We start from the raw sequence: 57,012 nt of genomic DNA, 5'->3' as shown, positions 1-57,012 counted from the left end.
AGGTTTCTTGCAAGCTGGTACGCGTGCAGTCTCAGTTCGGGAACGGCGATCGCTTCCCAATACCGGGCCTTGAGCATCGGACCGACGTAGAAGAGGCCCGGAATGGCCTCGTTGTGTGCACCGATTACCCGATAGTCATCGTCGACGAGCAAGCCGAGTTTTAACCGGTCCTGCTGTATCAGGCCCGTTTCTCTGAGCTGGGTGACGAGCGGTAAGGAAAGGGCGGACAGATCGTAGTTCGGGCCGGTGCAGTTGACGATTGCGCCGATGTCGAGACTCATCGCGTCTGCGTGATGCCGCTCCTTGATCTGGACACGCAGATTCGCTTCATGCAGAGCGAGCCCGGCGACTTGCCCCGCGATGCGCTCCACTTGCCCCGATTCGAGCAACCTCTCGAGGCGCCGCGTTGCCACAGGCGCGAGACGATGCCGATGAATATCCCAGTAGGCAGCGACACCGCGTAACGAACGGCGTTGCTCGGATTCCGGCAGCCCTTGCCACAGACGTGCGGCATGCGGCCGAAGCTCATTGATCACATCGCGCCAGTTGCCTCCATCGGCCTCTCTTCGCCTGGCCTCCCGACGTAGTGCTCGCGTGTAAGCGCGGATCGTGGGCGGCAGTCCGGCAAGATAGGTCGGGTAGTCCGAGGTGCAGGGCGGCGAGGGATGGAAACGATGACCGTGCGGCAACAGGCCGCGTCGCGATAGCAGGATGACCTTGCGGGTCGTGTTGCAACTGGTTAGCCTGAATAGCGCGTCGATGGCCGTGTGCCCGGTGCCCAGTATCACCACCGGCTTAGCGGGATCGAGGCTGTCGAGCGTAGCGAAATCCCATGGGTCGACGACGTGTCGATAGAGTGCTTCCGGTACGGCCGCTGGCGGTCGCGGCGGAAAGTGTCCTAACGCCAGGACGACTTGCGCGGCGCTTAAAGATGTACCGCTTGCGAGCTCAATTCGGAACGCGTTGCCGGTAGCATCGGGAGAGACGGCGATCGCCTCGTCCGTGATTTTCTCGAGAACGCCTGGATGATGCGTTTCGGCGCTTTCCATCGTGCTCTGCAGATACTCGCCATACAATCTGCGGGAAATAAACGATCCGGCATTCAGCGCGGGATCGATATGCTGGCACCAGGCGACGAAGTGATCGGGTTCGTCGACGAGCGCGCTCATATTGCCGGCGGGTACGTTCAGCAGGTGGTTGTCGTCGCGGGAACGATAGGCGAGACCACGTGCATGGATCGGAGCTTGCTCGACGAGCACGACGCGCAGATCGTGCGATTGACTGGAGCGGAGAATGTTGACCGCGGTCAGTGTGCCGCTGAACCCAGCCCCTATGATTGCGATCGTGCGTGTTTCTGACGGCATGCGGTGCAAGAGTAAAAGGCTTGGGCGTTAGCCGGATTTTGCACATCATACGGCAGCCGATATTGCGACTGCGATAAGAACACGACATACGCCGCAGAGGCGTCAGGAGATGTCGCATGAGCGAGAGCCTGCTTGAAGATGTCTATGTGGAGACCGTACTTGGACGCATCCGTCTGCGGGTGGGCGGGGACGGCCCGGTCATTCTTTTCTGGCCGAGCCTGCTGATGGATGGCGGCATGTGGCTCGACATTGCGCGGCGCTTGCAACCACATTACAAGGTCATACTGATCGATCCGCCGGGGCACGGCGCGAGTTCGCCGCTCGCGAGCGGTTTCGATTTTGCGTCGTGTGCGATCTGCCTGCGAGAAATCGTCGATGGCCTGCAACTGGGCCGCGTGCACTATGTCGGCAATTCGTGGGGGGCGATGATTGGTGGGACATTCGCGGCGCTTTATCCGGATCGTGTGGGCAGGCTCGTGCTGATGAACGGCACCGCTTCGCCGTGCGGTGCCTGGCAGCGCATCGAATACGGCCTGCTGATTCGCATGGGTCTGTTATTGCGCGGTATTCGCGGCCCGCTGCGTGGAAGTGCCGAGAAGGCGTTTCTTGGACCGACGACCCGGGCGAAGCGTCCTGCGGTGGTGAGCGCGTTGCGCGAGACGTTGGCGCGGGTCGATTTCCATTCGGTACGGTGGGCCGTGGAAAGCGTCGTGCCTCGCCGGCCCGATCAACGCACGTTGTATAAGGCCGTGCGGGCGCCGGTGCTGGTCGTGGCGGGTGAGGAAGACGCGACCTTTCCCATCGATGAAACGCGTATGGCGGCGGATGCCATTCCTGGTGCGTCGTTTATTGTGTTGAAAGGCGTTGCGCATCTGGCGGGCTTTGAGAGCCCGGGTGAAGTGAGTGAGCTGATAGATGGATTTATTCGGGCGACGCCCTGATGTCGATCGGGTCTTCTCGCCGTGCCCGATATCGAATCGAAACACTTCATTGGGCACAATAGCGAATGCCGCCCGCTGATTCGAGGCGGCCGTATTGCAGCGGAAGAAGGGCACCTTATTCTTACGGACATCTATGCTCGACTCGACAGCGGTGTGGCTAACGTACGGCTCCGCGTTTGCGTTCGCGCTCTTCATGACACTGGTGTGGCGCGCGGTGCACGAACGGAGGGTCTGGCGCGTCGGCTCGACGATGAAAATCGAGAAGATTTCGGCCTACAAGATGGCGTTGATCAGCGGTGGTGGGTCGCGGGTTGCGCTGACGGGCGTGGTGCGGTTGATCGGGCGCAAGATTCTGGTGCCGGGCGTCGCCGGCGTCCTCACCGCGAACCGCACGTCCGACGATGAACTCGACGAGGTCGAACGTCACGTTGTGGACGCCGCGAAGACGCCGTCCATGCTGAAAGAACTGCTGATACGACTCGAGTCGCTGCTCAAACGAAAAAAGGTAATTGCGCAGATGCGCGGCGAGCTGATCGCGGTCGGCTACATGCGAGCGTTTGGGTCGCGAACGTGGTGGATTCACTACCTGGCAAACATGCTGCCGTTCGCGTTGTTGCTGGCCGCAGAAGCCTGTGGTGTTGCATACCTTGGGCGGTCGATGACGACGGAGACCGGAGGTGTCGCCGGCCTCGCGATGGCTGCGGACGCGCAGGATCTGTTGCAGGAGTTTATCGGGTGGTCTTTCCTGGCCATGCTTGTCGTGGCGTTGCCGGGACGCGTCACCCCGTTGGGACGCTACATCGTCTGGTCGGCGACGCAGCATCACCCGGACTTCAAGACCGCGCGTGCCGATCGCGGCGACGCTATCGACATCAAGATGCTCGGTCAGTCGGTCGCGTTGTACGGACAGGATGCGTTGGCGGGTAGTGACATGGCATGGATTCCGGCGCTGATGGCGCAGACCAATAATTCCGATTGAGTGCGTCGGGATGCGATGAGGACACCAATGGCAGCTACGTATCGCGCGATCATGCTGACAAAAGCCGGCGGCCCCGAGTCTCTGCAAGCGGTGGAGCTGCCGGTCGAGGCACCCGCCCAGGGACAGTTGCGCGTGCGCGTTCGCGCCGCCGGCGTCGGTTCAACCGACCTGATCATGCTGGCCGGCCAGTATCTCTATGCGCCACCGTTTCCCTTCGTGCCGGGCTATGAGATTGCAGGCGTCGTCGATGCGATCGGCGACGGTGTGAGCGGTTTCGAAATCGGTCAACGGGTCGCGGCGCTGACCGTGCACGGTGGCTTCGGCGAAGCGCTGGTGCGCGACGCCGCCGATTTTGTACCCATTCCCGACGGGGTCTCCGATGTCGATGCGGCCGCGGTGATACTCAACTACGTGACGGCCTGGCAAATGATCCATCGCGTGGCGCGAGTGAGCGCGGGTCAGACCGCGCTGGTGACCGGAGCGGCAGGCGGTGTCGGCAGCGCGTTGTTGCAGTTGCTGCGATTGGCCGGAGTCAAGGCCTATGGCGCTGCATCGGCGGGCAAGCACGGCACGGTGAGCGCGCTTGGCGCGATTCCGCTCGATTACCGCGCAGGGCCGCTCGATCGCCTCGTCCGTGCGCTCGAGCCAGCCGGCGTCGACCATGTGTTCGATGCGGTGGGTGGGGCCAGCATCGGCCCGTGCATCGGTGCTGCGCGTCGTGGCGGAACCGTCGTTGGCTTCGGATTTATGGCCGTCAGCGGCAAGCTCGCGACCGCGCGCATGTTCGCCAATCTCTTTGTCGGGGCGCGTCTGCGCGGGCGGCGCGGCACGTTCTACGGCATCACTGCGTTGTATCGCAAGGACCGCAAGCCGTTTCATGAAGACCTGCCGAAGATCTTCGAGTTAGTCGCCACGCGGCGGATCGATCCGCTGGTCAGCGCAACGTTTGCGCTGTTCGAAGCAAGGCGGGCGATCGAGTTGCTGGCAACCGGTACCGTGCAGGGCAAGCTCGTGCTGACCAACGCTTAACCCTCGCTATCCCTCCGCTTCGGTCTGACCGCTTTCCCAATACACGTTGAGCCCCATCAACGAAGTCAGCGTTTGCGCAGCCTCTTTCATCCGCGTGCCGACTTCCGCCATCGATGGCACGGGTGCGTTATCGATGCGTTCGATATACGGCGTAGTCAGCGTCGCGATCGCATGGCCGTGGCGACCGAACACCGGGTACGCAAGATTGCGCACGCCTTTAACCTGACGACTCTGCATGCGGGCAAAACCGCGTTGCCTGATCTGCGCAAGATCGTGCGCGAGCGTCTTTTCATCGACGGTCTGCTCGCCATCCACAGGCACGTGCAGCCTCAACATCTGCTGGCGCTCCACTTCTTCCTGGAACGCCATCAGCACCTGTCCCGACGCGGTATCGGTCATGCCGATCAGTGTGCCGACCTTTAACGAAAACCCCCAGCGCTCCGGACTCTCGACACCCGCGACGATCAGCACACGCCCCGCCTGATAGACGCATAGATGGAACGACTGCTTGACCTCGTCGGCGAGCTGGGTCATCAGCGGCAACGCGGTCGATACGAGCGAGCGCACCGGTTGATGCCGGTGCGCAAGCTGGAACAGCAGCAGCGATAACGCATAGCGCTCGCCGATCGCCACCAGATAGCCGCGCGTTTGCAGCGTGACGACCATGCGGAAAATTTCCGCGGTCGTGCGGCCGAGCGCGCGCCCCAGTTCGACGAGCGACAGCCCCCCCGGATGACCGGCAAGCAGCTCGATGATGTCGAGGCCCTTTTCGAGCGCAGGGGCCGAATAACGCGTGGTGTCCAACGTGACTCCCTTCAATGGCATGGCTGCGGCGACAGCAGCAGCGATGACGTGATTGTAGAGCGCGTTTCATGCCGGCTACCCGCGCCGGCACGCTGGGGAAAACACTAAGCATAATTTCAAATATAAAATCAAATTTTACGAATAAAATATCAGGCATGACTCGATGAGCATGCTCCGGCGTGGGAAAAACCGGCTCCGGCCAGTCGACGAACTGGGCAACGACACGAACGCAGAAGGAGGAGACGCCGGATGGCCGAGGTTGCATTCGAGCAGGTGCAGAAGTCTTTCGGTGCCGTCCAGGTGCTCAAGCAGATCGATCTGACCGTGCGCGACGGAGAGTTCCTCGTGCTGGTGGGCCCAAGCGGTTGCGGCAAGTCGACGCTGCTGCGCGCGCTTGCCGGACTCGAAGGGGTGACGCGTGGACGCATCCTGATCGACGGTCGGGTGGTGAACAATCTGCCGCCGAAAGATCGCGACATCGCGATGGTGTTCCAGAATTACGCGTTGTATCCGCACATGAGCGTGCTGGAGAACCTGACGTTCGCACTGAAGCTGCGCGAGCTGAAACCCGCCGAGATCGACTCGCGGGCGCGTGAGGCAGCGTCGATCCTCGGTCTGGAGGGGCTACTCGACCGTTATCCGCGGCATCTGTCGGGCGGCCAGCGGCAGCGTGTCGCAATGGGCCGCGCGATCGTGCGCGACCCGAAGGTGTTTCTGTTCGACGAGCCGTTATCGAATCTCGATGCGAAGCTGCGCGTGCAGATGCGCGCGGAAATCCGCGCGTTGCATCAGCGGCTGAAGGCGACCACCGTCTACGTGACGCACGATCAGATAGAAGCGATGACGATGGCCGATCGCATCGTCGTGCTGAACGGCGGCACGATCGAGCAGGTCGGTGCGCCGCTCGACCTGTACGACGATCCCGACAATCTGTTCGTCGCGAGCTTCATCGGCTCGCCGGCGATGAACCTGTTCACCGGTCACTACGCGAGTACCGCGGACGGCGCGCGCGTACGCATCGACGACGTCATGTTGCCCGCACCGCGCGTGCATGCCGCCGACGGCCAGCCGGTCACGATCGGCATGCGGCCCGAGCATCTCGAGTTGAGCGAGGCCGACGGCTTCGCGTTCACTGTGAACGTCGTCGAACCGACTGGCGCGGCCACCGAACTGTTCGGCACGGTTGCCGGTGCACCGTGCTGCGTGACGGTCAACGGGCGGTCCGGACTGCGACCGGGTGCACTCGCGCGGCTGCGCGCTGCGCCCGGCCACGTGTTTCTGTTCGACCCGGACAGCGGGCGCCGGCTGCGGTAACGCGCGCACATCGACATCATCAGGACGAGCACGACGAACCGACGTTCATATAACGACATCAGGAGACACGCCATGCGGGACATCAGGAAGACAAAGACAGCCAGGAGCGGCGCGATCGTACGCGTCGCGGTTTCGCTACTCGCGCTGGCGGGTATCGTGTCGGCCGGCGTCGCGCGTGCCGACAACGAATACAAGGGCTATACGCTGCGCGTCAAACTGATCGGCGGCGTGCAGTACGAAGCGCTGTATACGCGCATTCCGCTGTGGGAAAAACAGACCGGCGCGAAGGTCGAGATTGTGTCGCGCAAGAGCCACTTCGAACTCGACCGCGAGTTGAAACAGGACATCGCGTCGAATCACATCGACTACTGCGTGTCCTCGAACCATACGAACTTCGCCGCGCAGTATCCGATCTTCCGCGACCTGAAGGGGTTGTTCCCAGCCGACTATCTGGCGCAGTTTGCACCGAACCTGTTGAAGCAGTCGGAAGTGAAGGGACATCTGGTGCAGATTCCACGTTCGACCGATGTCGAGGCGCTGTACTACAACAAGGTCGCATTCGACGATCCGGCTAACCAGGCCGCGTATCGCAAGCAGTTCGGCAAGGCGCTCGCACCACCTACCAATTACGCCGAATTCACCCAGCAGGCGAAGTTCTTCACGAAGGCGCCGAACTTCTACGGCACGCAGTTTCCGGGCAAAGACGAAGCGCTGACGGGCACGTTCTATTCGCTGCTGGTGGCAAACGGCGGCCAGCTTCTCGACGCGAAGATGCACCCGGTCTTCAACTCGCCGATCGGTGTGAAGACGCTCGACTGGTTCGTCAATCTGTACAAGGATGGTGCCGTGCCGAAGGGCGCGCCGAGCTATGTATGGGACGACCTCGGCAACAATTTCGCGGCTGGCAAGGTCGCGCTCGATATGGACTGGCCGGGCTTCGCGTCGTTCTACAACGACCCGAAGACATCGAAGCTCGCGGGCCAGGTCGGTGTGGTGCGCGCACCGCTTGGGGCGGGTAATCGGCGGCCGGGCTGGTCGGGTTCGCACAGCTTCTCGATTACGAAAACCTGCGACCGGCCTGAAGTCGCGGCGAGCTTCATTCAATTCCTGACGAGCCACGATTCGCAGATGGTCGAAGCACGCCTCGGCACGATTCCGTCGCGGCTCGATGCGCAACGCGACGCCGCGAAAGAGTTCGACGCGAAACACGATGCGTTCATGGCTAACGCGATTGCCGTGTTCAGCACCGCCGCGAAGGAGGATTCGTTCACGCCGCCGCGTATTGCGCAATGGAACGAGATCTCGAACGCGTTGTGGCCTGAATTGCAGAAGGCGATCATCGGCGACAAGACTTCGACGCAGGCGCTCAACGATGCCGCAAAGCGTGTGTCGGACATCATGCAGGACGCAGCCGATAATGACTGAGCGCGACTGATGATGAACGTCGAACCTCGCAGCGGCGAAGACTTGCCGACTCACTCGCAACGCGTATCGGGCGCCACCGGTGGCCTGCGTGCATTCGGCGGCCGTCTGTCGCTGCCGGCCAGACTGCTGTTGCCGGCGTTCGTATCGGTGGCGATCGTGGTCGTACTGCCGCTGCTGTTCTCGCTGTACACGAGCTTCACGTCGTACCGGCTCACCGATCCGGACACGTTGTGGCATGTAATCGGTCTGCGCAATTATCTAAGGGCGTTTTCGAATGCCGATTTCTGGGCGGCATTCGGGCGCACCGTGCTGTTTCTAACGGTCGCGCTCAACCTCGAACTGCTGTTCGGCCTCGGCATCGCGCTGCTGCTGAACCGCGTCACGACCGGGCAGCGCGCACTGCGCACGGTGATGATGTTCCCGATGATGTTTTCGCCGGTGCTGGTCGGTTTTCAGTTCAAGTTCATGCTCAACGACAGCACCGGCGTGATCAACAGCTTGTTGCAATCGGTGTTCGGAGTGAAGAACGCGATTCCGTTTCTCGTCGATGAGCACACTGCGTTGGCATCGCTGATTGCAGCCGAAGTGTGGAACTCGACGCCGGTGTTCGCGGTGATTCTGCTTGCCGGTCTGATGGCGCTGCCGAAAGATCCGATCGAGGCATCGAAAGTAGACGGCTGCTCGCCGTGGCAGACGTTTCGCTACGTGACGCTGCCGTACCTGATGCCGTTTATCTACATCGCGATGACGATCCGCTCGCTCGACGTCGGCCGCGCGTACGACATCGTACGGATCATGACCAACGGCGGTCCAGGCGGTCGTACCGAACTGCTGTGGACGATGGTCGGACGCATTGCCTACGACGATTCGCACATGGGCTATGCCAACGCGATCGCCTACGTGTCAGTGCTGGTATCGATTCTCTTCACGCTGTACTTCTTCCGCAAACTGAACGCCGCGCGCCGGCATATGGGGCCGGCCTGACATCATGAGCGATCTCTCTTTGCGCGCCATGCCGCCGGATGAACCGGTGCCGCGCCAGTGGCTGAAAACCTTCGGGCTGTGGTTCGGTGTGTTCCTCGTGATGGCGATCATCTGTCTGCCGGGGTTATGGGTCGTGTTGAACGCGTTCCGCTCGAACGTCGCGATCCTGTCGAACCAGTCACCGTTCGCGGCCAGCAGCTACACGCTCGACAATTTCCGCAGCATGTTCGGTTTCGGGCAGATGGCTTCGCTGCCGGTGCGGCAGTACTTCGTCAACTCCGTGATCATTTCGTGCGTGAGCACGGCGGCCGCGCTGGTCGTCGGCGTGCTGGGCGGCTATGCGTTCGCGCGCTTCGAATTTCGCCGCAAGAACGTGTTCTTCGTGCTGCTGATGCTGACGCGTGCGATTCCCGGCATCGCGCTGTCGCTGCCGGTTTTCATGCTGTGGGCGTGGACCGGTCTGCTCGACACGCGCATCGGCGTGATCATCGTGTATCTCGCGATGAATGTCCCGTTCACCGTGTGGCTGATCGATGGATTCTTTCGCGAAGTGCCGATCGAGCTGTCGCAGGCGGCGCAGATCGACGGCTGCAACCGCTGGCAGGCGTTCTGGCGCATCGAGTTGCCGCTCGCGCGCTCGGGCATCGCATCGGCCGGTATCTTTGCGTTTCTGACGAGCTGGAACGAATTCGCACTCGCGACGCAACTGTGCCGCAGCCCCGATACCAAGACGTTGCCGGTCGGCCTGATGGACTTCACCGCGCAGTTTTCGGTCGACTGGGCCGGTATGTGTGCGATGGCGGTTGTCATCATCGTGCCGGCCGTCATCCTGACATTCATCGTGCAAAAGCATCTGATCGCCGGGCTAACGCTCGGCGGTGTGAAGGGCTAGGCGCAGCGCAAAAGAAGAGGGCACTCATGACGACAATCGATGCGGTCGAGATCCGCCAGATCAACCTGCAGCCGAAAGTAAAACGCACCGACGCGATCCAGTCGTTCGTCGTGCAGGAAACCGTGTTGGTGACCCTGCGTTGTAGCGACGGCAGTACCGGCACTGGCTATACCTACACGATCGGCACGGGCGGTTCGTCGATCGTTGCGCTGTTGCGCGACCATCTGGCGCCCCAACTGATTGGGCGTCGTCCCGCCGAATACGAGGCGATCTGGCGCGACCTGTTCTTCCACACGCACGCAACGGCCGTGGGTGCGATCACGAGTCTTGCACTCGCCGCGATCGACACCGCACTGTGGGATCGCAATACGCGTGTCGCGGGATTGCCGCTGTGGGTCGCGGCGGGCGGCGCAAAGCAACGTATTCGCACCTACACGACGGAGGGCGGCTGGTTGCATCTGTCGGAGCGCGAACTCGTCGAGCAGACCTTACAGGCGCAGGCCGACGGCTTTCGCGGTGCGAAGCTGAAGGTGGGGCGCCCGCATCTGTCCGAGGATGTACGCAGGCTCGAAGCGGTGCGTGCAGCGGTTGGCGACGGCTTCGAACTGATGACCGATGCGAACCAGGGCTTCACATTTGCCGAAGCGCTGCGTCGCGCGCGCGCGTTCGAACCGCTGCGTCTCGCGTGGCTCGAAGAACCGATGCCGGCAGAGAACCTCGACGCGCACCGGCGTCTGTGTCTGTCCACGTCGGTGCCGGTGGCGATCGGCGAATCGCTGTATCACGCGGGGCAATTCGGCGAGTATCTGAAGGCCGACGCCTGTGCGATCGTGCAGGCCGATGTCGCGCGTGTCGGCGGCATTACGCCGTGGCTGAAGGTTGCGCACGTCGCGGAAGCATTGAACGTCGATATCTGCCCGCATTTCCTGATGGAACTGCACGTGAGCCTGTGCGCCGCCGTACCCAATGCGACGTGGGTCGAGTACATTCCGCAGCTCGATACACTGACGGGCCGGCGTGTGCAGATCGAGGACGGTTTTGCCGTTGCTCCGCAGGAACCGGGGCTCGGCATCGACTGGGACTGGGATGCGATAAGCGCGACACAGCACGTGCATCTGTTCGTCGACCACCAGGCCGCTGCATGACCTGACGCGAACGGAGAACACCATGTTGCGCCATTGCCTGACGCTGGATCTGCGCGACGATCCTGTTTCGATCGCCGAGTACGATCGTTACCATTGCGCAGTGTGGCCCGAGGTGCTCGAACATCTGCGGCAATCGGGCATTCACGACATGACGATCTGGCGACGCGGCAACCGCCTGACGATGCTGATCGAAACGTCTCCGTCGTTCGATCTCGCACAGCTCGTCGTGACCGCGAGCAGCCATCCGCGCGTGAAGGAGTGGGAGCAGTTGATGGCGACATTCCAGCGGCCGCTCGCGGATGCAAAGGGTGCGGGCCTCTGGCAACCGATGAACGAAATATTCAATCTGCACGCTCAAATCGTAGGCGAAAGCGACGAATAAACGCCTCGCCTGAAATACTCGCGAACGTCATCAACGAATTCGCATAGCGTGCGTCTTCAAGCCGCCGACCTGTCACGTACGCTGTCTACCTTGATAGGTTTCGCCCTCCATCAAGTCTTGCTATCGTCGATCCGCCCAGAAGCTTGACTCCGAATGCGTCACGCATGAGGCGTCTTGCATCGGCAATGATCGGGCGTCCTTACGCTTCGCCCTGACAGCCTTCAGGGAAAGTCTGAACGGTTACCTCTACCGGCCTGCTGCTCAATCGATCAGCGGATCCGGCAGCGTGTCAGCGTCCCTGAATGCGTCACGCTGGTGTCGCATGCCAGTTAGATCGACTCACATGTCGCATAACCCATTCAAACTTTGAACGAGACGAAAAAAACGATGAGCGACTTAATCCAGGAAGAATCCGATCCGTCCCGCCGCGCGTTCCTGTCGAACATGGCCAAACTTGCGGCCGCTGGCGTAGTCGCCGGCTGGACGCCGATCTATCAGATTGCCGCGAATGCGCAATCCGCTCCGGCAACACCGCCGAATTTTCCGGCGAACATTCCGCTTTCCCAACAGGCATTCCAGAACTGGAGCGGCGAGATCGTCGTGTCGAACGTGTGGACAGCCGCGCCCACGTCGGCCGCCGACGTCGTCACGATCGTCAACTGGGCGAGTGCGAACGGATACCGTGTCCGGCCGCGCGGCCACATGCACAACTGGTCGCCGCTGACGATCGACCCCACCAGCACGGGCGCGCAAATCGTGTTGCTCGATACGACGGCATCGCTGACAGCCGTTACCGTCGATACGACGACAACCCCGGCACGTGTCACCGCGCAAACCGGTGTGTCGCTCGAATCGTTGCTCGCCACGCTCGAGCAATACAACCTCGGCGTCACGGCTGCACCCGCACCCGGCGACATCACATTGGGCGGCGCACTCGCAATCGATGCGCATGGCACCGCCGTGCCCGCGACAGGCGAATCCCAACTACCGGGTAACACCTACGGTTCGCTTAGCAACCTGGTGCAGTCGTTGACCGCGGTGGTCTACGATGCCGGCCAGAAACAGTACGTGTTGCGTACCTTCCAGCGCACCGACCCGGATATCGGCGCTTTCCTCACACACGTCGGTCGCGCGTTCATTGTCGAAGCCACGCTCGAAGTCGGCCCGAACCAGCGCTTGCGCTGCCAGAGCTTCACCAACATCCCGTCGACCGAACTGTTTGCGACCGCGGGTTCCACAGGCCGTACAGTCGAATCGTTCCTCAATCAGACGGGCCGGATGGAAGCGATCTGGTTTCCGTTTACGACTAACCCCTGGCTCAAGGTCTGGACGGTGGCACCGACCCAGCCATCCTCGTCGCGCGCGGTGACGAGTCCGTACAACTATCCGTTCTCGGACTCGATTCCGCAGTCGTTGTCGGATCTGGTCTCGAAGATCGTGATCGGCGGCGAGCAATACCTGACGCCGTTGTTCGGACAAACGCAACTGGGGATCACGACGGCCGGTCTCGCGCTTACTGGAAGTGGCGACATCTGGGGCTGGTCGCGCACGGTGCTCGAATACATTCGCCCGACGACGCTGCGTGTCACGGCCAACGGCTATACGGTGCTCACGAGTCGCTCCAATGTGCAGCGCGCGATCAACGAGTTCGTGCAGTTCTATCAGAACCGCATCAGTGCGTATCAGGCGCTCAACGAATATCCGATGAACGGGCCGGTCGAAATCCGCGTGACGGGACTCGATCAACCGGCGGATGCGGGCGCCGGTGCCGTAGTCCCGACGATTTCCGCGCTCAAGCCGCGTCCCGATCATCCGGAATGGGACACCGCTGTCTGGTTCGATATCCTGACGCTGCCGGGCACGCCGCTCGCGGACCAGTTCTATCGCGAGATCGAGCAATGGATGCTGTCGAACTACACCGGTTCATACGCAACGGTGCGCCCGGAATGGTCGAAGGGTTGGGCCTACACGAACAGCGCCGCGTGGCAGGACAGCACGATGCTCGGTACGACGATTCCGAACCTGTATCGCGACGGTCAGCCGGCTACGAGCAACTGGGATACCGCGCACAACACGCTCAACCAGTACGATCCGCAGCGGATCTTTGCGTCGCCGCTGCTGGACCAGTTGCTGCCGTAACCGGCAGTACGTTTGCCTCGTTCATCGGCAAAGCGTAAGCGAACTATCAGTGTCAATCGACGGGTATGTGACGATTCCAGTGACTGGCCGTAGCCCGCTGTTGTCGCATACCCCGTCGATATGGTCTGCGCATCCGCTCGCCCGCGTCATGTCGCGCGGCCGCTGCATCTCGAACCCGGCAACAATGCTGTGGGCGAGGCAGCCGTCCATGCGTCACGCTATGTGGAGGCGCTTGCTAGTGACGTGCGGTCTTTGGGCGAACCGCTGCCTGAAGACATCTCAGCAGAAGCAGTCAATCGGCGGGGAATGCCCGTACTGTGGTGACCTTCACGCGCTCCGCACGGCGAGCGCGATCGGCCGCAAGAGCGGCCTGACCGGTCCGCGTGAAGCGCACGAGTGCCAGCGAGATCAACGCGGCGGCGATCACATAGAACGCGGGCACGAAGCGGCTGCCGGTCTGCTGCGTGAGCAGCGTTACCGTGAGCGGCGCCATACCGCCGAACAGCGTAACGGCAAGGTTGTACGAGAGCGCCACGCCGGTCGTGCGTGCATGCGCCGGAAACAGTGTGGCGAGCATGCCCGGATGCCCCGCCGCGATCGCTACCTGAAACAGCGCCGCGACGATCTGCGCGGTCAAAAGTCTGCCGGCCGACGGCGCCGATACGATGAACCAGAACAACGGCAGCGTGCAGATGGCCCACGTAATCACGACCGGGTAAAACAGACGATAAGCACCGATGCGGTCCACCAGTTTCCCCGCAAACGGAAACAGCACGAAATTCAGGCTGCTCGCGACGAACGTGCCGAACAACGCCCACTTCATCGGCAGATGCAACTGGCGCTCGACGTACACCGGCATATACGCGTTCCACAGATAGCTCGACGCCGTGCCGATCACCATCACGCCGATCGCACACAACGCGGCGTCACCCTGTTTGTCGATGAAGTTGCGCGCGGCGCTGAGTCCCACTGTCTTTTCACGCGGCAGTTTGCGCAGCGCGTCGAACTCGGGCGATTCGCTGACCCGGTGGCGAATATAGAAGCCGAGTGGCCCGACGAGCGTGCCGATCAGGAACGGGACGCGCCAGCCCCAACTGGTCAGTGCAGCGGTACTGAGGTGGTCGGTCAGCAGATAGCTGAGACCCGCCGACAGCAGCGTCGCGAGCGCCTGAGCCGACATGTTGAAGCTGCCGTAGAACATCTTCTTGCCGGGCGGCGCGCTCTCCACCACGATGACCGCCGACATGCTGAACTGACCGCCTATCGCGAGGCCCTGTATCAACCGCGCGAGCAGAACCAGCAGCGGCGCGGCGATGCCGATCGTCGCGTAGCCCGGCGCGAGTCCGAGCAATAGCGTGCCGGTGGCCATCATCAGCATCAGCAGCGAGAACGCGCGGGCGCGGCCGGCACGATCCGCGTAAATGCCGAGCAGCACGCCGCCGAACGGCCTCACCACGAAGCCAAGCGCAAACGTCGCGAGCGCCAGCGATAACGACGCAACGCTGTTGCCGCCGGGGAAAAACACCTGACCGATGACTTTCGCAAAGTAAGCGTAGGCCATGAAGTCGAACCACTCGAAGCCGTTACCGAGCACCGATGTGACGATCGCACGACGCATCTCGCGAGGCGTGAGCGATCGCGCCGGCGAAGACGGGGAGGGTGCGTCCGCAACGGAATCGGGATTCATCGGTTGTCTCCTCTTGCGCCTCTTGCGGGCGATATGTTGTTGCTATCGCACCGTTCGTGCGCGGCGCGCACGCAACGTTTTCGCGAAGAATTCCTGCACGGTTTCGACGGCCTGCATCCCGTTGTGCGCAACGTTGGGCAACTCGTCGAACTGCACATTGACGCCTGCGGCTTCGAACGTTTTCTGCAGCGTTTTGAGCCGCTCAGGACGCGTTGCGCCCGCATCGTTCGCACCCGGCATGTAGCTGCCGACGCCTTCCTGAAACGTGATCTCCCACGTTTCCAGATCCGCCTTGCCGACCACCATCTGCACCGGCACACGACGCAACGCATCGAGATCGAAGCGCTTGCCGAAGCGCTGCTCGAAGCCACGCAGTCCGACCCACCAGTCGCGCCCTGCGTCGAGCAGCGTGACGGAGCCCGGTGCGCCGATCGACGCCGCCCACAGGCGCTCCGGATGCAGATAGGCAAAACGATTGACGAACTGTCCGCCGCCGGAATAACCGAACAGCGCAAAACTATCGAAGGTCTTGCCGTAGCGGCTGCCAACCTCGTCGATCATGTCGAGCAGCACGCGGTCGTAATGAATGTCGCCTTCTATCAAATGTTTGTAGCCGCTGCGATTGCCGTCGCCGAGCACGCCGACCGGAAACAGCGGGCACAGCACCACGCAGTTGTTCCAGCGGCCGAATTCCGCGAACGCGTCGCGATAGCCGATGAACTGACGACCGGTGCCGTGCATTGCGACGACGAGTTCGACGTCGTTCGACGGGTCCTGCAGGGCGGGCGGCACGTAGAGCGTGTACGCGAAGCGCGGGTCGTTGCGGCTGGCGAACACGGTGGTCGAGCCGTAGTCGTATAGCGCTTGGGCGCGGGCGTTGGCGTCGCCGGTGGTTTCGTGTGCGGGATTGGACATGATGGTCAGGGAGTAGTGAACGTCGTGCAGCTATTGTGGATTCACCCATTCAAAAACACTAATTGATTTATCTTTACCAAAGATAAAATAACTCTTTAGCTTTGAGAGGTCGGCGCCAGCCGTTTTCCAATGAGCACGATCCGTTTTCTGCGTACTTTCCTCGCCGTCGAAAAGCACGGCTCGCTGGCCGCGGCCGCCGACCGCGTCGCATTGACCCAGGCCGCCGTCGGGCAGCAGATGCGCGCACTCGAAGACGAACTGCGACGCCCGCTGTTCGACCGCTCGCGCCGCGTCGTCACGCTGACGCCAGCCGGTCGCGCGCTGATACCGCACGCGCGCAGGATCGTCGCGGCTTACGAGGCGATGCTGGCCGACGCCGATGCCACGGAGGAAATCGCCGGCACGATCACGGTCGGCGCGATCGTTTCGGCAATGGGCTTTCTGACTGAAAGTCTGGTGGCGCTGAAGGCGCGCCATCCGGCGCTCGAGGTCAAGCTCGTGCTCGGCTACTCGGGCGCGCTCGCGGAGCAGGCGGAGGCGGGCGAACTCGATGCGGTGCTCGTCGTCGAGCCGCAGCGCGACATCCCGGTGCGCGTGCAATGGACGCCGCTCTACGAAGAACCGCTGATGCTGCTCGCCAGCACGCGGATCGCGTCGGCACACGCGGATGTCGGGGCGCTGCTGAAAAGCCGGCCGTTTTTGCGCTTCGACCGGGCCTCGGATACCGGGGCGAAAGTCGAGCAGACGTTGCGCAGGATGCGCGTGAAGCCGAACGAAGTGCTGGAGGTCAATTCGGTGGCGGCGATCATCGATCTCGTGCGGCAGAACGTCGGCATCTCGATCGTGCCGCTGCTCAAGCACGTCGCGTGGGCACGCGACCGGTCGGTGGTGGCGTTGCCGCTGCCGTTCCGTCCGGCCGCGCGGGTGATCGGCATGCTCGAAAGCGGGCGCCATCCGGGCATCACGGCGGCCGTGCGGCAGCAGCTATTGCAGGCGATCGGCTAGGCTGGGCACGGGTTTCGGCGAATCATAGCTTTTTGCAATTGATTGAATGAAATCAATCAATTTTTACAAATTAAGCGCCACCTTCATACTGCGTCCATGTTCTAACCCCTTCCGATAAAGGACCCAGTAATGCCGATCATCAACAGCCAGATCAAGCCCTTCAAGGCAACCGCTTATCACCACGGCGAATTCGTGCCGGTCACCGAAGAAAGCCTGAAAGGCAAGTGGTCGGTCGTCGTGTTCTATCCGGCCGACTTCACGTTCGTGTGCCCGACCGAACTCGGCGACCTGGCTGACCGTTACGCCGAATTCCAGAAACTCGGCGTCGAAATCTACGGCGTATCGACCGATACGCATTTCACGCACAAGGCATGGCACGACACGTCGGACACGATCGGCAAGATCCGTTATCCGATGATCGGCGACCCGACGCTGACGCTGTCGCGCAACTTCGACGTGCTGATCGAAGAAGAAGGCATGGCACTGCGTGGCACGTTCGTGATCAACCCGCACGGCGAGATCAAGCTGTGCGAGATCCACGACAACGGCATCGGCCGCGACGCGAGCGAACTGCTGCGCAAGGTGCAGGCCGCACAATACATCGCCGCGCATCCGGGCGAAGTGTGCCCCGCGAAGTGGACCCCGGGCGCTGAAACGCTGACGCCTTCGCTCGATCTGATCGGCAAGATCTAAGCGCTTCAGGTCTTCATGCGGCGCGTCGTTTATCGGCGCGCCTGCAAGCGGCCCGTCGGCCTCGCTGCCGTCGGTTCGCCGCTGAGTCACACGCTTTCTCTACTGCATTGCGCGGCGCTGACGCCGTGCAGCCTTTCATCGTCACGGAATCGAAATCGCCATGCTGGATGCCAATCTCAAGACTCAGTTAAAGACGTACCTGGAAAAGCTCACCCGGCCGATCGAACTGGTTGCGTCGGTCGACGACAGTGCGAAATCGCAGGAACTGCTCGCGCTGTTGAACGACGTCGCGTCGCTGTCGGCACGCGTGACGGTCATCGAACGTCGCGGCGATGAACAACGCAAGCCGTCGTTCTCGATCGGCGAGCCGGGCAAGGACACGGGTATTCGCTTTGCCGGCATTCCGCTCGGCCATGAATTCACGTCGCTCGTGCTGGCGCTGCTGCAGGTGGGCGGCCATCCGGTCAAGCTCGACGATGCGGTGATCGAGCAGATTCGCGAGCTCGATGGCGACTATCGTTTCGAAACCTATATTTCGCTGTCGTGCCAGAACTGCCCGGAAGTCGTGCAGGCGCTGAACGTGATGGCGTTGATCAACCCGCGCATCCAGCAGGTCACGATCGATGGCGCGCTGTTTCAGGACGAGGTCGAGACGCGCCAGATCATGGCCGTACCGACCGTCTACATGAACGGCGAAGTATTCGGCCAGGGCCGCAGCGGCGTGAAGGAAATTCTCGCGAAGCTCGATAGCGGCGCTGGCGCGCGCGCAGCCAAAGCGTTGCAGAACAAGCCGGTGTTCGACACGTTGATCGTCGGCGGTGGTCCGGCTGGTGCGGCGGCCGCGATCTATTCCGCACGCAAGGGCATTGCGACTGGAGTGGTGGCCGAACGCTTTGGCGGCCAGGTGCTCGATACGCTCGCCATCGAAAACTTCGTGTCGGTGCAGGAAACCGAAGGACCGAAGTTTGCGACCGCGCTCGAACAGCACGTGAAAAGCTACGAAGTCGACATCATGGATGTGCAGCGTGCCGAAGCGCTGATTCCGGGCCGCATTCACGAGGTGCATCTTGCCAGCGGCGCAGTGCTGCGCGCAAAGACGATCGTGCTCGCGACCGGCGCGCGCTGGCGCGAAATCGGTGTGCCGGGCGAGCGCGAGTATCGCAATCATGGCGTCGCGTATTGCCCGCATTGCGACGGTCCGTTGTTCAAGGGCAAGCGCGTGGCGGTGATCGGCGGGGGTAACTCGGGTGTCGAGGCGGCCATCGATCTGGCCGGTATCGTGAGCCATGTGACGCTGTTCGAATACAACGCGCAACTGCGTGCCGACGAGGTGCTGCAACGCAAGCTGCGCAGCCTCGCAAACGTGACGATCGTCACGCAGGCGCAAACCGTCGAGATTACCGGCGACGGCCGCAAGGTCAACGGTATCGTCTATCGGGAACGCGTATCGGGCGAGACGAAACACGTCGAACTCGAAGGCGTGTTCGTGCAGATCGGTCTCGTGCCGAATACCGAATGGCTGAAAGGCACCGTCGATCTGTCTAAGCACGGCGAGATCGTGGTCGATGCGAAGGGCGCAACGTCGGTGCCCGGCGTATTCGCCGCCGGCGATGTAACGACGGTGCCGTTCAAGCAGATCGTGATCGCCGTGGGGGAAGGGGCGAAAGCCGCGCTCGGCGCATTCGATCATCTGATTCGCAGCTCGGTCGAAGAAGAAAGCCCGCGCGACGAGGCACTGGTCGAAGCCTGATTGATTGCAGCAGCTAGTTCCCTGAATCGCCCGCGTCCCTTGCAAGAGAGGCGCGAGCGATTTATTTTTTTCTTCCCGTGTTGTTGCACGTCGAATCCGGCTCAGAAGAAATCGCTCTTCTGCTGGGCATAAAAGCGTTAAACCGCTGAGGCAAAACGACTTTCAAATCTCCGCTATTTTTGCCATCGATCCCTACCACCGAGATGTGACAAACGATTACAAACCCTGTGATATCGTCACGCTCAATTCGTAAGGGCCGGTAAGGCACCACCTGTTGTTCACCAAGCGATCTCCCGCAAGGCGAGACGGATTGTCAGTTCGTCACGGCACTCCGGTCGCGGCCAGTAAAAGCAGATTAGCTAGACATACTTAATACACAGAGACACCGCTCGCGCGGAGGCTCCCGCACGTCCATGCGGCTGAGCCTGGGCAAGCACGCTGGATAAACACGGCACTCTCACAAGGAGGAAAAGAAGCAATGCAAGGCACCCACGATTCCCACTATCTCCCGCTATCTGCGACGTCGACGTCGCGCCATACCCGGCCCCGTCAGCCGCTTGGACGCGTCACGCAGATCGGTCTCGGCGTCAGTGCGTTGACACTCGCGCTTGCACTGTCCGGCTGCGGCGGCGATGTCAACACCGCAGCCGATCAGCCGACCGTCGATAACACCGCCTATTCCGCCAAGGCCGGCGACGGATTGAATGCCGCGCAGGCCAATGAACAGGTCGCCGTCGCACATCATCAATGGACCGGTGGCAGCGGCAAGAACATCGCCTACACGACGACCACGGGTCACCTGACGGCAACCAGTCCCTCGGGCCAACCTGAAGCGTCGATGTCATATGTGGCCTACACAGCGCCTAGCCAGGACGGCTCGAACCGCCCGGTGACGTTCTTCTATAACGGCGGCCCTGGATCGGCATCGATCTGGCTGCGCCTCGGTTCGTTTGCACCGACCCGGGTCGCGACGCCCGATCCCTACATGGGCAACTGGCCGAACTATCCGGAAGTGCCGAACAAGGAAAGCCTGATCGCGACCACCGACATGGTGTTTATCGATCCGCCCGGCACCGGTCTGTCCGAAGCGATCCTGCCGAACACCAACAAGACATTCTGGGGCGCGGACCCGGATGTCAACGTGATGCGCGACTTCATCAAGCGCTATATCGCGGCGAATCATCGTGCCGGTTCGCCGACCTACCTGTACGGGGAATCGTATGGCGGTCCGCGTACCGCGATGCTGTCGCTCGCGCTCGAAACGGCCGGCGTGCATCTGACCGGTGTCGTATTGCAATCGCCGATTCTGAATTACTTCTCGGGCATGCCGAACCTCGCGCAGACCTTCGGCGACAACACTTCGGCACTCAAATACAGCACTGATTCGATGGCCGGTCTGTTCCCGTCGTTTGCACAGGTCGCGGCGTTCTTTGGCCAGGTCAGCCCGGCGCCGTCGAGCCCGCTTGCTTACGCGCCGGAACTGAGCAGCTTCGTCACGACCCAGTACGACACGCTCGCGAAGTACGGGCAAACGTTCGAATTCGCGGGCTCGCCGCTCGTGCCGAATCCGGTTTTCCCCGATTCGCCCACCTACGCGCAGTGGAGCAGTCTGACCGGCATGTCGGTATCCGCGCTGAATGCGTATTTCGGCAACGCGTTCTATGGCACGTCGCTGGTGCCGGGTTCGACGATCGGCCGGTATGACGGACGCGTGTCGCTGCCGAATTCGGACCCGCGACTCGCAAGCGATTCCGATCCGTCCGACATCCTGATCTCGACACCGTTCACGAACGTGCTCGCGACGCAGATGCCGAACGTGCTCAAGTACAAGGCGCCGAATGCGACGTATGTCCCGTTGAACAACGACGTCATCAACGCGTGGGACTTCTCGCACGGCGGACAGGTGTTGCCCGATACGGTGCCGGACCTGCTTGCCGCGATCAAGCTGAACCCCGCGCTGAAGGTGCTGACGCTGCACGGCTGGCATGACCTGGCTACGCCGTACGTCAACACCGAACATGAGCTGGCTCGCCTGAAGACGGTGGCGAATCTGCAGGCCGACGTCCAGATCAAGGAGTACACGGGCGGCCACATGATTTACCTCGACGACGGTTCGCGTCAGCAATTGATGCCTGACCTCGTGCAGTACTACCAGAGCGGTGCGGTGAAGGGTGCGACGACGCTGGCCGGGTTGGGTAACGCATGGCCCGACGCGACGCCTGCGAATACGCCGGCTGCCACGAATGTGGCGACTGTATCGAGCGCGGTGAAAGCCGCTGCAAACTAAATCATGGCGAATACACAGCATACGCAGCGACGTTTTGCGCTGCGTGCCTGCGGAGCTGCGTAGCTGTGCATTCGCGCCTAACAGGAGAGACACAATGACGATGCGTATGACAGTGCGAATCTGCCTGATCGCGAGTTTGCTCGGCGTCGTATCGGGCGCGTACGCGGCCGGCGACACGCAGGCAGTTGCAGCGGCGAATGCCAGCGGACATGGCGGTGTGGACGGTCCGTTTTTCCCGACGCGCCTGCCGACGGCAAAGCAGACACCGTCCACCGGTACGACGCTCGACCAGCAAGCGGATGCGCGGCTCGATGCGAGCCTCAAGTCGACGGCGCTGGGGCAGGGCGCGATGACCCAGGCTCAGGCGCAGCAAGCCGGGCTCGGTTACGTGGCCAATAACTTCAAGGCGATCGACCGCAACGGCACCGGCAAAGTAACCGCCGACGATGTGAAGCGTTATCTGGAGTCGTCGAAGTAAACGTGGACCCGCTGTGACGCGTCTCGCGCAATGCGCAGATGCGTTGCGCTGCGTTGTGAAGCAATGAGACGGCCGCCTGCCTGTGCATGCGGCCGTTTTGTTCGTGGTGTTGCCGATGTGGCATTCTGCGTTGTGCGTCGAGCCGAATTGACGATTTTCCCGGTATCGGTGACTATTTTTATCCCCTTCACCGAGGACCGCGGGCCACCGATATGCCACTTACTTCTGTTGTCGTTGATCGAACCTTGCCCGCTACTGCGCGACCGGCCAGCAGAAAGCGGTTGTCGATCGCGCTATTCATGGCTGTCTGGTTCGCAGGCGCAATCTTGCTGGGCGGTGCCCGACCCGCCCATGCAGCCTCCCAGCACGACGTGCTCAACGCGCCCGTCAAGGCAGTCGCAAATCAGCGCATACCCGTCGATACACCGGAGGCAAGCGCGGTACTGCCCATCTATGCCAGTCGCCCGATCGATGAAACTGCGCCCGATGTGAAGCGGGTCTTCATCGTGGTTCACGGCACGCTCAGAAATGCCGACGTCTACTATGCAACCGGGCAGAAAATCCTCGACAAGGCCGGTGCCCTCGGCGAAGGGACGATGGTCGTCGCACCGCAGTTTTTGACCGAATCCGATGCGCGGGCATTCGCGCTTCCCGCGTCGACTCTCGCCTGGACGCAGGAGGGATGGAAAGGCGGCGAGTCGGCACGCCAGCCTGGCGCGATCAGCTCCTTCACGGCGTTCGATGCATTGCTCGCGCATTTTGCCGACCGGCGTCTTTATCCCGCGCTGTCGACAGTCGTCGTACTCGGTCATTCGGCGGGTGCCCAGTTCGTGCAGCGGTATGCAGTAGTGGGGCGTGAGGGGGAGGCGCTGGTTCGCGCCGGCGTCTCGGTCCGCTATGTCGTCGCAAATTCGTCGAACTACCTGTACTTCGACGACGAACGGCCGGTCAGTCTGGCCGATGCCTGTCCTCGCGCGACGCAGTGGCGATATGGTCTCAAGTCCGCGCCGACCTACGTTTCCTCGCAGAATCCGCAGGATCTCGAATCGCGGTATGTTGCGCGCAATGTCGTGTATCTGCTCGGCGAAGCCGATACGGATCCTTACACGCATTTCATCGATCGCTCCTGTGCCGCCATGGCGCAAGGCCCTTATCGTCTCGCGCGCGGGCTCGCGTACTTCGACTATCTGAAACGGCGACATCCGTCCGGTCTCGAGCAGAAAGTGGTCGAAGTGCCAGGCATCGGGCACGACAACCTCGGTATGTTCACGTCGGATTGCGGCATGGCCGTGCTGCTCGATGGTGCGGTACCGGCATCGTGCCCGGTCGTCACTGGCACGACGCAAGGTGTCCACGCGCCGTCGCCGTGATGGTCCGGCGGATGTCCAATGCTGGAGAAGGCACACGTCGTCGGCGGCGATGACGTGTGAAGCAGCAGTGTTTCGTCGTGCCGTTTGCCTGTTCTATCCGCGCATCACAGTATCGAAAAACGATACTTCAAAGCTCAATTCTCCTTTGTTATCCCATAAAAGATGCGACCGGTGACGCCAGATGGCAGACTCAGCCCGTCTCAAGCGATCAAGCGGCCGAAGTGGACCGATTAGTATCATTTGTGTCTTCCAGAAAGTCGTTCAGAAGATTCAATGTGCATAAAACGACGTTTCGAATGAAAGCCGTGCCCAGCTTGATCGTCTTGTTGTAAGTGCCCGGTGCAGCCGGTTCGTACCACGGCCAGTGACGACACCCGCGCATGCGATGCACCAAAAAGGGAAAAGCGATGTTCGAGAATCCGTTCAGCAGGCGACGTAGTGTGCGAACCGACTCTGTCGATGCCAGCAAGGCCGCGGCGGTGCGACAGACCTTTTCGTCCGGCCCGGCTTCGTCAGGGGCCGCAAGAGTGCCTGCCATCGGGGCACAGCGGACCTGCGCGTCGATGGCCGGCGTGAAAGCCGCCAGCAAGGAGATTTCGCGCACGCTGATGAAGCTGCTCAAGAGCCGGCAGGGCGTGCCGGTGGAGACGCTCTTCGGTGTGCTCGGCTCGCTTGCCGGTTTCTCCTGCCAGATGGGCATACGCGACGAATATTCGCGGCGGGCGAACGCATTGCCGCCTTTGCATGTGGTCAGAACGCTCGATGGGCGCGTCTTCTACTTTGGCGATGCACTCAACGAGATGCTGGCCGAGAGCCAGTATTCGGTCTGGTCCCTGAGCGCGAGCCACGCGCGCAAACTGGGCGGCACGCCCCCCGATCTGTCCGCAATATTCGCGCATGTCAGCCGGACCTGCGGCGGCACCGATTTCGGCGTGCCGCGCTTTCCCGAGGGCAGACCGGTCAAGGACCTGCCCGTCGACTACATCAAGACATTCTGGTCGCTGATCCAGCCCGCCGTTCAGAAGCATTGCAACGGGCCGTCGGAGTGGCACGTCGCGTATGGCCTCGCGATACAGGCTGCGATGGATGTGTCGAAAGCGGTCATCGATCCCGGCGCTGCGCTCGAGATCGTCATGGAGTGCGCGGTGCCGATGTCCAAGCTCGACCCGAGGGAAGTCGGTCTTTAATGCGCGTCGTGGTGCGTGATCGCCTGATGTCGGGTTCCCCGCATCTGCCGGCAATCTTTTGATGACATTCGAGTGGATATGGCAAGGTCGACAGAAACAGCGGTGTTCAATATCAAGCGCTGGGTAGTGGATCAGTGTCACCCCGATGTGAGTGTGGCGCTTGCGGCCGACATCGATCGATATTCCCGGCTCTACACCGCCTGCGATGCGCTCGAAACCTTTGCAGGGTACCGGCCGGACGACGACGAAGACGACGAAGATCTCTTCGCCGAGCTGGCCGACCGCCGGCGTCTGCTTGCGGACAGGCTCGCTGCGGCCAATCTCGATCGCTATCTCGACGATGCGCCGGCGGGCCTTTACCTGGCGATTCCCTACCTCGATCGGTGTTCGGATCTGCAGGCGCTCTGGCTCGTGAACAAGACCTCGGAACCCATCGACTTCCTCGGCCGAAGCACGAGCGGCATCGCCGCGTATGAAAGCTCGCTCTGTTGTGGTGACGGCGAGCTGGTCGTGCTTCCTCACGAACCGGAGTGCGACGACGACACGCAACTCGAGCCCGGGGAACGGATCGTGATCGGCGAGTATTCGATCTCGTTCGATGGCGATTGTGCCACCACGCATCGGCTGATACTCGCGACGGACGGTTACGCACAGGAGTGGGTGAGTGTCGTCCCGCGTCTGGCGGGTTATCTGTTGCAAGGTTCGGCGCACGGTATTCATCCGCTGCAACGCACCGATAGAGGCGCGTTGATGTAACCGGCCGACGTGCCCCCCCGCACCAATCCCCAATCCACACCACACCCGCCGTCCACCACGCACTTAAGGTTCCCTTAAGCAAGCTGCGTCGATAGTAGCCGCGATCTATGCCGCGCTTCCTGACAGCTACGCGCCGAAGGGAGGCGACCGCTGCGTCGGTCGAGTGCCCGCACGGGCTCGCATCCACCAGGAACCGGCGTTCACAGCACGATGTCACCCTCATGACCATTCACGAAGATTTGCAGAACGTCGGGCTGCGAGCCACACGTCCGCGCGTTCTGGTACTCGATCTGTTTCGCACGCACGGCCATGTGCATCTGAGCGCGGAGCAGATCTACCGGCGCGTCACCGAAGAAGTCCGTCATATGAGTCTGCCTACCGTCTATCGCGTGCTGGGGCAACTGGTCGACGTTGGACTGCTTGCGAGCGTGACGTTCGGCGATGGCCGCATGGTGTACGAGCTGAGCGACGGCAAGCGCCACGATCATCTGATCTGCACCGGCTGCGGATGCGTTCAGGAATTTTTCGATCCCGTGATCGATGCGCGTCAGGCTGCAATTGCCAGCGATCTGGACTTTCAGTTAGCTGATCGTCAGCTCGTTCTGTTCGGTCTGTGTGCGACATGTAGAAGTCACGCGAGCTAAGCAGACTACGTGTCGCGCCCCGAGGCGCGCCCTTAAGGTTTCCTTCAGCTTTGCCCCGTACCATTCGCGCCATCGCCTGCGCAGCCTGCGGGGAAGCGGTTCACGAGGCGCCGACAACCCGCTCGGCGCCTGTCGAGGTTGGCCGGAGCATTCATGAAAACGCTGTTTTTGCAGGCACCGTCGTATGACGGTTTCGACGGCGGCGCGGGTTCGCGCTATCAGGCGAAGCGCGAGATCCGCTCGTTCTGGTACCCGACGTGGCTCGCGCAGCCCGCGGCGCTCGTACCCGGTAGCCGCGTGCTCGACGCACCCGCCGACGAGCTGTCTGTCGACGCGACACTCGATATCGCGCAAGACTACGAGCTGGTCGTGATCCACACGAGCACGCCGTCCTTTCCCACCGATGCCTTGTTTGCCGAAGACCTCAAGAAGCGTCGTCCGGACGTGCTGATTGGCATGGTCGGTGCGAAGGTCGCGGTCGATCCGCATAACTCGCTGACGGCATCGGAGGCGATCGATTTCGTCTGTCGCGAAGAGTTCGATTTCACCTGCCAGGAAGTCGCCGAAGGCAAGCCGTTCGCGCAGATCCTGGGCCTGAGCTATCGCGCGGCGGATGGCTCCATCGAACACAACGGAGCGCGTCCGATCCTCGAGAACATGGACGAGCTGCCGTTCGTCGCGCCGGTCTACAAACGCGACCTGAAGATCGATAACTACTTCATCGGCTATCTGAAGCATCCGTATGTTTCGATCTACACGGGCCGCGGCTGCCGCTCGAAGTGCACGTTCTGCCTGTGGCCGCAGACAGTAGGCGGCCATCGTTATCGCACACGCTCGGTAGAGAACGTGCTCGAAGAAGTGAAGTGGATCCGCGACAACATGCCTGAAGTGAAGGAGATCATGTTCGACGACGACACGTTCACCGACTTCAAGCCGCGCGTGGAAGAGATCGCGCGTGGGCTGGGCAAGCTCGGCGTGACGTGGTCGTGCAACGCGAAGGCCAACGTGCCGTACGCGACGCTGAAGATCATGAAGGAGAACGGCCTGCGCCTGCTGCTCGTGGGTTACGAATCAGGTGACGACCAGATCCTGCTGAACATCAAGAAGGGTCTGCGCACGGACATCGCGCGCCGCTTTAGCGAAGACTGCCGCACGCTCGGTATCAAGATCCACGGCACGTTCATTCTCGGGCTGCCTGGCGAGACGCAGGAGACGATCGTCAAGACGATCGAGTACGCGAAGGAAATCAATCCGCACACGATCCAGGTCTCGCTGGCGGCGCCTTATCCGGGCACGACGCTGTACAACCAGGCGGTCGAGAACGGCTGGCTCGAAGAGAACAAGGTGATCAACCTGGTGAGCCGCTCGGGTGTGCAGCTAGCGGCGATCGGTTATCCGCATCTGTCGCGCGACGAGATCTACCACCAGCTCGAACGCTTCTACCGGCAGTTCTATTTCCGGCCGTCGAAGATCTGGGAGATCGTGCGCGAGATGCTGACGAGCTGGGAGATGATGAAGCGGCGTCTGCGCGAAGGCGTCGAATTCTTCCGCTTCCTGCGTGCGCACGAGGCGTGATTACCGCCCACTTGATCGCCCTCGTGCTCGCTTATGCGTGCGGCGTGGGGGCGGTGCTTGGCATCGTCTATACGGTGCTCGCGGCGGTCCTGATCGGCCGTTTTTTTGCGCGACCGGTGGCCGAGCCGACGAGCTTTCCGCCGGTCACTATCGTTAAACCTTTGCACGGCAACGAGTGGGCACTGCTTGCCAATCTGCGGAGTTTCTGCGAGCAGGACTATCCTGGTCCGGTGCAATTCCTGTTTGGCGTGCACGATTCGAATGATCCTGCGCTGCTGGCTGTCGATGAGATTCGACGCCTGCATCCCGATGCGCATATGACGGTCGTCGCCGATGCGCGTCTGTACGGTCCGAACCGCAAGATCAGCAATATCCTCAACATGCTGCCGCAGGCGCAACACGACGTGCTCGTGTTCGCCGACAGCGACGTAAGCGTGCCACCCGAGTATCTGCGCCATCTGGTCGGCGAACTGCAGAACCCTGGCGTCGGTCTTGTCACGTGCGCTTATCACGGGCAGCCCGATCCGGGCTTCTGGCCGCGTCTATCGGCCAAGGCGATCAACTATCACTTTCTACCGGGCGTCGTGACCGGACTGACGCTCGGACTTGCGCGCCCGTGCTTCGGCCAGACGATTGCAATGCGTCGCGACACGCTTGAGAAGATCGGTGGATTCGCGCCTTTCGTGCACCATCTCGCCGAAGATCACGCGATCGGCGAAGCGGTACGCATGATTGGCGAGAAGGTCGTGGTTCCGCCGTTTGCGATTGCACATGCATGCGTCGAAACCAGTGCGCGTCAGTTGATCTCGCATGAACTGCGCTGGAGTCGCACGATCCGCAGCATCGATCCGCTTGGTCATGTCGGCTCTGCGTTGATGCATCCGCTAGCGTTTGCGCTGCTTGCCGTGTTGCTGTCCGGCGCGCTGACGTGGTCGTGGCTGCTGGTGCCGGCGGCTATCTCTACGCGGCTCGCACTGAAGATGTCGTCTGACCGCGCGTTGCGCCAGGCGCATGGCGGTCTGTGGTTACTGCCGTTCTGGGACCTTGTTTCGTTCGCGATTTTCGTCTTCAGCTTCCGCTCGTCGCGCGTGATGTGGCGCGGCTTTCGTTTCGACGTCGACGGCGATGGGCTGCTGACGGCGGTGCAGGATGAACGACCGGTGGGCAACGGATGATGCGCGGACTCCCGGGTTGGCGCGGCGATGGCGAGAGCGCGACCGACAGCGCGCCCGACAGCACAGCTTCGATGAAACACCTGGGCCGCGCGACGGCGCTCGCCGGTCTGCTGGTCTCGCTGTGGCTCGTGTGGAGCAGTCACCCCGCAGCGGTGTTCGGACTGTTGCGCACCGCGGGCGCAGGCGTGCTGCTCGCCGCCATCGCCCATCTGCTGCCGATGCTCGCCAACGCCTGCGACTGGCGTTCGCTGATGCGCGGTGCAAACCGGCCGTCGCTCGCGGCGATGCTGCATCTGGTGTGGGTTCGCGAGTCGGTGAACAGCATGCTGCCGGTCGCGCGTATCGGTGGCGAGGTCGTATCGTTCCGGATGCTTCGACGCCGCGGTGTGCGGCCGTCGACAGCAGCGGGCGGCCTGATCGTCGATATGCAGCTGACCGTGATCAGCCAGTTGCTGTTCACGCTGGCCGGCATCGGCTATCTGTTCGCGCATGCGCAGTCGGATACGTTGCGTCTGGCCGGGCAGCTCGCGTGGGGTGTCGTCGCGCTGACGCCGCTGCTCGTGCTGTTCGCAGTGGTTCAGCATGCGAGTCCGTTCGAGCGGGCGACGCGGGTGCTCAACCGCATGACGAGCGGCAAGCTGGCCGCGCTCGTCGGGCAGTCCGCGCAGATCGATCAGGCGATCAAGCTGATCTGGCGCAGGCGCGCGGTTGTGCTGCGCTATCTGTTTTTCTGGCAACCGCTGCAATGCGTACTGACCGCTGTCGAGATCTGGCTCGCGCTGCATTTTCTCGGCGCACATGTGACGCTGATCGAGGCGGTGGTAATCGAATCGCTGATTCAGGCCGTGAGCAGCGCTGCGTTCTTCGTGCCCGGTGGGCTCGGCGTGCAGGAGGGCGGTTTCATTCTGATCGGCGCTGCGTTCGGTCTCGATCCGGCGACCTGTCTTGCTCTCGCGGGCGCACGGCGAGTTCGCGACCTGCTGATCTTCGTTCCCGGTTTGTTCGCGTGGCAATTCGCTGAATCGTCGGCGCGTGTGGGGCAGGGGGCGCCCGGGCCTCAGCGCGCGGCGACGTAGGCGGGAAACGATACGTCGACGGCCAGCCCGCGACCACCGATGCCGCTACCGAGATGCAGGTTCGCGTCGAAGTGTTCGGCGATGCGGGCGACGATCGACAGACCCAGTCCGCTGCCCGTTGCGTGTGTGCCGGTAGCACGAAAGAACCGGCTCGTGAGATGCGCGAGGTCGCCGGTAGCGACACCCGGGCCATCGTCGCGAACGCTCACGCAAACACGGCCGACCTCTTCGCGTATGTCGACTTCGATATGGCCGCCGGGGCGTCCGTACTTGATCGCGTTATCGATGAGGTTGTCGAGCAGGATGCCGATCAGTACCGGCTCGGCGGCGATCTGCGCATCGAGGCTGCCGCGCAGTGCAATGGACATACGCGCCAGCTGCATGCGGCCCTTGTGCGCCAGTATCGCGTCTTGTGCCACGACAGCGGGTTTGAGTGCGGCACCAGGCATCTTGTCGTGTTCATCAAGACGGGCGAGCAGCAACAGCTGATCGGCGAGCCGAGCGCTGCGATCCACACCCTGCACGACACGCTCCATGGCGAGACGTTGCAGCGATGCGTCCGGCTCGCCCAATGCGACTTGCGCCTGCACCTTGATCGCAGCAAGCGGGGTCTTCAGCTCGTGGGCCGCGTTGGCCGTGAAGGCGCGTTCGCGTTCGAGCGATAGTTGCAGACGCGACAGCACGAGATTGATCGCATCGACGAGCGGCCGGACCTCGGTGGGCGCGCGGCCGATGTCGACGGACTCGAGGCGATTGACATCGCGTGCGCGAATGGCTGTTGAGAGCGTGCGCAGTGGTGCGAGACTCCAGCCGATACCGAACCACACCAGCAGCGCCAGCACCGGCAACGCAATGACCATCGGCCGCGCGATCCGCAGCGCGACACCGCTCACCAGATCGCTGCGCGTATTGGCGGGCTCGAACACGCGCACCGTGTGTCCAAAAGGCGCTTCACGCAGCGTAAACGTGTGCCATGCGGCGTTGCCAAGCACGATGGTCCGCGCGCCGCTCGACGCCGGCAACGGCAGGTCCCACGCGCGCAATACATGGAGTTGCGGACTGCCTGCGAGCGCGTGGCCCTGCGCATCGCGGACCTGAAACAAGGCGTCGCGCGGCAGCGTGTCGTCATCGTCTTCGTCGTTTGCGCCGGGGTCGCCGCCTTTCTCTTCTTCGCGCACATCGATGCGCGCATTGGCCAGCGTGACGAGATCTGCCTGACCGAGTTGCGCCAGGATCTGCGCGAGCTCCGCGAGGCGTGCCTCTTCCCATTCCGCCACTTCGCGTGTGGCCTGCCGGTAACTCGACACCAGCGCAAGACCCCAGATCAGCGCGAGGCCTGCCAGGATCAACAGCATCAGACGACGACGGATCGACGACCACATCATGGGCGTTCGACCACGTAGCCGATACCGCGCACCGTGCGGATTAGCGCGGCCCCGAGTTTCTTGCGCAGATTCGACACATGCACTTCGATCGCGTTGCTTTCGATCTCTTCCTGCCAGCCATAAAGGCTCTCTTCGAGCTGCGAGCGTGATTGAGGAATGCCGCGATGGGTCAGCAACTGGATCAGGATCGCCCACTCGCGCGACGTCAATGTGACACGAGCATCTGCGAGCATGGCGGTTTGCGTGGCGGGGTTGACGCTCAGATCGCCATGCCGGATCAATTCGACGCTGCGTCCCTGCGAACGGCGCAACAGCGCACGGCAGCGCGCGAGCAGCTCGACGAGATCGAACGGTTTGCCAAGATAGTCGTCGGCGCCGGCCTCGAGTCCATCTACTCGATCGAGCACCGTGCCTTTCGCGGTGAGAACGAGCACCGGCACATCGTTACCGGCGTCGCGCAGTTGCCTCAGCAGGGTCATGCCGGAGATTTTCGGCAGACCGAGATCGAGTATGACCAGTGCATAGGTTGTGGTGGCGAGTGCGAGATCGGCCTTGCGGCCGTCGTGTGCCCAGTCGACGGCGAAGCCTGCCTGGCGCAGGCCCGCTTCGATTCCGCAACCGATCAGATCGTCGTCTTCAACGAGTAACACTCGCATGAGAGAGTTCCTTGCAGAAGCTTACCGGTTGTCATGCACGGTAACGGCAAGCGCTCGTTGCAGATCGTTCACGTCGTCATCCTTAAGGTTACCTTCAGCTTGAATCGATACGATGAGCCGCATGTCGAACAGGTCGTCTCGCGGTGCAAATAGCACGATGCAGCGCGGCGAGATCGACGAAACGGAAATGAAAGCGCGGCGTCGTTCCTGTCGTGCGTCACATCAGGTCATGCCATGAAGCTGGTCATTGTCGACATGTTGCGAGTCCATCTGATGGCCGCGTGCTTCGCGGCGATGGGCATACAGGTCGTCGCGCTGCTGGCCTTGCTTGTGTCTCCGCTGTCCGAACAGACGTTTGATTCCACCTCATTCCGCATTTGCGCAGTCGTGCTGATCGGCATTGCCGTCATCGGCGCACGCCGCTTCGCGCAGCTCGCGTACGATGCCGCCGTGCAAAGCGCCCACGCGACCGTCCAAAGCCAGCGTGCACGTCCAGTCGCCGTGTCGCACGATTGTCCGCGGCGCGAACTGGTGGTACTGCACCTGCGTTTTACCGGCCGGCCGTTCGTGCTAGCCGAGTCCTGACACCTCCCAGCCGTGCGACGCTCCCGTCCGCGTTGACGGATCAACGCGTCGACGCATCGCAACATCAATCGATTCTGCCGGCCGCGTCCTTAAGCAACGCTTAAGGACGCGTTAAGCTGTAAGCCTCGACAATGCAGGCACCCAGAACCGGACAGGAACGACAATGCGACTGCTGCTGGTCGAAGATGACGAAATGATCGCCGAAACCGTGCTTGAATCGATGCGCCGGGCGGGCTACGCGATCGATTGGGCCCAGGACGGCCGCGCTGCCGAGCTGTCGCTCGGCAACGACGTGTACGATCTCGTGTTACTGGACCTGAGCCTGCCGAAGAAGGATGGCATCGACGTGCTCGGCGCCTATCGCAAGGCAGGCGGCATCGCGCCGGTTATCATCCTGACCGCGCGCGACGCCGTGGATGAACGCATTCGCGGACTCGATACCGGCGCGGACGATTACCTGATCAAGCCTTTCGATCTCGACGAACTTGCCGCGCGAGTGCGCGCGTTATTGCGCCGACGCACCGGCCAGAAACAGCCGGTCTACGCGCACGGAGAGCTCACGCTCGACCCGGCCGCGCACGAAGTCACGAAGAGCGGCGAGCAGCTGCCGCTGGTGCCGCGCGAGTTCGCGCTGCTGCAGGCCTTGATCGAAGAGCCGACGCGGGTCTTCACGAAAACCGAGCTTGAGGAAAAACTGTATGGATGGGGCGAGGAAGTCGGCAGCAACACGATCGAAGTCCACGTGCATAGCCTGCGACGCAAGATCGGTACGGAGCAGGTCGTGACGGTGCGCGGCGTGGGCTACCGGTTGAAGAGAATCTGATGGCGTCGATACGCCGCTGGCTGCTCGGCTGGCTGATTTTCGGCCTCGCGAGCGCATCGGTTGTCGCAGGCTTCGGCATCTTCCATACCGCGCGCCAGGAGGCGAGCGAACTGTTCGACTACGAACTGCGCACGGTGGCACTCTCGCTGCCGGCGAACATCGCGTCTACCGGTAGCGACGCGAACCGCAGCCCCGATCTCGGCGACCTCGCCGACGACCGCATCATCATCGAGATCTGGGACCTCGACGGCAAGCTGGTTTACCACTCGCACCAGACAGCTGTGCCGGAGCGCCAGCCGGCCGGTTTTCATTCGATCGAACGCGCCGAATATCACTGGCGGATGTTCGGCGTGCAGCAGTCGCAGCGGTTCATCCAGGTCGCGCAACCGTTTTCGGTGCGCGAAGACCTCGCGTTGCGTCTCGCGTTGCATACGCTGTGGCCGCTCGGTGTGCTGGTCCCGGTGACGATCGTGCTCGTACTGCTGGTGGTTGCGCGCGGGCTTGCGCCGATCGGCGGATTGTCGCGTGCGCTCGCAACACGCTCGATCGAATCGCTCGATGCATTGCAACTGGACGGCCCCGTGCCGGTCGAGATCCGGCCGCTCGTCGATGCAGTGAACGATCTGCTGCGACGGCTCAGTGTGGCATCGCAGGCACAGCGCACGTTTATCGCCGATGCCGCGCACGAACTGCGCTCGCCGCTCGCGGCGCTGAAGCTGCAATTGCAGGCCGCGTCGCGCGACGGCACGTTGCAAGGCGAGGGACCGGTGCTGGAGCGCATCGAAGGGCGGTTGAATCGCATCATCCATCTCGTGCAGCAACTGCTGACGCTCGCCCGCGAAGATGCGCAGCCGGCGGCACAGATGGTGCCGGTCAGCCTGCGGCGCATCGGCGAGCAGGCGGTGGGCGATTTCTCGCTGCTCGCGGAAGCGAAGCAGATCGACCTCGGTCTCGAGTGCGAGGCAGCAAGCGGACCCAATGATCCCTACCCGGTACAGGCCGAACCGCACGGGTTGAGCGTTCTGCTCGGCAATCTGGTCGACAACGCGATCCGGCACACACCCGCCGGTGGCAAGGTCGATGTGATCCTGCAGCGCACCGGGCAAGGTATCGGTTTTGCAGTCGTCGATACCGGGCCGGGCATTCCCGAGGCGGAACTCGAGCGCGTGCTCGACCGGTTCTATCGCGGCGAGGGTGCTCAGGGGCAGGGCAGCGGACTGGGACTCGCGATCGCCGCACGCGTTGCGCAGCGGCACGCGGTAACGCTGACATTGCGCAACCGCGAGAGCGGCGGACTGGCGGTCAGTGTGATGGGGTTCTGATTTCGCCTCGCGTTCGTTGCCTTGACAATGTCGTCCGCTCTGCATCACCCTAGACGCCTCGCAGTTCTGCACACCGTGCGTCAATTCACTTCCTTACTCAGGGCCTATGGACGGACTTCAAGACGACGCGCTCGCTCTGCTCAGAGAGAAATTTGCGACGTTGAGCCCTCGATGGCGATTAAGAGCCGACAGCAACGCGCTCGAGCTGAGTCCGATTACAGGACCGGCTGTCGACTCCGTCATGTTGAGCGCAGAACAGGCCGACAATATCCGCGCGCTGACCGGCGTAACGTCGACACTTTCGATCGACGTCACGCTCGCCGGCCACGCAATGCGCCTCTATCTTGTGGGCCGCAAGCTCGACCGGACGACGTGGGGCGGGACCGGATCGCCGAGCACCAACAGCGAAGCAGTCGCAAACGACCTCGCACGCGGGTTGTCGTTTGCCGAGACAGTGTTGTCCGAAGTGAACTCGCTCGTCGTCATCGTGAACCGCGAAGGGAGCATTCAACGGTTTAACCGGCTCGCGGAAGAATACGCAGGGCTGCGCGAAACGGACGTCATCGGCAAGAACGTGTGGGAGCTGTTCATGTCCGCGGAGGAGGGCAGTGCGTCGCGGCAGAACATCGACGGCTTTTTCAACCGCGGCGAAGCCTACGCAGTCGAACGAACGGTGAAAACCGTCAAGGGGCCGCGACTCTTTCAGTTCCGCAACAAGTTCGTGCGCACCGGTAGTCGCGAAGACGATATCTATCTGGTGTGTTCCGGTATCGACATTACCGAAGAACGCGATGCCCGCGAACGCCTCGCCAAGCTGGCCAACACCGACACTTTGACGGGTTTGCGTAATCGCAACTATCTGACGCAACGGCTTCAGGATCTGACGTCGAAGCCCGAAAGCGTCGGTACGCTGGCCATTCTGCTGATCGACCTCGACAACTTCAAACGGATCAACGATTCGCTTGGACACAGCGACGGCGACCAGTTGCTGAAGATGGTTGCGCAGCGGCTGCATCGGGTCGCGGGCGAGCACCATGAAGTGACCCGCATCGGCGGCGACGAATTCGTGATTCTGGTGGAAGGCGAGGGTGAGGGCGATGCCGCGCAGGATCGCGCAAGCGAGCTGACCGACCGGATTGTCGAAGACTTTCAGATGGCTTATGTGCTGCGGGCGATCAGCTACCGGATGCGCGCCAGCGTCGGCATAGCGGTGCACGAGCAGGCCGAAGACACGGAGTTCGATCTGCTCACGCATGCCGATCTCGCGATGTACGCGGCAAAAGCTGTCGGCAAGGGCAAGGACATCAGCGCTTTCTGTCAGTACACGCGTGAGCTGTCCGAGCGCGCGGAGCGCGGGCTCGAGTTCTATCAATCGATTCAGTACGGCTTCATTCGCAAGGAATTCGTCTTGCAGTTCCAGCGTACGGTTCGCGCCGATGGCGCTCCGCCAGGCGTGCACGCTTGCGTGTGCTGGAACCGGCCCGGTGTGGGCGCGATCGGCGAGAACGAACTGCTGCCGATGGCCGAGTCGTCCGGCTTCGGCGTACAGCTCGGCGAATTCCAGTTGCGGGAAGTGTGCGCGGAGATCCGCGCGCGACGCGACGCAGGCTACGACGCGCCCCGCGTGACCGTCACGATCCCATCGACACAACTGATCGACGGCGACCTGCTCGGTTGCGTCACCGACAACCTGCGCGAATACGGACTGGAACCTGACGCGTTGCGGCTCGTCATCCGCGGACGGCTCGATCAGCTTGCGCATGGCGTGCTCGGCAAGCTCGCGGCGATCCGGGCGGCTGGCGTGAAGGTGCTCGCCACGGTGTCGTCCAGTTCCTCGTTTTCCAATGTCACGATCGTCGCCGTCGATGGCATGTTCGTCGGACCGGATCTGATCGAGGCCATACCCGGTGACCCGGTGGCATGCGCGGTGGTGAGAGGGCTCGCGGGTTTGTGCGAAGAGTTGAGTCTCGATGTGCTCGTCGCCGAAGCCGGACGGCAGGACCAGATCGACTGGCTGGCAACGCTTCGCGGTGTAGAGCGCAGAAGCGGGTCTTTCCATGAGGCTTTTCCGGAATGAGGAACAGCCCTCGATGTGAGGAAGCGTAATGCACGCCGGTGTGTCCGAGACGATCCAGCCAGGGAAGCTGTACGAAGGCGAATGCCAGGTGTTCAAGGAGCACGTTCGCCTGCGCCTGTCGCTTGACGCGTCGGGCTTCGTGATCGAGCGTGAGTTGAAGCAGCGCGACGGGACGATATTCAACCAGGTCGTACCGATCGACCGCGCAGCCGATCTTTTCGATTTCGCCGCTGCCGATCCGTACGAACCCAAACTTCAGCGCATCTACGAAGCGCTGCGCCGGCACTATGTCGAAGCCGCTGCGAGCGAATTGCCGTCGATAGATCACGGCGATCCGATACACGCCATCGGCGAACTCGCCTCGTGTCGCTCGGAAGGCCAGTTGCTCTTCAAGGCCCGCGCGATCGTCGCGGCGCTGGGCGGCACGCAGTTCGTCTATCAGTGGCTGCGCTTTGACGGCGATAACAGCGCAACGGGCGATGCCGTCGAAACCCGCTATCTCGCGGGTTGCCGGCCCGCGTGGCTGCAGCAATACCTGGCCCGGCTCTGGTACATGAACGATGCGTGGATCGTCTATGCGCGCAACAACGTCGCGCCGGCCGTCACTTCGCAGATCAACCTGCACCGCGAAGACCACTGGTTGAGGACCGAGGCGAAAACCCACGGTTTTGTCAGCGGCATGGTGTTGCCGGCGCATATCAACCGCGGGTTGATCGGCATGCTACAGGTCAGCAACGATATCGCGGCGCCGGCCGGCGAGCAGACGCTGTGGGACAACCGGATTCTCCTGCGAGCGCTGTCTGCCGCATTGCTCGACTGGCAGGTGAGCCACCTGCGCAAGACCGCCGAGTTCGCGTATCACCTCACCGCGGACGAAACCATCGTCCTCAAGACCTTGCGATATGGCGGCGATGCCGGCAACGTTGCCGAACAGTTCGGCATCTCGATCCATACTGTGTATAAGTCGGTCTATCAGCGCATCAATCGAAAAATCGGCGTATCGCGAATCAACGAAGCGGTTGAGAAAGCAACTATGGCTGGGTTGCTCGACTAGGTTTGGTTCCTTACGCGAACCCTGCGGCACCGCGCATCAGATCAGATCAGATAATGCGTTTCGTCGGAAATGTCGACGGCGGATCGCATACCAATCGCAGCCCTTGAATTCGCCACCGGCGTTCCGCGATACTTCGGTGAAGTGCCGGAACCCGGCTGCATGCCCACCACGCATAGTTATCGATTGCGCGAGATTTCATGATCAGGTGTTTTTCAGAGGCGCGTTCGTCGAAGTCGTGTCAGATTGAATCTTTGAGCGATCGTCGCTGGAAAGAACGCGATGGCGACGGGTCTGCTTTGCGCGGCCAGCGCTGGGCTCACAACGACACAGCCCTTGAGCTTCGCGGCACGACTGTCCTGCAACACACAAACCTGCGTCCGACGATTTCCACCTACGCAACGCTGGAAAACGACCGTCTGTACTGGGCAGACCGGGTTGCCTGGATCATCTTGTTGCTCTCGGTGACCGCCTGCGTTGTCCTGCTCATTTATGTCGTCTATGACAGCGGCGCAGGTCGCGATTTGACGACGCCGCTTGCGGAATCGACTGCGCGGACAACCGCGGAAATCGATTCGGCGGAGCTATCGGATCGTGACTTCTCCGATCTCGACGGGGTGAAGCATCCGGTGGCTGGATGCTCCGGGGCTAATGTTGCGGCGGGCCCGCGCCTGCGCGGTAGCAATGACTGCACGACAACGGTCGCGGCGCGGGGCGACAGTGCGTCGGGAGAGGGACAGTGAAGTTGCAGGCATGAAAGGGCTGCGTGCGTGGACGATCCTGAGCCACTGGTAGTGCGACAGGGGTCGCAAAAATTCCCACATGAAGACCTTGATTTCTCTCCCTCCTTACCTTAGAGTAAGGAAACTCGAAATCAAGGAGAACGCGATGGCGTTCGCGACAATTACGTCAAAGGGGCAGGTTACGATTCCGGTCGGCGTGCGGAGCGATCTGGGGTTGGGAACCGGCGACAGAATCGAATTCGTCTTCAACGACGACACGGGTCGCTACGAGCTAGTGCCAGCGACAAAATCCGTCGAATCGCTCAAGGGGCTTGTCGGTAAGCCAGCCAGGCCCGTGTCTGTCGAGGACATGAATGCGGCCATTGCCGCGCGCGGAGCGAACGGTTGATGATCGGTCTCGATACAAACGTTCTCGTCCGATACATCGCCCAGGATGACAAGACACAATCGCCGAAGGCGAATGCATTGATTGAGTCACTGACGGTGGAGGAGCCAGGTTACGTCACACAGGTCGCCCTGGTCGAGGTCATCTGGGTTCTCTCGAGCTTATATGCGGCAGATCGCGATCAGATCGCGCAAGTGGTCGAAGGTCTCCTTCGAACTAAAGAGTTGTCTGTCGAAGCTGCGGGGACGGTCTGGAAAGCCCTTCGGGCGTTCACTTCCTCGAAGGCCGACTTCGCGGACTGCCTCATCGAGCGCGTTTGCCATGACGCACATTGCGAGTACACAGCGACATTCGATGGGAAAGCCGCCAGGTCGGCGGGCTTGCGGTTAATCAAGTAGACAGCCGCCGAACCTCCCTGCGACTCCAGACCCCTCGATAGAAAAGACTCTGCAGCCCAAGCATCGCAACAAAAGTCACCGCATACGCCCACCAGATGCCCGACATCCCGATGCGGAAATTCAACCACGTCGCGACCGGCAACTCGATACACAGAATCGCAAACATACCGAGCCCCGTAGGATCAAGCACGGTTCCGCTCGCGCGCATCACGCCGACGAGTACGTTCGTAAGACCCAGCACCACGACGCTCCAGCCGACGATATGCAGCAGCTGCAGCGCGAGCGCAATCACCGCGTCGTCTTTCAGGAACAGCCCGATCACCGTCGGCGCGAGCGCATAAGCGCCGGCTACGAAACTCCCCGTGACCGCGAGATTCAACGAGAGGCCAGTACGCACGATACGACCAAGCCGCTCTGTCTTCCCAGCTCCGATAGCGTGCGACGCGAGTATGGACGCGGTAATGCCCAGCGACATCGCGCACTCTCGCGTGATTGCCCGCGCCCCATGCCTGACCGATCAGCACGGTCGCGCCCGAACTGAGTCCGATGATGATCGCGAGAAGAAAGAAGAACACCGGGAAGAACGACGACACCGCGGCAATCGCATCGACGCCGATCATCTGGCCCAGGTAAATGCCATCGATGGTTCCCGCAGCCGATTGCAGGATATTGGTCAGCATCATCGGGACGAGGATGGCAAGGTAGGTCCTCCACAACGGGCGAGGTTGGGGAGCGCGAGACTGGCTGTAGGCGGCACGATCGATTCCTTTGGCAAAGCGCTGCCATTCCGGTGCGGCAAATCGCCCGGAGCAACGTTGAAGCGTTGAGTGAAACGAGAGGCGGGTGGTTACCCGACGAGCGTCGAGACTACCGCTAGCGGTAGTAGACGCGAGTCCTCGAGCGCCGCCGTGCGGTGCCCGATTCCGGCCAGGTAGGGCGCGTGAGAAGCGGGTGTCGGGAACGCGGCGACGTCGTTGCGCATCGCGAATGCGCGCGCGGCGTCATGAGTCGGTTCGAGATAGCGGGGCGGGTCGAAGCCCGTTGAACAATGGGCCTCAGGCAGGTCTGGCATGGAAGGCTCCGGTCGATGTTCGGTGTGAATGCGCGAATAATACCCGGGTTAAAGCGGATGTAAATATTATCCGGGTATTATTCGTCACCGTTATCGACACGTGGCTGCTCCTATGCCAGTTCGCGGTTCACTGCGGCGTTTGTTGTTTCTGCAGATATGCCCGCACGTCGCTCATCGACACCCGCCCGGTATGGCCGCTGTCGATCGCGTCGAAGTGTTCTGCGACATAGCCGAGACCATCGCTTTGCGCCTGCGCTTTCGTGATCGACGCGCCATTGCTGAGCGCCGTGTTGGCGCCGAGCTGCGCTTCGACCCGTTGCTGCGCCTGCTGCTGCAGGCTCGCGCCGGTGGACGGGAGTACCGCCGGCACGCGGTTTTGCGGGAAGAACGGGCCGTCGACGCCCCCTCGTCCCTGGGGCAGCGTCACCGGCGCCACCGCTTGAGGCGGCAGCGCATGGGCACAACTGATGACCGCACCGAGCACGATCAACGGTGAGATACGCCGCAACAATCCAGTAAGAGACATGATCACTCGCATCGCATGGGTGAGCCGGGGGCTCGTAACAGGCAGTATCCCACCATCGCTCAGGGCGCGGCGGTCTGGGTAACCGGCGTGCTGCCGGTCGGTGTGCTGGCCGCTGCCTCGTCGCGCCATGCACGAGGCAGGGTCCACAGCGTCAGCGCACCCGGAATCGGTCTGCCGTTGTAGAAACGCGTGAGATCCGCTGCCATCTGCGGGCGGCCTGTGTCATCCAGATAGGTCATATGTCCGCCCTGGAAGAAGCTGACCTGCAGGTTCGGATTCAGACCCGGCACGGTCTGCAACCGCGCCAGTTGCTTCTCGGTATTGAAGAACGGTGCCGCCAGATCGTAGAAACCGTTTTCCGAATAAACCGCGAGCTGCGGATTGAGCGTCAGCGCGCCGAGCAGATCGGGGATCGTATCGGCCAACGCCTGTCCGGCATGCGAGTAGTCCCAACTGAAGATGATGTTGCTGTTGAACGGCACGTAGGCCGCATTCGGCGCCGTATAGCCGAAGTAGTCCGGCATCTGGGTGGCCAGGGAATTCGCGAATGGCGTCTCGACCAGGATGTCCGACGGGTCGGCATCGGTTTGCAGCCGCGGATCGGAAACCGGCAGCGACACGCGTCCGTCGTATCGACCGATCTTCGAGCCGGGTATCAGGCTGGTCGAGTAAGGCGTCGCGTTGAAGTAGCCTTGCAGCGCCTGCATCGTCAAGCTCGACGGTAGTTCCCACGATTGCAGCGTCTGCGTAGAGGGGAACACCGGCGTACCGAGCGCATTGGGCGCACCGATCTGGCTGAGCGTCCACGACTGCGAATAGTTTTGCAACGTGCGGTATTGCGCCGTCACGAACAGTTCCACCTGCAGTGCATACAGGCCCTGATCGATCGGTGTCGGTGAAGCCTGGTCGTAGTACGCCGCGACCTCCGCATAACTCGGCAGGTAGCCAGCCAGAGTGTCCGTCGCGAGCGCGAGCCCTGTGGGGAAATCCTCGATGGCGGCGTCCGTTGCATCGGCGAACAGATTCAGGATCGACGATTGCAGCACGATTCCCTTCAGGTGTACGCCGGCGGATTCGAGCGCCAGTGCCAGCGTATCGGTACGCGCCGTGCCGTACGACTCCCCGTAGAGATACAGCGGCGATGCGCTGCGCTGGTTGACCGCGATATAGCGCTCGATGAAGTCGCGCATGACGTTGACGTCCGAATCGAAAGTCCAGAACGTCTTGTTCGTGTTCGGCAGGACCGCTTCGGAGAGCCCGGTGCCCGGCGGGTCGATGTACACGAGGTCCGTCGTGGCAATCAGACTTTCCGCGTTGTCGACGCGGGGATAGTTCGGCCAGTTGCCGAACAACGGGTCGGGCGTGGCGACGCGCGTCGGCGCGAACGAACCGAGGTGCAGCCAGATCGCCGACGACCCCGGGCCGCCGCTATAGATGAAGGTAACCGGTCGCGGTGCGCCGTTCGTGCTCGGCGCGGTGTACGCGAAATAGGACATCGACGCTTCGGGATTGCCATTTGCATCCGTTGCGCTCAGATGGCCGGCAGTAGTCGTGTAGTTGACCGTGGTCTTGCCGGAGGTCCACTGGTGCTGCATCGTGGCAGACTTCTCGGTGACCTGCGATGCAGCCAGACCGTCGGTCGCACCCATCGAATAGGCCACCGGATCGACATACGGTTGATTGCCGGTTGGTGGACTGGATTGCTGGCTAGCGGTCTGCTTGAGGTTCGCGGCGCTGCCGGATGATGAACTCCCGTCTCCTGCGCCGCATCCCGCGAGTGCCATGACGCCGATCGCCATCGCACCCAGTACAACCAATCGGCCGTGCCGGCAATAGCCGCTGTTAGTACCGTTCCTGTTTCGTTTCATCCTTATCCCTGGTAATAATGTAAGGCGCATGAAGTGCCAATTAGTTTTCGAGAAATCTGACCATTTGTCACAGTTTAAGTTGAATTAAATTTCTGCTTTCGAAGGTATAGAGAGCGAGGTAGTGAGACTTCTTCGGATCGCCGGGATCGCAGAAGATATGCATGTGGAATAATGAAGCACGAAGGCTAGAACCCCACAGAAGAAGACTCAAAGACCATCGGTGTCAGGTCGTGAAATTTTCGGCGAATCATATTCAGGATTTATTATCGAACCATGAATTTGTGTAAATGAATATTTCTTGCGATACGCTTTCCGTGAGTTTGCAAATTGCAAATTTTTAAGAATTTATGACTTCACGGAATTGAAATTGCCATTAAATGCGGATTAACCATTCAATAAACATAATCCGGCACGCGATGCAATTCCGGTTGCCGATGTGCGGGGCGGGGTAGCGGACTGGTTTCGCATGCGATCGATATAACGATTGGTCGCTTTGGCGACGATGCATCCGTTGCTACGATGGCCAACTGGTTCGCGAGGCAACGACGCCGATGACAAAGATTCGCAACACATCCCCCAATCCACCCACTTCGCGCGGCCGCCGTCGTTTGCTGGGCGGGCTCGCAGCAAGCGGACTGATCGCCGCTCGGCGCGCCGGCGCAGCGAGCCCGACGCTCGCACCGCTCGAGATCGCGCCGTGGAGCCGCACACCCGGCGCACCGATACTCGAACACCCTTACGGATTGCCGTCGCCACATGAGTCCGAGGTCGTGCGCCGTAGTGCGCGCACGTGGCCATTGCCGGGGGCCGCTTCCTCGATGACGCCGCTAGCGGACCTGTACGGCACGATCACGCCGAATGGCCTTGTTTACGAGCGGCATCACGGCGGCGTGCCCGATATCGATCCCGATCGGCACCGCCTCGCGATTCATGGCCTCGTGCGCGAACCGAAACTGTTCACGATGGACGATCTGGTCCGTCTTCCATCCGAGTCGCGCATTCATTTCATCGAATGTTCGGGCAACACCGGCAGCGAGTGGAATGGACCGAGCGGCCAACCGGTGCAACTCACACACGGTTTGCTCTCGTGTTGCGAGTGGACGGGGGTGCGTCTGTCAACTCTGCTCGAAGAAGTTGGCGGTCTGTCGACGCCGAACGGTGCACGCGGCGGCTGGATGCTGGCCGAGGGCGCGGATGCCGCGGCGATGACGCGCAGCTTGCCGCTCGAACGCATTCTCGATCGGGCGCTGGTCGTCTATGCGCAGAACGGCGAGCGCCTGCGTCCGGAAAACGGCTATCCGTTGCGCCTGATCGTGCCGGGGTTCGAAGGCAATACGAACGTCAAATGGCTGCGCCGCCTGAAGTTCGTCGATGCACCATTGGAGACTCGCGAGGAAACCTCGAAATACACGAGCTTGATGGCAGACGGCACCGCTCGCCAGTTTGCGTTCGAGATGGATGCGAAGTCGGTGATCACGAGACCGTCGCCTGGACATCGCCTGACCGCACAAGGCTATTACCCGATTAGCGGTCTCGCGTGGTCGGGGCGCGGCGCGATTCGCAAGGTCGAGGTATCGACGGATGCGGGCGCGACGTGGCAACTGGCGCGCCTTGACGGGACGCCGCGCGATCGCGCGCTCACACGCTTTCAGGCCGACTGGCTCTGGCAGGGTGCGCCCGCGGTGATCCTGTCACGCGCTACAGATTCGACCGGTTACGTGCAGCCCACGCGCGAAGCACTGGTCGCCGCACGCGGGCTGAATTCGCAGTACCACTACAACGCGATTCAGCAATGGCGTATCGATGCGAGCGGCGAGGTGCGCAATGCGTAATTTCTTGCCGCGCAGGCTTCTGGCTGGCCTGCTTGTCATCGCAGGTTCGTTTGTACCGGGCGCCTATGCAGCGCACGACATCGGCACGCCACTGTCGGAGCAGGACATCGCGCCATGGAACATCGACGTCGCCCCGGACGGCCGCGGCTTGCCCGCCGGCAGCGGCGATGTCGCGACAGGGGCGCACGTGTTTGCGGCTCAATGCGCCGCATGCCACGGCGCGCAAGGACAAGGTTTGATCGGCGACGCGCTGGTGGGCGGGCAGGGTACGCTCGCGAGCGCGAAACCGAAGCGCACGGTGGGAAGTTACTGGCCGTATGCCACGACGTTGTTCGACTATATCCGCCGCGCGATGCCGTACAACGCGCCCGAGTCGCTGTCCGCCGACGACGTGTACGCCGTTTGCGCCTTCCTGCTCAACCAGAACGGTATCGTCCCTGCGGACACGCACCTCGATGCGCAGTCGCTCCCGGCGGTGAAAATGCCGAACCGCGGCGGATTCGTCGTCGATCCGCGACCGGGGCGACTGTGAGTCGCGTTTGCCCGTTTATTGCTGCAAACCCCAGCGACGCACGGTAATCCGTTCGAGCGTATCGAACACCAGATGCTCGATCAGCAGACCGATCACGATAACCGCCGCAAGCCCAGCGAAAACCCGATCCGTATACAGCTCGTTGCGGTTCTCGAAGATGTACCAGCCGAGACCGCCGCTGCCCGAACTCGCGCCAAACACGAGTTCGGCGGCGATCAGGGTGCGCCATGCGAAGGCCCAGCCGACCCGCAAGCCGGAGAGTATCGACGGCAGCGCGGCCGGTATGAGAATCGACAGGACGTGATGCAAGCCCGTCAGACCATAGTTGCGGCCCGTCATGCGCAGCGTCGCCGGCACCGCCTGGAAGCCTGCGTAGGTATTGAGCGCAAGCGGCCACAACACGGCGTGTACCAGAACGAACAACAGGCTGCCGGTGCCGAGACCGAACCACAACAGCGCGAGCGGCAGCAGTGCGATGGACGGTAGCGGATTGAACATCGCGGTCAGCATGGTCAGCAGATCGCGACCGATGCGGGTCGAAACCGCTAGCGAAGTCAGCACGAACGCGAATGCAACCCCGAGCAGATAGCCGCGCAGCAGTACCGACATCGAGTTAGCGGTTTTTTGCAGCAACTCGCCGGACAGGATGCCCTGGACGAATGCATTGAGCGTAGCGGTGAAGGTTGGCAGCAACAGATCGTTGTCGACTGCACGCGCCGCGAATTCCCATATGACCACGAGCACGAGCGCAATCAGCGTCTTGCGCAACCAGGTCTGCGCGAAAATCCGTTTGCCGAGCGGCAGCGGTGCATCGACAGCGATATCGCCGAGCGGCTCGAGTGGGTGTTCGTATTCTTCGCGAACGGGCGGCAGCAGCCTGGCAGGCGAGTTCATTGAGCGGACTCCGTTGGTTCGAACAGCAAGCGATGAATGCGCTCGGCGCTGCGCTGAAAATCGCTGCGCCCGGTACTGTCCTGCGTGTATTGATGACTGTTGACCTCAGCCCGCACCCGGCCCGGATGCGGCGACAGCAACAGAATTCGATTGCCGACAATCAGCGCCTCCTCGATCGAATGCGTGACGAACAGCAGCGTGAAGTTCACCTCTTCCCACAGACGCAGCAACTCTTCCTGCATCTTGCGACGGGTCAACGCATCGAGCGCTGCGAACGGCTCATCCATCAAGAGCACGCGTGGCTGCATGGCGAGCGCACGCGCAATCGCTACACGCTGCTTCATCCCGCCCGACAAGGTATGCGGATACGCTTTCGCAAACGATGCAAGCCCTACCTTGTCGAGGTAGTGCAGCGCACGCTCGCTGGCTTCGGCACGCGACAGTTTCCTCGCCACACGCAACGGAAACACGACGTTTTGCAGCACCGTCTTCCATGGCGGCAACTGGTCGAACTCCTGGAACACCACGATACGGTCGGGGCCGGGTCCGTGTACCGGTTGGCCATCCAGCGCAATGCTGCCGGAGCTCGGCTCGATAAAACCCGCGACCGCTTTGAGCAGCGTCGATTTACCGCAGCCCGATGGACCGAGCAGCACGAAACGATCGCCGCCGTAGACGTCGAAACTGACCTGATGCGTTGCACGCACGATCCGTTCGCGCGTGCGGTATTCGAGGTTGACGCGGTCCACGACCAGGAGTCTTTCGCTGGTTTGCGCAGACGCTGAGATCTGTGCCGGGTCGCCGCCGTTTGGTGCGCCTCGCGCATCGGATGCAGCGGGAAATAAAAGCGTGGGATTGGCCACCATCAGATCGGTCCAGGTGAGTAGGTCATGCCGGCATGCAAGCGCAATGTCAGCTTCCTGCGGCCGTGGCTGGGTCATCGAAGAAGTAGTCCTTCCATGACTTCGGTTCGTTTTTGATCGCGCCGACGCGATACATGAACTGCGCCAGTGCGAACGTATTCTGCGGTGCGACCTTGAACTGCACCTGCGGATTTTTGATCACCTTCAACAACAGGTTGCGATCGATCTTCGACTGGTTCACGCGGATATAGATATCGGCAGCGGCCTCCGGGTTGGCCGTGACAAAGCGCGCCGCGTCGGCGAGCGCATCGACGAACGCGCGATACGTCTTCGGGTTGGCGTCGCGGAATTTCTCGGTGGCATATAGCACCGTGGCCGAACTCGGACCACCGAGCACGTCGTAGGAACTCAGCACGATGTGCGCTTTCGGATTGCCTGCGAGTTCTTGCTCCTGAAACGGCGGATTGCCGAAATGCCCGGTGATCTCCGTGCCGCCAGCAATGATCGCAGCGGCCGCATCGGGATGCGGAATCGCCTGCGTAAACCTGTCGAGGCGGTTGTAGTTCTTGTCACCCCACTGTTTCGCCGCAGCAAACTGCAATACACGCGATTGCACCGACACGTTGACCGCCGGGACCGCAATCCGGTCTTTCTCGGTGAAGTCGGCAATCGTTTTCACGTTCGGGTTGTTGGAGACAAGGTAGTAGGGCAGATTGCCGAGCGAGGCAACGCCCTTAACGTTTTGTCTGCCGTGGGTACGATCCCAGATCGTCAGCAATGGACCGACGCCTGCGCCCGCGATATCGATGGCGCCGGAGAGCAGCGCGTCGTTGACCGCCGCGCCACCCGACAGCCTGATCCAGTCCACCTTGATGTCGAGTCCCTGCTTGCGCCCCTCGCTCTCGATGAATTTCTGATCGCGCGCGACGTTCAGCAGCAGATAGACCACGCCGAACTGCTCGGCGATGCGGATCTGTCCTTCGGCGCGTGCCGGTGCGGCAGCGATGAGGCTTGCCGTTGTGCCGATTGAAATCGTGAGCAGGGTTGCGATGACGCGACGCGCGAAAGACGACGCAAGCGCGGTCGGGAGAAGAGTGAACTGCATCGGTACTCCGGTCAGCATGTGAATGAATCGAGGCGAGCTTGCCGTCCGAACGGCATGTCACCTTTCTTCGTTCAGCCGGAGCGTAGACGCCAGCCCGTGGGTCGGGGCGCGATGCGCCAAATCTACCGGCGCACAGGGGCGAGGGCAACGAAGCAAATCGGATACGTTTATCTGCTGGAGTGATAAACCCGATGCTGTACCGGAGATAGCGAGGTGCCAGCGGCGCTTCGTCGTCCTCCAGGCGATCTGGTATAAATGTCGCCCAAACACGGGCGATGCCAAACGGGCATCTCATAATCATATCGACGGGGACAGGAAGTAATGGACAAGCACCGCATCGCAGTGCTGGATGACGACCCCGAGGTGCGTCACTGGCTGCAAGGTTTGCTGGAGGAAGCGGGGTTCGCGGTTTCGGCGGTCGAGAACGCGTCGAGCATGCAGGCGCGCTTGCAGGCAGCACCTCATTCGCTCGTCATTCTCGATCTGAAGTTGCGCGGGGAGGACGGCCTGACCGTCGCCCGTGAGCTGCGCCGCCAGTCGGACATGCCGATCATCATGATCAGCGGTCTTGGCGACGAGACCGACCGCGTGCTGGGTCTCGAGACGGCCGCCGACGATTTCGTCACCAAGCCGTTCTCCGGGCGCGAACTGCTGGCGCGAGTGCGCGCACAGTTGCGGCGCACAACCGAGCTGTCGATGCCGCGCCCATCCGGTGCGCTGACAAGTGGGCCGCGCTTTTCGTTCGGCGGCTGGTTGCTCGACCTGGCGGCCCGCACGCTGAGTCGCAACGGCGACGAATGCACGCTCACTCAGGGGGAATTCGCGTTGCTTGCCGCGATGGTGCAGCAACCGTCGCGCATCTGGTCGCGCGACCAGTTGCTCGAACACACACGCGGCGTCGATATCGATGTCTATGACCGAACGATCGACGTGCTGATCCTGCGCCTGCGTCGCAAGATCGAGCCGAATCCTGGCCAGCCGGTGTATATCCGGACGCAACGCGGCGTCGGGTATATGTTCTCGGCCGCCGTAACCCGGCTGTAGTCCGATGTGGGCCGCCCTGAAGGCTCGTGCGCTGCCCGTCAGCGTGCGTGCCAAGCTGGTCGCGACGTTTCTCGTCCTGTTCGGCATCACGCTTGCCGTGGTCGGCGTCGGCGTGCTCGGGATGCGCGCGAATCAGGACGCACTCGACGAATACGAAGCCAACGTCGTGCCGGAGATCGCACGGGCGCTCGAACTCTCCGACAAGGTCGCCCAGCTCGCCGCCGTCGCACCGGGCATGACACTGACCGATTCATCGGATCTGCTGCATAACGATGCCGAGCTGCTGAGCGGGCTGCTCGGCGACATCCGGCGGCTCTCGCCTGGTCTGTCGAAGCAGGCTGCCGACAATCTCGCCGTGACCGACGAACTCGATGCCATCGATCAGGACCTCGCGCGCCTGCTCGTCGTCTCCGCCCGGCAGCGGCAACTGCGCGAAGAGCTCGCCGGCCTGCGCTCGACCACCGATCAGATCGGCGACGCGATCATGCGCAGAAAAAGCGTGTTCGCGCAAAGCGCGCCGACCTTGCTCGAGGTGTGGGCCCGCACGACGAGCGCGCTGCAGGCGGCCAATGCAGCCGAGCTCGGCGCGGCCGAGGGCGACAACGAGGCATTGTGGTTGCAGGTGAGAGCGCGCGGCGAGGATGCACGCCAGCCGCAACTCGCCGAGGCGCTCGCGCAGGTCGACAACGGCCCGCGCAACGCGTTCGCGGTGCGGCGCGAGTTCCTGTCGAGCGAGGCGCAGACCAGCTATCTCGTGACGCTGCTGCGCGGGCATTCCGATCACCTGAGCGGCAAGGCGGCCCGCTACGTCGAGCACCTGCGGCAGATCGCGCGGGAGCGCAGCGACGAGGTGCGCAAGGTCGCGCTCTCGAGCCTGTCGGGTCTCCTGCTGCTCGCGATCGCGGGCGTCGCGGTCGCGCTTGTGGGGGTCGCCTATGTGAACCGGATTCTGCAGAAGCTGCAGGCGATGACGCGCGTCATGGGGCGCCTCGCTGCCGGCGATACGTCTGGCCAGATTCCCTCCACGCACCGGCCCGACGAAGTCGGCGAACTGGCGCGCGCGTTCGAGATATTCCGCACCAACCTGCTGGAAAAACAGCGTCTCACGCAAGGCATGGAAGCGCAGCGCCGGTTGCAGGAATCGGTGCTGAATTCGATGAATGACGGCGTGTCCGTGCACGACGCCCACGGGCGACTGATCGCCTGGAACCCGACCTTCGCGACCTTGCTGGGATGCGCACCCGAGGTGCTCCATCCGGGCACACCGCTCAATGTGCTGCGCCGTCTGGTGGACCGGCCGGCTCGCTGGCGGCAGGTATCGCACAACAGCGCCACCTATACCGTAGACGGCGCGCGGATTGCCGCGTCGGCGGAATTTCATATCCGCAACCAGCGCATTCTGGAGTTTCACAGTCAGCCGCTGCCGGATGGCGGCTGGGTCGCCGTGTGCCGCGATGTAACGAGCCGGCGCGCAGTGGAGGCGGAGTTACGGCAGGCCCAGAAGATGGACGTACTCGGTCAGCTAACCGGCGGCGTTGCCCACGATTTCAATAATTTCCTCGTGGCGATTCTCGGCAATCTCGAACTGTTGCTGCCGCGTTTGCAGACCCAACCCGAAGCGCTCGTGATGACCGAACGCGCGCGTCGCGCGGCCGAGCGGGCGTCGCGCCTGACGCGGCGGCTCCTCGCGTTCGCCCGGCGACAGCCGTTGCAGGCGGAGCGCATCTCGGTCGAAACGATGCTGCTCGACATGCTCGATCTCGTCGAGTATTCGGCAGGGGCGCAGGTTAGTGTTGTGCTCGATCTGCCTGGCGTGCCGCTGTGGGTCAATGTCGATCGCGGGCAACTGGAGAATGCCGTGCTGAATCTGGCGCTCAACAGCACGGCTGCGATGCCGAATGGGGGCACGCTCACCCTGTCCGCGTATCGCGCCGCGCCGGCAAGCGGCAACGACAGCGTGCCGCCAGCGGTCGTGCTGGCAATCGACGACACCGGCTGCGGCATTCCCTCCGTGCTGCTCCACAAGGTGATCGAACCGTTCTTCACGACACGAGCGGCAGGCGAGGGCAGCGGCCTCGGTCTTAGCAGTGTGTATGGGTTTGTGCGACAGAGCGGCGGCGATCTGCGGATTCACAGTACGCCCGGCCAGGGAACCCGCGTCGAATTGTGGCTCCCCGCGAGCGATGCGCCTTCCCACGTCGGAACGCTGCCGGCCGAACCGCCGCGAACGCCAATGCAGATGACGGATGCGCATGTATTGGTGGTGGAAGACGACGCCGACGTGCGGGATACCGCGCTCGCCCAGTTCGCCGCACTCGGCGTGCGGGCCGACGCGGTGGCGAGCGGTGCGCACGCACTGCAATGGCTCGATACGCACGGCCCGGTGACGCTCGTGCTGTCCGATATTTCACTCGGTGCGAGCGGCAGCGGGATCGAGTTTGCAGCCGAGCTGGCGCGACGCTGGCCGCTCCAGCAGATTGCATTGACGTCGGGGTTGCCGCCTGAAGTGCATCAGACACACCCGGCCTGGAACCCCGATCTGCCGTTCGTCGCGAAGCCGTTCAATCTCGACACGCTCGCGGCGTTGCTACGCCAGCCGGTTCGCGCCGCCGCTGTCCGCTACGACGTCTCCTGAGCGGGCGCGGCCACACCGATTGTTTCGATTGTTAACAGCGCGACCCTCTCTCGAAATTGTCGATTAACCCAACTCGTGTCTGATACACCCACGCGACGGACCGGCTCGCACCCGATGCAGCCGCCGTCGCAGAAGAGACAAACAAAACATGGAGACACGGATGGTCACGATCAAGACAGGCTTGCTCACGATAGCACTCGCGCTCAGCGTCGGCCCGGTGGCTGCGGCAACGCTGCGCATCGCCTGCGGCTCGGCGGGCGTGGACCAGGAAGTCTGTCAGATATCGGCGAAGCACTGGGCGGAGAAGACCGGCAACGAAGTTGAGTTCATCAACATGCCGAACAGCTCCAACGAAACCCTGGCGCTCTATCAGCAGCTTCTCGGCAGCGGCTCCGACAAGATCGATGTGATGCAGATCGATACGGTCTGGCCCGGCATTCTCGCCAGTCACCTCATCGACCTCAAGCCGTACAGCAACGGCCAGGAGCACCAGTCGTTCCCAAGCGTCGTTGCGAACGACACCGTGAACGGCAAGCTGGTCGCGATGCCGTGGTTCATCGATACAGGGCTGCTCTATTACCGCAAGGATCTGCTCGAGAAGCATCATCTGAAAGTACCCACGACCTGGGAAGAGCTTGACGCCACCGCGCGCAAGATCCAGAGCGCCGAGCGGGCAGCCGGCAACGAGAAGATGTGGGGCTATGTCTGGCAGGGCCGGGCGTATGAAGGGCTGACCTGCAATGCGCTCGAATGGGTGAGCAGCCACAACGGCGGCGACGTGATCGACAGCGAGGGCCGTGTCACGATCGACAATCCCGCGGCCGCCCGCGCGCTCGATCTTGCCGCGAAATGGGTGGGTACGATCAGCCCGCGCGCGGTACTGAACTATGGCGAGGAAGAGGCGCGCGGCGTGTTCCAGTCGGGCAATGCGCTGTTCATGCGCAACTGGCCCTACGCATGGTCGATTGCGAACAAGGCCAACAGCCCGATCAAGGGCAAGGTAGGCGTCGCGCCGTTGCCGAAAGGTGGTGCGGATGGCAAGTCGAGCGCAACGCTCGGCGGCTGGCAGCTCGCCGTGTCGCGCTATTCGCCGAATCCGAAGCTGGCCGCCGATCTCGTGATGTACCTGTCGAGCGCCGAGGTGCAGAAGATGCGCGCGGTTCAGGCCTCGTTCAATCCGACCATTCCCGCGCTCTACGAAGACAAGGACGTACTTCAGGCCAACCCGTTCATGGCGGAGCTACTGCCAACGTTCAACACGGCGGTGGCGCGTCCATCGACGGTGACGGGGCCGAAGTACAACCAGGTCAGCAACCAGTTCTGGAACGCTGCGCATGACGTGCTGGCGGGTAGCGACAACGCGTCGGGGGCGCTGGCGAAGCTCGCGGTCTCGCTCAAACGGCTGGCACCGAATGGCACCTGGCGCTGACATGCAAAACATGTCGACCAGACCGACCAGTTCGGGTCTTGCCCAGACGCGGCGACGCGAAGCGTGGCTGCTGATGTTGCCTGCGCTGCTGATGCTGGCGGCCATCGCAGGCTGGCCGCTCGCCCGTACGATCTGGTTCAGCCTGACCGACACACAGTTATCCGACCTGTCGGCACACCGGTTCGTCGGGCTCGCCAACTACATAGGCGAGAGCGGCGTGCTGCGCGATCCGGCGTGGTGGCAGGCGGTTGCAAACACGCTGATGTTCTCGATCGTATCGGTTGTGCTGGAAACGTTCGCGGGCCTTGGCGTCGCGCTGCTGCTCGACACGCCGTCGCGCATCCGGACCTTGCTGCGTGCGGCGGTGCTCGTGCCGTGGGCCATTCCTACCGTCGTGTCCGCGAAAATCTGGAGCTGGATGCTGAACGACCAGTTCGGCGTGGTCAATGCAATCCTGATGAACCTGCATCTGATCGGCGAGCCGCTCGCCTTCACCGCAGATCCACACCTCGTGTTTCCGACGATCGTCTTTGTCGATGTGTGGAAGACCACGCCGTTCATGGCGCTGCTGATGCTGGCCGCCTTGCAGACGGTGCCGCGCGACTGCTACGAAGCGGCACGTGTCGACGGCGTACCGCGCTGGCGGGTGTTCGCCCGGGTGACACTGCCGCTCATCATGCCGGGCGTGCTGGTAGCGATGATCTTCCGTTCGCTCGACGCGCTGCGCATATTCGATCTGATCTACGTGATGACATCGAACAGCCGGCTGACCAAAAGCATGTCGGTGTATGTACGCGAACAACTGATCGATTTCCAGCAGGTCGGGTTCGGTTCAGCGGCGGCCACGTTGCTCTTTCTGATCGTCGTGCTGTTCACGTCCGCGTACATGGTGATAGGCCGCAACCGTATGCGAGGGATATGACATGAGAAAGCATCCCCTGGAAGTCGCTGCGTATTACCTGTTGTCCGGCCTCGTGCTGATCGTCTCACTGTTCCCGTTCGTCTACATGGCTGGTAGTTCGCTCAGACAAGGCAACGCGCTGTTCGATGCGTCGCTGTGGCCGATGCGACTGTCACTCGACAACTATGCAGAACTGTTTCGCGATCAACCGTTCGGCGCATATCTGTTGAATTCGGCGCTGGTGGCGGGCGGCGTGGTGGCGTTGTCGCTGGGCGTATCGGTGCTGGCTGCGTATGCGCTCGGGCGTGTGTCTTTTCGTGGCCGCGGCGTACTGATGATGTGCATTCTCGGTGTATCGATGTTCCCGCAGGTCGCCATCCTCTCCGGTCTGTTCGAGCTGATCCGCGCACTCGGTCTCTACGATCGCCTGCCGGCGCTCATCATCGCCGATCTGATTTTCACGTTGCCGTTCACGGTCTGGGTGCTTGTCACCTTCATGCGTGAACTGCCGCGCGAACTGGAGGAAGCGGCACTGGTCGACGGTGTCGGCGTGCTGACACTGATCTTCCGCATCTTCATGCCGCTGCTGCGGCCCGCGCTTGCCGCCACCTCGCTGCTCGCGTTCGTCGCAGCCTGGAACGAGTTTCTGTTCGCGCTGACGTTCACGATCTCGTCGGGGCAACGCACGGTACCGGTGGCGATCACGATGATCACCGGGTCGAGTAGCTACGAGCTGCCGTGGGGAACCATCATGGCCGCGTCCGTCATCGTCACCGTGCCACTCGTGATGCTCGTGCTGCTGTTCCAGCGCCACATCGTGTCGGGACTGACCGCGGGCGCGATCAAAGGGTAAGCCGGTCGCACTGCGATCACATTGAAGCCTTGGCTTCAGAGGAAAGCGAAATGAGCGAGATCAGATTGACCGGTCTGCAAAAGAAATTCGGCGCGACACCAGTACTGTCCGATGTCGATCTTTGTGTCGAAGCAGGTGAGTTCTGTGTGTTCATCGGTCCGTCGGGATGCGGGAAGTCAACGCTGCTGCGCCTCGTCGCGGGTCTCGAGGAACCCTGTGCGGGCGACATCTCGATCGACGGACGACGCGTCAAGGGGTAATCGTCCTTTTCGTGCAAAATCTGGCGGTTTCTCCTGAGGGCCTTTATTTATAAGGCTCTCCGGTTAGCGCCAACTATCGTCAGCAGACTTGGGCAAAGTCCGCGGTAAGATATTTGCCCGCGATTTCGGATCGCGCCACTTGGGCAGGAGGCCGGAGATGACGGGCCTGGAATTTCGCTATGTGGGACAGGACCGCCTGCCCACCCGGTTGTCGGAATTCGATGTGGAGCGCTACTTCGCGTTGACGGACAACGATATCGCCGCGATCAACGTACGGTTCCGGCGCGATCGCCGGGCTGGTGCCGCCATCCAGCTGGTCTTTCTGCGGGCCAGCGGCCACACGCTTGACCATGTCGGTACCTTACCGCGCCAGTTGCTGCGGTATGTCGGTGAACGGCTCGGCCTGCCCACACCAACGATCGCCTCGCTGCGGACGCTCTACCAGCGCTACAAGACCCAGTACGAACATCAGGTCTGGGCCTGCGAATACCTCGGCCTCACGTCGGTTAGCGCCGACCAGCGGGCTGGACTGGAAGCCTGGATGCGGCAGGATGCCGCCGAATCGCTCACGCTCGACGAACTGATTCAGCACGCGCACTACTGGCTGTACGAGCGCCGACTCCTGATACCCGCCGAACGGACGCTGCGGGATATCGGCCGCTCGATCTGGTCGGACATCGAGCGGGGCTTGCTCGTGATGATCGAAATAGCTGTCCCGGAAACACAGCTGGTGCGCGCCGATGCCGTGCTGTCTACCCAGCACGGCACAACCGGCACGACCGTTCTCGAATGGCTCAAAACACCGCCAGCGCGCCACAGTCCCTCGACCATCACCGAAACTCTTGCGAAAATCCGTTTCCTCAAGGAACTCGGGGCACATACGTGGACGCTGGATGCCGTACCGATCGAGAAGCAGCGCGCCTACGCACAGCGCATTCAGGCCAGGCGACCCGCAAAGGTTCGCGAACTGAAAGTGTCCACGCGCACGATAGAACTGATATTTTTCCTGCGCATCACGTTGCTGGATCTGACGGACGCGCTGCTCTATCAGACGGGGCGCCGTATCTCCGATCTCGTTCGGCAGGCCTATGATCGAACCACAGTCAGACAGGCCCGATCGGCCGTCGAGTATCGGCAACAATTGATCGCTGTCAAGGCACTCGTGAACGATACCGGGCGCTCTGCAGAAGAACGTCTTGCCGACATCGGCAAACTGCTCGCAGATCTGCCGGACAAGCCATCGGCCAGCCACGCAGCCAGCGTACGCGAAACCCTGACCGACGATCATCACCGCATCCGCAATCTGCTGGTGCCGTTGCGGGAACTGGAATTCGCAGGCCGGGACGCAGAGCCGAGCCTGAAACAGCTTGAACTCATCGGCGCGTTGCACGACAGCGGCGCAACTGAATTACCGGCCGACTGCGATGTGCCGGTTAGTGCAAGCTGGCGCGACATGGTCAAGGGGGAAGACCGTGCGCGAGCGCTGCGGGCCCTGGAAGCATCGGCAATCACGGGCCTGCGCAAGGGCCTGCGACGCGGCTCGGTCTGGATCAGTCACAGTCTGACTTTCCGCGAACGCGACGAGTTGCTGATTCCGCCTGCGCAATGGGACCGCGAACGCGACAGATACCTGTCCTCACTCGGTTTGCCGCATACGGCCGAGCCGTTTCTCGAGCGGCTGACCAGCCATCTGAAAGCCGGCCTCGCCGCGCTGGATGAAGCCCGTTGTTGATTTCCACCGAGTCTTAACCCACCGATTTCATCTAAATCTGACCCA

Annotated in this window: 51 protein-coding genes and 2 pseudogenes (1 of these 53 only partly in view); 39 read left to right on the top strand and 14 right to left on the bottom strand. The window is 62.1% G+C overall.

What is annotated here, in order from left to right:
- Nucleotides 1-1,364, bottom strand: partial view of an FAD/NAD(P)-binding protein gene (locus tag M0D65_RS31505; RefSeq protein WP_266255964.1) — the 5' portion only. Its footprint begins 31 nt before the window's first position; the window shows 1,364 of its 1,395 coding nt (coding positions 1-1,364); it begins with the start codon at nt 1,362-1,364; its stop codon lies off the left edge, out of view.
- A gap of 116 nt (nt 1,365-1,480) precedes the next feature.
- Between M0D65_RS31505 and M0D65_RS31500 the strand changes: the two genes are divergently transcribed.
- From M0D65_RS31500 to M0D65_RS31490, 3 genes are all read left to right on the top strand, one after another.
- Nucleotides 1,481-2,305, top strand: coding sequence for an alpha/beta fold hydrolase (locus tag M0D65_RS31500; RefSeq protein ID WP_266255963.1), 825 nt, complete (start codon nt 1,481-1,483; stop codon nt 2,303-2,305).
- Nucleotides 2,306-2,438: 133 nt separating this feature from the next.
- Nucleotides 2,439-3,284: a TIGR04222 domain-containing membrane protein gene (locus tag M0D65_RS31495; protein ID WP_266255962.1), complete on the top strand. Its 846-nt coding sequence runs from the start codon at nt 2,439-2,441 to the stop codon at nt 3,282-3,284.
- A gap of 27 nt (nt 3,285-3,311) precedes the next feature.
- Nucleotides 3,312-4,313 (top strand): zinc-binding dehydrogenase, encoded by a 1,002-nt coding sequence (locus M0D65_RS31490; RefSeq protein WP_266255961.1) that lies wholly within the window; start codon nt 3,312-3,314, stop codon nt 4,311-4,313.
- A gap of 6 nt (nt 4,314-4,319) precedes the next feature.
- Here M0D65_RS31490 and M0D65_RS31485 read toward each other — a convergent pair whose 3' ends face one another.
- Nucleotides 4,320-5,117 (bottom strand): IclR family transcriptional regulator, encoded by a 798-nt coding sequence (locus tag M0D65_RS31485; RefSeq protein ID WP_266255960.1) that lies wholly within the window; start codon nt 5,115-5,117, stop codon nt 4,320-4,322.
- Nucleotides 5,118-5,366: 249 nt separating this feature from the next.
- Between M0D65_RS31485 and M0D65_RS31480 the strand changes: the two genes are divergently transcribed.
- The 7 genes from M0D65_RS31480 to M0D65_RS31450 all read left to right on the top strand — a co-directional run bounded on the left by M0D65_RS31480 (nt 5,367) and on the right by M0D65_RS31450 (nt 13,398).
- Nucleotides 5,367-6,431: an ABC transporter ATP-binding protein gene (locus M0D65_RS31480; RefSeq protein ID WP_266255959.1), complete on the top strand. Its 1,065-nt coding sequence runs from the start codon at nt 5,367-5,369 to the stop codon at nt 6,429-6,431.
- 72 nt (nt 6,432-6,503) lie between these two features.
- Nucleotides 6,504-7,856: a sugar ABC transporter substrate-binding protein gene (locus M0D65_RS31475; RefSeq protein ID WP_266255958.1), complete on the top strand. Its 1,353-nt coding sequence runs from the start codon at nt 6,504-6,506 to the stop codon at nt 7,854-7,856.
- A gap of 9 nt (nt 7,857-7,865) precedes the next feature.
- Entirely contained in the window at nt 7,866-8,840 is a 975-nt protein-coding gene (locus M0D65_RS31470; protein ID WP_266255957.1) for a carbohydrate ABC transporter permease, read from the top strand.
- Nucleotides 8,841-8,844: 4 nt separating this feature from the next.
- Nucleotides 8,845-9,732 carry a carbohydrate ABC transporter permease gene (locus tag M0D65_RS31465; protein ID WP_266255956.1) on the top strand — a complete coding sequence of 296 codons (888 nt, stop codon included), beginning with the start codon at nt 8,845-8,847 and terminating at the stop codon, nt 9,730-9,732.
- 26 nt (nt 9,733-9,758) lie between these two features.
- Nucleotides 9,759-10,877 (top strand): mandelate racemase/muconate lactonizing enzyme family protein, encoded by a 1,119-nt coding sequence (locus tag M0D65_RS31460; RefSeq protein ID WP_266255955.1) that lies wholly within the window; start codon nt 9,759-9,761, stop codon nt 10,875-10,877.
- A 22-nt stretch (nt 10,878-10,899) separates the two neighbouring features.
- The gene (locus M0D65_RS31455) at nt 10,900-11,259 is read left to right on the top strand and encodes an L-rhamnose mutarotase (protein ID WP_266255954.1); all 360 of its coding nucleotides are present in this window, start codon (nt 10,900-10,902) and stop codon (nt 11,257-11,259) included.
- Between the two features lie 387 nt (nt 11,260-11,646).
- Entirely contained in the window at nt 11,647-13,398 is a 1,752-nt protein-coding gene (locus M0D65_RS31450) for a cholesterol oxidase substrate-binding domain-containing protein (RefSeq protein ID WP_266255953.1), read from the top strand.
- Nucleotides 13,399-13,690: 292 nt separating this feature from the next.
- On the opposite strand, the gene M0D65_RS31445 is transcribed toward M0D65_RS31450, so the two are convergent.
- Together M0D65_RS31445 and M0D65_RS31440 are read right to left on the bottom strand one after the other, a co-directional pair.
- Nucleotides 13,691-15,085, bottom strand: coding sequence for an MFS transporter (locus tag M0D65_RS31445; RefSeq protein ID WP_266255952.1), 1,395 nt, complete (start codon nt 15,083-15,085; stop codon nt 13,691-13,693).
- A 42-nt stretch (nt 15,086-15,127) separates the two neighbouring features.
- The gene (locus tag M0D65_RS31440; RefSeq protein ID WP_266255951.1) at nt 15,128-16,000 is read right to left on the bottom strand and encodes an alpha/beta hydrolase; all 873 of its coding nucleotides are present in this window, start codon (nt 15,998-16,000) and stop codon (nt 15,128-15,130) included.
- A 129-nt stretch (nt 16,001-16,129) separates the two neighbouring features.
- On the opposite strand from M0D65_RS31440, the gene M0D65_RS31435 reads away from it, so the two are divergent.
- The 12 genes from M0D65_RS31435 to M0D65_RS31380 all read left to right on the top strand — a co-directional run bounded on the left by M0D65_RS31435 (nt 16,130) and on the right by M0D65_RS31380 (nt 29,996).
- A complete protein-coding gene (locus M0D65_RS31435) occupies nt 16,130-17,005 on the top strand; it encodes a LysR substrate-binding domain-containing protein (RefSeq protein ID WP_266255950.1) in 876 nt (291 codons plus the stop codon).
- Nucleotides 17,006-17,134: 129 nt separating this feature from the next.
- Nucleotides 17,135-17,698, top strand: a complete 564-nt coding sequence (gene ahpC / locus M0D65_RS31430) for an alkyl hydroperoxide reductase subunit C (RefSeq protein ID WP_091006251.1) — start codon at nt 17,135-17,137, stop codon at nt 17,696-17,698.
- 160 nt (nt 17,699-17,858) lie between these two features.
- Nucleotides 17,859-19,448: an alkyl hydroperoxide reductase subunit F gene (gene ahpF, locus M0D65_RS31425; protein ID WP_266255949.1), complete on the top strand. Its 1,590-nt coding sequence runs from the start codon at nt 17,859-17,861 to the stop codon at nt 19,446-19,448.
- A gap of 478 nt (nt 19,449-19,926) precedes the next feature.
- The gene (locus tag M0D65_RS31420) at nt 19,927-21,735 is read left to right on the top strand and encodes a peptidase S10 (RefSeq protein WP_266255948.1); all 1,809 of its coding nucleotides are present in this window, start codon (nt 19,927-19,929) and stop codon (nt 21,733-21,735) included.
- Between the two features lie 106 nt (nt 21,736-21,841).
- Nucleotides 21,842-22,213: an EF-hand domain-containing protein gene (locus M0D65_RS31415; protein WP_308076839.1), complete on the top strand. Its 372-nt coding sequence runs from the start codon at nt 21,842-21,844 to the stop codon at nt 22,211-22,213.
- A gap of 212 nt (nt 22,214-22,425) precedes the next feature.
- Complete coding sequence (locus M0D65_RS31410; protein WP_266255947.1) at nt 22,426-23,583, top strand: alpha/beta hydrolase; 1,158 nt, start codon at nt 22,426-22,428, stop codon at nt 23,581-23,583.
- 440 nt (nt 23,584-24,023) lie between these two features.
- Nucleotides 24,024-24,770, top strand: a complete 747-nt coding sequence (locus M0D65_RS31405; RefSeq protein ID WP_266255946.1) for a hypothetical protein — start codon at nt 24,024-24,026, stop codon at nt 24,768-24,770.
- A 78-nt stretch (nt 24,771-24,848) separates the two neighbouring features.
- Nucleotides 24,849-25,526, top strand: coding sequence for a hypothetical protein (locus M0D65_RS31400; RefSeq protein WP_266255945.1), 678 nt, complete (start codon nt 24,849-24,851; stop codon nt 25,524-25,526).
- Nucleotides 25,527-25,747: 221 nt separating this feature from the next.
- Nucleotides 25,748-26,170, top strand: coding sequence for a Fur family transcriptional regulator (locus M0D65_RS31395; protein ID WP_091006267.1), 423 nt, complete (start codon nt 25,748-25,750; stop codon nt 26,168-26,170).
- Nucleotides 26,171-26,299: 129 nt separating this feature from the next.
- Nucleotides 26,300-27,745, top strand: a complete 1,446-nt coding sequence (hpnJ, locus tag M0D65_RS31390) for a hopanoid biosynthesis associated radical SAM protein HpnJ (RefSeq protein WP_308076850.1) — start codon at nt 26,300-26,302, stop codon at nt 27,743-27,745.
- On the top strand, nt 27,742-28,920 hold the full coding sequence (gene hpnI, locus M0D65_RS31385; protein WP_266255944.1) for a bacteriohopanetetrol glucosamine biosynthesis glycosyltransferase HpnI: 1,179 nt from the start codon (nt 27,742-27,744) through the stop codon (nt 28,918-28,920). The genes hpnJ and hpnI overlap by 4 nt, the downstream gene beginning before the upstream one ends.
- 71 nt (nt 28,921-28,991) lie before the next feature.
- Nucleotides 28,992-29,996 (top strand): lysylphosphatidylglycerol synthase domain-containing protein, encoded by a 1,005-nt coding sequence (locus M0D65_RS31380; protein ID WP_266256024.1) that lies wholly within the window; start codon nt 28,992-28,994, stop codon nt 29,994-29,996.
- Here the strand turns inward: M0D65_RS31380 and M0D65_RS31375 are convergent.
- Together M0D65_RS31375 and M0D65_RS31370 are read right to left on the bottom strand one after the other, a co-directional pair.
- On the bottom strand, nt 29,978-31,381 hold the full coding sequence (locus tag M0D65_RS31375) for an ATP-binding protein (RefSeq protein ID WP_266255943.1): 1,404 nt from the start codon (nt 31,379-31,381) through the stop codon (nt 29,978-29,980). The genes M0D65_RS31380 and M0D65_RS31375 overlap by 19 nt on opposite strands.
- Complete coding sequence (locus tag M0D65_RS31370) at nt 31,378-32,037, bottom strand: response regulator (RefSeq protein ID WP_091006280.1); 660 nt, start codon at nt 32,035-32,037, stop codon at nt 31,378-31,380. Before M0D65_RS31370 ends, M0D65_RS31375 begins: the two co-directional genes overlap by 4 nt.
- Nucleotides 32,038-32,271: 234 nt before the next feature.
- Here M0D65_RS31370 and M0D65_RS31365 point away from each other — a divergent pair, with 234 nt between their 5' ends.
- From M0D65_RS31365 to M0D65_RS31330, 8 genes are all read left to right on the top strand, one after another.
- Nucleotides 32,272-32,622, top strand: coding sequence for a hypothetical protein (locus tag M0D65_RS31365; protein ID WP_091006283.1), 351 nt, complete (start codon nt 32,272-32,274; stop codon nt 32,620-32,622).
- A 163-nt stretch (nt 32,623-32,785) separates the two neighbouring features.
- Nucleotides 32,786-33,445, top strand: a complete 660-nt coding sequence (locus tag M0D65_RS31360) for a response regulator (RefSeq protein ID WP_091006287.1) — start codon at nt 32,786-32,788, stop codon at nt 33,443-33,445.
- Nucleotides 33,445-34,767 carry an ATP-binding protein gene (locus M0D65_RS31355; RefSeq protein ID WP_266255942.1) on the top strand — a complete coding sequence of 441 codons (1,323 nt, stop codon included), beginning with the start codon at nt 33,445-33,447 and terminating at the stop codon, nt 34,765-34,767. The genes M0D65_RS31360 and M0D65_RS31355 overlap by 1 nt, the downstream gene beginning before the upstream one ends.
- Nucleotides 34,768-35,008: 241 nt before the next feature.
- Nucleotides 35,009-36,844 (top strand): diguanylate cyclase, encoded by a 1,836-nt coding sequence (locus M0D65_RS31350; RefSeq protein ID WP_266255941.1) that lies wholly within the window; start codon nt 35,009-35,011, stop codon nt 36,842-36,844.
- Between the two features lie 28 nt (nt 36,845-36,872).
- Complete coding sequence (locus M0D65_RS31345) at nt 36,873-37,898, top strand: helix-turn-helix transcriptional regulator (RefSeq protein WP_266255940.1); 1,026 nt, start codon at nt 36,873-36,875, stop codon at nt 37,896-37,898.
- Between the two features lie 251 nt (nt 37,899-38,149).
- Nucleotides 38,150-38,638, top strand: coding sequence for a hypothetical protein (locus M0D65_RS31340; RefSeq protein ID WP_266255939.1), 489 nt, complete (start codon nt 38,150-38,152; stop codon nt 38,636-38,638).
- A 145-nt stretch (nt 38,639-38,783) separates the two neighbouring features.
- Entirely contained in the window at nt 38,784-39,026 is a 243-nt protein-coding gene (locus M0D65_RS31335; RefSeq protein WP_266256023.1) for an AbrB/MazE/SpoVT family DNA-binding domain-containing protein, read from the top strand.
- Nucleotides 39,026-39,421: a PIN domain-containing protein gene (locus M0D65_RS31330; RefSeq protein WP_091006304.1), complete on the top strand. Its 396-nt coding sequence runs from the start codon at nt 39,026-39,028 to the stop codon at nt 39,419-39,421. Before M0D65_RS31335 ends, M0D65_RS31330 begins: the two co-directional genes overlap by 1 nt.
- Here the strand turns inward: M0D65_RS31330 and M0D65_RS31325 are convergent.
- The 5 genes and pseudogenes from M0D65_RS31325 to M0D65_RS31305 all read right to left on the bottom strand — a co-directional run bounded on the left by M0D65_RS31325 (nt 39,414) and on the right by M0D65_RS31305 (nt 42,887).
- Nucleotides 39,414-39,896: an MATE family efflux transporter gene (locus M0D65_RS31325; RefSeq protein ID WP_266255938.1), complete on the bottom strand. Its 483-nt coding sequence runs from the start codon at nt 39,894-39,896 to the stop codon at nt 39,414-39,416. The two genes, M0D65_RS31330 and M0D65_RS31325, sit on opposite strands and share 8 nt — an antisense overlap.
- Nucleotides 39,897-40,032: 136 nt before the next feature.
- Nucleotides 40,033-40,101 (bottom strand): annotated as a pseudogene (locus tag M0D65_RS31320) (hypothetical protein); the annotation flags it as partial.
- A gap of 167 nt (nt 40,102-40,268) precedes the next feature.
- On the bottom strand, nt 40,269-40,493 hold the full coding sequence (locus tag M0D65_RS31315) for a hypothetical protein (RefSeq protein ID WP_266255937.1): 225 nt from the start codon (nt 40,491-40,493) through the stop codon (nt 40,269-40,271).
- A gap of 127 nt (nt 40,494-40,620) precedes the next feature.
- Complete coding sequence (locus tag M0D65_RS31310; RefSeq protein ID WP_266255936.1) at nt 40,621-41,019, bottom strand: 2-oxoglutarate dehydrogenase; 399 nt, start codon at nt 41,017-41,019, stop codon at nt 40,621-40,623.
- 59 nt (nt 41,020-41,078) lie between these two features.
- Nucleotides 41,079-42,887, bottom strand: coding sequence for a peptidase S10 (locus M0D65_RS31305; RefSeq protein WP_266255935.1), 1,809 nt, complete (start codon nt 42,885-42,887; stop codon nt 41,079-41,081).
- A gap of 551 nt (nt 42,888-43,438) precedes the next feature.
- On the opposite strand from M0D65_RS31305, the gene soxC reads away from it, so the two are divergent.
- Both soxC and M0D65_RS31295 read left to right on the top strand, forming a co-directional pair.
- Complete coding sequence (gene soxC / locus M0D65_RS31300; protein WP_266255934.1) at nt 43,439-44,719, top strand: sulfite dehydrogenase; 1,281 nt, start codon at nt 43,439-43,441, stop codon at nt 44,717-44,719.
- Nucleotides 44,712-45,251 carry a c-type cytochrome gene (locus M0D65_RS31295; RefSeq protein ID WP_266255933.1) on the top strand — a complete coding sequence of 180 codons (540 nt, stop codon included), beginning with the start codon at nt 44,712-44,714 and terminating at the stop codon, nt 45,249-45,251. Before soxC ends, M0D65_RS31295 begins: the two co-directional genes overlap by 8 nt.
- Nucleotides 45,252-45,266: 15 nt before the next feature.
- On the opposite strand, the gene M0D65_RS31290 is transcribed toward M0D65_RS31295, so the two are convergent.
- The 3 genes from M0D65_RS31290 to M0D65_RS31280 are packed head-to-tail and all read right to left on the bottom strand — an operon-like array spanning nt 45,267 to nt 48,113.
- Nucleotides 45,267-46,145 (bottom strand): ABC transporter permease, encoded by an 879-nt coding sequence (locus M0D65_RS31290; RefSeq protein WP_266255932.1) that lies wholly within the window; start codon nt 46,143-46,145, stop codon nt 45,267-45,269.
- Entirely contained in the window at nt 46,142-47,011 is an 870-nt protein-coding gene (locus M0D65_RS31285) for an ABC transporter ATP-binding protein (RefSeq protein WP_266256022.1), read from the bottom strand. The genes M0D65_RS31290 and M0D65_RS31285 overlap by 4 nt, the downstream gene beginning before the upstream one ends.
- A 46-nt stretch (nt 47,012-47,057) precedes the next feature.
- Complete coding sequence (locus M0D65_RS31280; protein WP_266255931.1) at nt 47,058-48,113, bottom strand: ABC transporter substrate-binding protein; 1,056 nt, start codon at nt 48,111-48,113, stop codon at nt 47,058-47,060.
- Nucleotides 48,114-48,434: 321 nt separating this feature from the next.
- On the opposite strand from M0D65_RS31280, the gene M0D65_RS31275 reads away from it, so the two are divergent.
- From M0D65_RS31275 to M0D65_RS31245, 7 genes and pseudogenes are all read left to right on the top strand, one after another.
- The gene (locus M0D65_RS31275) at nt 48,435-49,157 is read left to right on the top strand and encodes a response regulator (protein ID WP_091006329.1); all 723 of its coding nucleotides are present in this window, start codon (nt 48,435-48,437) and stop codon (nt 49,155-49,157) included.
- Nucleotides 49,158-49,161: 4 nt separating this feature from the next.
- Nucleotides 49,162-51,792 carry a PAS-domain containing protein gene (locus tag M0D65_RS31270; RefSeq protein WP_266255930.1) on the top strand — a complete coding sequence of 877 codons (2,631 nt, stop codon included), beginning with the start codon at nt 49,162-49,164 and terminating at the stop codon, nt 51,790-51,792.
- Nucleotides 51,793-51,952: 160 nt separating this feature from the next.
- Nucleotides 51,953-53,221, top strand: a complete 1,269-nt coding sequence (locus M0D65_RS31265) for an ABC transporter substrate-binding protein (protein WP_266255929.1) — start codon at nt 51,953-51,955, stop codon at nt 53,219-53,221.
- 10 nt (nt 53,222-53,231) lie between these two features.
- Nucleotides 53,232-54,143 (top strand): carbohydrate ABC transporter permease, encoded by a 912-nt coding sequence (locus M0D65_RS31260; protein ID WP_211367918.1) that lies wholly within the window; start codon nt 53,232-53,234, stop codon nt 54,141-54,143.
- A 1-nt stretch (nt 54,144) separates the two neighbouring features.
- Nucleotides 54,145-54,975, top strand: coding sequence for a carbohydrate ABC transporter permease (locus M0D65_RS31255; protein WP_266255928.1), 831 nt, complete (start codon nt 54,145-54,147; stop codon nt 54,973-54,975).
- Nucleotides 54,976-55,025: 50 nt separating this feature from the next.
- Nucleotides 55,026-55,226, top strand: a pseudogene (locus M0D65_RS31250) (ATP-binding cassette domain-containing protein); the annotation flags it as partial.
- A gap of 97 nt (nt 55,227-55,323) precedes the next feature.
- The gene (locus M0D65_RS31245) at nt 55,324-56,967 is read left to right on the top strand and encodes a DUF4158 domain-containing protein (protein WP_266255927.1); all 1,644 of its coding nucleotides are present in this window, start codon (nt 55,324-55,326) and stop codon (nt 56,965-56,967) included.
- The last annotated feature ends 45 nt before the right edge of the window (nt 56,968-57,012 follow it).

Origin of the sequence: Paraburkholderia sp. CHISQ3 (assembly GCF_030464945.1) — a bacterium.
Taxonomy (GTDB): Bacteria; Pseudomonadota; Gammaproteobacteria; order Burkholderiales; family Burkholderiaceae; genus Paraburkholderia; species Paraburkholderia megapolitana.
The sequence above is the reverse complement of the archived record's forward strand: the minus strand, read 5'-3'. Positions and strand labels throughout refer to the sequence as shown.

What these genes read in the sequence shown, in the direction of transcription:
- M0D65_RS31500 (WP_266255963.1), top strand. Translation starts at nt 1,481, where the DNA reads ATGAGCGAGAGCCTGCTTGAAGATGTCTATGTGGAGACCGTACTTGGA.
- M0D65_RS31495 (WP_266255962.1), top strand. Translation starts at nt 2,439, where the DNA reads ATGCTCGACTCGACAGCGGTGTGGCTAACGTACGGCTCCGCGTTTGCG.
- M0D65_RS31490 (WP_266255961.1), top strand. Translation starts at nt 3,312, where the DNA reads ATGGCAGCTACGTATCGCGCGATCATGCTGACAAAAGCCGGCGGCCCC.
- M0D65_RS31480 (WP_266255959.1), top strand. Translation starts at nt 5,367, where the DNA reads ATGGCCGAGGTTGCATTCGAGCAGGTGCAGAAGTCTTTCGGTGCCGTC.
- M0D65_RS31475 (WP_266255958.1), top strand. Translation starts at nt 6,504, where the DNA reads ATGCGGGACATCAGGAAGACAAAGACAGCCAGGAGCGGCGCGATCGTA.
- M0D65_RS31470 (WP_266255957.1), top strand. Translation starts at nt 7,866, where the DNA reads ATGATGAACGTCGAACCTCGCAGCGGCGAAGACTTGCCGACTCACTCG.
- M0D65_RS31465 (WP_266255956.1), top strand. Translation starts at nt 8,845, where the DNA reads ATGAGCGATCTCTCTTTGCGCGCCATGCCGCCGGATGAACCGGTGCCG.
- M0D65_RS31460 (WP_266255955.1), top strand. Translation starts at nt 9,759, where the DNA reads ATGACGACAATCGATGCGGTCGAGATCCGCCAGATCAACCTGCAGCCG.
- M0D65_RS31455 (WP_266255954.1), top strand. Translation starts at nt 10,900, where the DNA reads ATGTTGCGCCATTGCCTGACGCTGGATCTGCGCGACGATCCTGTTTCG.
- M0D65_RS31450 (WP_266255953.1), top strand. Translation starts at nt 11,647, where the DNA reads ATGAGCGACTTAATCCAGGAAGAATCCGATCCGTCCCGCCGCGCGTTC.
- M0D65_RS31445 (WP_266255952.1), bottom strand. Translation starts at nt 15,085, where the DNA reads ATGAATCCCGATTCCGTTGCGGACGCACCCTCCCCGTCTTCGCCGGCG.
- M0D65_RS31440 (WP_266255951.1), bottom strand. Translation starts at nt 16,000, where the DNA reads ATGTCCAATCCCGCACACGAAACCACCGGCGACGCCAACGCCCGCGCC.
- M0D65_RS31435 (WP_266255950.1), top strand. Translation starts at nt 16,130, where the DNA reads ATGAGCACGATCCGTTTTCTGCGTACTTTCCTCGCCGTCGAAAAGCAC.
- ahpC (WP_091006251.1), top strand. Translation starts at nt 17,135, where the DNA reads ATGCCGATCATCAACAGCCAGATCAAGCCCTTCAAGGCAACCGCTTAT.
- ahpF (WP_266255949.1), top strand. Translation starts at nt 17,859, where the DNA reads ATGCTGGATGCCAATCTCAAGACTCAGTTAAAGACGTACCTGGAAAAG.
- M0D65_RS31420 (WP_266255948.1), top strand. Translation starts at nt 19,927, where the DNA reads ATGCAAGGCACCCACGATTCCCACTATCTCCCGCTATCTGCGACGTCG.
- M0D65_RS31415 (WP_308076839.1), top strand. Translation starts at nt 21,842, where the DNA reads ATGACAGTGCGAATCTGCCTGATCGCGAGTTTGCTCGGCGTCGTATCG.
- M0D65_RS31410 (WP_266255947.1), top strand. Translation starts at nt 22,426, where the DNA reads ATGCCACTTACTTCTGTTGTCGTTGATCGAACCTTGCCCGCTACTGCG.
- M0D65_RS31400 (WP_266255945.1), top strand. Translation starts at nt 24,849, where the DNA reads ATGGCAAGGTCGACAGAAACAGCGGTGTTCAATATCAAGCGCTGGGTA.
- M0D65_RS31395 (WP_091006267.1), top strand. Translation starts at nt 25,748, where the DNA reads ATGACCATTCACGAAGATTTGCAGAACGTCGGGCTGCGAGCCACACGT.
- M0D65_RS31380 (WP_266256024.1), top strand. Translation starts at nt 28,992, where the DNA reads ATGAAACACCTGGGCCGCGCGACGGCGCTCGCCGGTCTGCTGGTCTCG.
- M0D65_RS31375 (WP_266255943.1), bottom strand. Translation starts at nt 31,381, where the DNA reads ATGATGTGGTCGTCGATCCGTCGTCGTCTGATGCTGTTGATCCTGGCA.
- M0D65_RS31370 (WP_091006280.1), bottom strand. Translation starts at nt 32,037, where the DNA reads ATGCGAGTGTTACTCGTTGAAGACGACGATCTGATCGGTTGCGGAATC.
- M0D65_RS31365 (WP_091006283.1), top strand. Translation starts at nt 32,272, where the DNA reads ATGAAGCTGGTCATTGTCGACATGTTGCGAGTCCATCTGATGGCCGCG.
- M0D65_RS31360 (WP_091006287.1), top strand. Translation starts at nt 32,786, where the DNA reads ATGCGACTGCTGCTGGTCGAAGATGACGAAATGATCGCCGAAACCGTG.
- M0D65_RS31355 (WP_266255942.1), top strand. Translation starts at nt 33,445, where the DNA reads ATGGCGTCGATACGCCGCTGGCTGCTCGGCTGGCTGATTTTCGGCCTC.
- M0D65_RS31350 (WP_266255941.1), top strand. Translation starts at nt 35,009, where the DNA reads ATGTTGAGCGCAGAACAGGCCGACAATATCCGCGCGCTGACCGGCGTA.
- M0D65_RS31345 (WP_266255940.1), top strand. Translation starts at nt 36,873, where the DNA reads ATGCACGCCGGTGTGTCCGAGACGATCCAGCCAGGGAAGCTGTACGAA.
- M0D65_RS31335 (WP_266256023.1), top strand. Translation starts at nt 38,784, where the DNA reads ATGGCGTTCGCGACAATTACGTCAAAGGGGCAGGTTACGATTCCGGTC.
- M0D65_RS31330 (WP_091006304.1), top strand. Translation starts at nt 39,026, where the DNA reads ATGATCGGTCTCGATACAAACGTTCTCGTCCGATACATCGCCCAGGAT.
- M0D65_RS31325 (WP_266255938.1), bottom strand. Translation starts at nt 39,896, where the DNA reads ATGTCGCTGGGCATTACCGCGTCCATACTCGCGTCGCACGCTATCGGA.
- M0D65_RS31315 (WP_266255937.1), bottom strand. Translation starts at nt 40,493, where the DNA reads ATGCCAGACCTGCCTGAGGCCCATTGTTCAACGGGCTTCGACCCGCCC.
- M0D65_RS31310 (WP_266255936.1), bottom strand. Translation starts at nt 41,019, where the DNA reads ATGTCTCTTACTGGATTGTTGCGGCGTATCTCACCGTTGATCGTGCTC.
- M0D65_RS31305 (WP_266255935.1), bottom strand. Translation starts at nt 42,887, where the DNA reads ATGAAACGAAACAGGAACGGTACTAACAGCGGCTATTGCCGGCACGGC.
- soxC (WP_266255934.1), top strand. Translation starts at nt 43,439, where the DNA reads ATGACAAAGATTCGCAACACATCCCCCAATCCACCCACTTCGCGCGGC.
- M0D65_RS31295 (WP_266255933.1), top strand. Translation starts at nt 44,712, where the DNA reads ATGCGTAATTTCTTGCCGCGCAGGCTTCTGGCTGGCCTGCTTGTCATC.
- M0D65_RS31290 (WP_266255932.1), bottom strand. Translation starts at nt 46,145, where the DNA reads ATGAACTCGCCTGCCAGGCTGCTGCCGCCCGTTCGCGAAGAATACGAA.
- M0D65_RS31285 (WP_266256022.1), bottom strand. Translation starts at nt 47,011, where the DNA reads ATGGTGGCCAATCCCACGCTTTTATTTCCCGCTGCATCCGATGCGCGA.
- M0D65_RS31280 (WP_266255931.1), bottom strand. Translation starts at nt 48,113, where the DNA reads ATGCAGTTCACTCTTCTCCCGACCGCGCTTGCGTCGTCTTTCGCGCGT.
- M0D65_RS31275 (WP_091006329.1), top strand. Translation starts at nt 48,435, where the DNA reads ATGGACAAGCACCGCATCGCAGTGCTGGATGACGACCCCGAGGTGCGT.
- M0D65_RS31270 (WP_266255930.1), top strand. Translation starts at nt 49,162, where the DNA reads ATGTGGGCCGCCCTGAAGGCTCGTGCGCTGCCCGTCAGCGTGCGTGCC.
- M0D65_RS31265 (WP_266255929.1), top strand. Translation starts at nt 51,953, where the DNA reads ATGGTCACGATCAAGACAGGCTTGCTCACGATAGCACTCGCGCTCAGC.
- M0D65_RS31260 (WP_211367918.1), top strand. Translation starts at nt 53,232, where the DNA reads ATGTCGACCAGACCGACCAGTTCGGGTCTTGCCCAGACGCGGCGACGC.
- M0D65_RS31255 (WP_266255928.1), top strand. Translation starts at nt 54,145, where the DNA reads ATGAGAAAGCATCCCCTGGAAGTCGCTGCGTATTACCTGTTGTCCGGC.